Raw genomic sequence first — 57,671 nt, forward strand, 5'->3', positions numbered from 1 at the left:
GAAAATCCCAGAACGATTTTCGACAATCTCTTTTATTTTAGAGGACTTTTGTCACACCCCCCTCTTTTATTCTGGATAAACGTGTTCCATAAGTCAAAATTCTCCATCTAACTTCGAATTACTCATAGCAAAGTACTCGCGATGTTCGTAATTTCGAGTTAGTACTCAAATTTTCCTGACTTATGTCACACTCGCTTTTTCCGTAACTAAACTTGAATTATCCATAATTGGCAACGAGTCGGAAACGCTTATTTAACCATAATCATTGAAGCTGAATCAATCTAAGATCCGGCGCGCCTTTTCGTGCACATCGCTGCGCCAATTATAGACTGTCTGGCGCGAGACGTGCTCTTGCTTGGCAAAGTCGCTGATCTTTTGTCCCAGCAGACGGCTGTTGAGATAGCGTTGTTCATGTGCCAAGCAAATACTCCATAATTCTTGAAAAAAAGCGGCGGCGGTTAAGTCGGCGGCAAAAGCTAAACCGTTGGGGTCGCTGACCTCAATTCCAGTAGGATGCTCAAAGTCTTGCTTGATTGTGACCAATGGCTCGCACGGTGGATGATACAGCTGCTGATGGCGCAGCAGATCCAACAAACGCCAGCGAATCGTGCGAAAGGCGAACTTACCAAAGGCAGCTGGGACTTCTTGGCTGGGATGCAATTGGCAAAAGCGTTTGTAAGCTTCGACAAAAAGCAGACAGCCTTCTTGCAGCAAGTCTTCATAATCACTGCGAGCCGGTGAGATATGCAGCGACTTGAGCACACCATGGATTAGGCGCATGTTCTGATTTGCCAGCAGGAGGGTAAAAGCCTCTTCAGTTATCTGATTTTGGTTCATCGAATCACTCCAATTGTTTTTGAATTGTGATTCAAGGCCTTGAACTTCTTTAGCATAAACTAATTAGCAGATTAATTAAGTATAGAGTAAAAATTAATTCATATAGAGATAAAAAATTAGTATAAATAACAAACTTAAAATGGTACAATCAAAGTGCACCAATAGGAGTGCTAACAATTCACAGCTATCCCTAGAGGGGGATAACTGAATTGGGAAAAAATTTCCTAAATATCTTCAAAATTCATAGCGAGCGGTATGCAGAACTAATCAAGCAGGCGGAGTTCGACGATGAGGCAGTCATCAATGCTCATACAACACTTTTGGTAATGGATTGCCAGTCTTTTCCGGAGTTGAACTGCAAGTCATTCTTATTAGATCAATACCGCGGCATTATTAAGACCAATAAGGAGACCCGGAAGCTGATCAATCAGTTTGTTGCTCAGCGGCCGCTTTCTTTTTGGGGGATGCGAATCTTTTCTGCTTGCACTGCTCATCAAGGGGCACTATCTTATGTTTTTGGCAACACAATCTTAATACCTTTGACCGGCGCCACCCAGCATTCGACGCACTGGCTGATGCTCAACAAAGTCAAGAGCAGCTCGTTCAACCATGAAAGACGGACCATGAATGTGTGGTTCTCGACCTTGGAACAAAAGCTTTTGCACGTTGAGATTGCAGTCAAAAAGGCGGTCGTCCATCAGCACATTGTTCAGGCCATGAAGACCCATATCACGCAAAGACGGTTGCTTGACGCTTTAATGCGCGATTTCAACGTCAGCGAAGCAGCAGGTCAGCTGCAGTATCTGGCAGAGCATTTTGATGAAGAGACCGACTACGTCACGCTGAAGAATTACACTGCCGCATGGAAAGAAGAGATTGTAACTGCGACGCTCAAAGAAATACTCGGAGCCGAGGTAACACCAGCGTTAACGCAGCAGTATCTGCGGGCGCTCCGTAAAAAATGGGAAAGGTTATAGATTATAGCGAGCCCGCAGCTTGACAAAAACAAACTAGCGCTATTCATTGAGTCACTACAGGAGGAAGTTCTTGGATTGGTATTATTGGCAAACAAATAAAAAAATATGGATACTGTGAAGAGGTTTTAAAGGTATCTCCTACGGTGCACGTAAGAAACAGTGAAATAATTGACACTGTTTCGAAAAATAACGAAAATATGGCTCCAGCAGCACTGACAATCAAAGTCAGCGTTTCTGGGGCTTTTTATGTGGTTTAAAGGTAATTAAATACCAGTTTAAGATATCAAATGATATGTGCAAAATAGTTTGTAAACAAATCTTTACAAAAAAAGTTTTGCAGAAAACGTTTGCTTGTTTTACAATAACTAGGTGTTAATGTTTAAGAAATTGTTAATTTATTCACTTTTTAGTTAACTTCCATGATTTTTTTAAAAAAAGGTAGCTAAAACTATAAGGTTACATTTGTTAATTTATATTTCTTTAAATTCGTAGCTGTGTATAATAAACGTATAACTGAATGTTAAGAACTTATTAAGTAAGCTAGGGGAGATTGTTCCATGGAAAATTTCGAGGGGGAGCACGGACATTTAATTCAGCTCGACAAGACTAAGATTGATCATCGCTATGTTTATCGAGTTACCAAGCGGATGGCAGATATTCTTTTCAGTGTGGGAGGAATTATCGCTTTGTCACCGCTTTTTGTGTTACTTGCAGTTGCTATTAAGCTTGAAGAACCAAGTGGAACGATTCTCTACAAGCAGGAACGCTTAGGCCGCAGAGGTCGAAAGTTTTTGATTTATAAATTCCGCTCGATGTGCATGGATGCAGACCAAAAATTAGCGCAGCTGAAAAAATATAATGAAGTGGGCGGTGCGATGTTTAAGATGAAGCATGATCCACGAGTTACGCGGGTGGGGCGCTTAATTCGCAAGTTCAGTCTTGATGAACTGCCCCAGCTCTTTAATGTTTTACGCGGAGAGATGAGTCTTGTCGGTCCGCGCCCACCGTTGCCGCATGAAGTTGAGCAATACAGTGAGTATGACAAGCAGAGATTATACGTTATTCCGGGGTGTACTGGTTTGTGGCAGGTCAGTGCGCGCAACGAAGTCGGCTTCGAAGAAATGGTCGAGTTAGATCTGAAATATATTCAAAAAAGCAATTTATTATATGATTTTACTTTAATTTTAAAAACAGTAAAAATAATGGTGCTCCCTAATGGGGCATATTAAGAAAGTGAGTGTTTTGTGTGAAAGGAATTGTTTTGGCAGGCGGAAGTGGCACAAGGCTTTACCCGATTACGCGTGGAATCTCCAAACAATTGATTCCAGTATACGATAAACCAATGATTTATTATCCAATCTCAACTTTGATGCTGGCAGGTGTTAAAGATATTTTGGTAATTTCAACCCCACGTGATATTCAACATTTCGAAGATTTATTGGGTGATGGATCCGATCTGGGAATTAATTTTTCATATGCAGTTCAAAAGCAGCCAAATGGATTGGCAGAAGCGTTTATTGTGGGTAAAGAATTTATTGGTTCTGACTCGGTTTGTTTAATTCTAGGGGATAACATCTATTATGGCAGCGGAATGTCTAAGTTGTTGCAGCAGGCTGCGGCTAAGAAAAATGGTGCAACTGTCTTTGGATATCATGTCAATGACCCTGAAAGATTTGGAGTCGTTGATTTTGATGACAAGATGCATGCACTCTCGATTGAAGAAAAGCCATCGCAACCTAAGAGCAATTATGCAGTAACAGGTCTGTACTTCTACGATAATCAAGTGGTTCAAATTGCGGAAGACTTGGAACCTTCACCACGTGGCGAATTAGAAATCACAGATGTGAATAAAGTGTATTTGAAGAGAAATCAATTAGACGTGAAGCTGATGGGGCGCGGGTATGCTTGGCTTGATACCGGGACCCATGATTCTATGCTGGAAGCTGGAAGTTTCATTGCGACAATTGAGAAACGTCAGAGCTTGAAGGTAGCTTGTTTGGAAGAGATTGCTTATCGGATGGGATATATTGATGCAACACATTTGGAGCAATTGGCACAACCAATGAAGAAGAACGATTATGGACAATATTTGCTGCGGCTGTTAGCGAACGAAAAGGGAGAAAAGATCGGATGAAGATTATTAAAACAAAGTTGCAAGACGTTAAATTAGTAGAAACTGATGTGTTTGGAGATCATCGCGGCTTCTTCACTGAGACCTATACTAAGAACAAATTTCAAAAAGCAGGAATTGACATTGACTTCACGCAAGATAACCAGTCACTTTCGGTTGAACCAGGTGTTTTACGTGGAATGCACTATCAATTGGCACCTTACGCCCAGACTAAGTTACTACGAGCTGTGACTGGTGTAATCTATGATGTTTTGGTGGATATCCGTAAGGGATCACCTACATATGGAAAATGGGAAGGTTATCTTTTAAGTGAATATAATCATCGGCAATTATTGGTTCCAAAAGGCTTCGCACATGGTTTTGTAACGCTAACTCCGAATGTCAACGTTGCCTATAAGGTGGATGGATATTATGCGCCAGAGGCTGACGGTGGAATTGCTTATGATGATCCTGAGATTGGCATTGAATGGCCAATGCCGCTTGACCATCTAATTCTTTCAGACAAGGACAAGAAGCATCCATGCTTGAAAGATGCCAAGCTTAATTTCGTCTACGAGGAGGGAAAGTAGGATGAATCTTTTAGTCACTGGTGGAGCAGGTTTTATCGGTAGTAATTTTATTCATTACATGTTGCAAAAATATCCTACCTATAAGATTGTCAACTTGGATTTGTTAACTTACGCAGGCAATTTACACAACCTTGATGATATCAAAGATAATCAGCAGTACACGTTTGTGCAAGGTAATATTACTAATCGGGAATTGGTGACGCATCTAGTGGAAGAGTACCACCTAGACACCATTGTTAATTTTGCTGCTGAGAGTCATGTTGATCGTTCGATTCTTCATCCAGAAATCTTTGTAGAAACTAATGTACAAGGGACCCTAGCTTTGTTAGATGTAGCTAAGCGGTGTAATTTAAAGAAGTATTTACAAGTTTCAACTGATGAGGTGTATGGAACATTAGGAGCAAAAGGCTATTTTAAGGAAACAACACCTTTGGCACCGAATTCACCATATTCAGCAAGCAAAGCCTCTGCGGATCTTTTAGTGCGAGCGTATTACGAAACTTATGGTTTGAATGTTAATATTACTCGCTGCTCGAATAATTATGGCCCCTATCAATTTCCTGAAAAGTTAATTCCATTAATGACATCTAATGGGATGGATGGCAAAAAATTGCCGATTTACGGCGATGGCAAAAACATTCGTGATTGGCTACATGTTTCGGATCATTGTCAAGCAATTGATCTTGTATTGCATAATGGCAAGAAGGGTGAGGTTTATAATGTCGGCGGGCACAACGAACGTACTAATAACGAAATTGTACATTTGATTGTAAACAAACTTGGTTTAGGCGAAGATGCAATCGAATATGTGCAGGATCGACTTGGACATGATAGACGGTATGCTATAGACCCGACTAAAATTGAAACTGAGCTAGATTGGAGACCCAAGTATACATTTGAGGTTGGAATTCAGGAAACAGTTGAATGGTATTTGAATAATGAGAAATGGTGGAGACCTTTGAAAGAGAATGCAACCATATATTAAATTCCTTTGATGTTTCATCAAAATCTATTAGCAATATTTATCTTTGTAAATTTTAAAAGTTAATATTTTTATGTATATAAAAACTGCATTTCTTGTAGCTATTACTGGAGGAGAGAAATGGATGACGGAGAAGAAGATAGATTTGAGTATATCAATAGTTGTCTATAAAGACTACTTAAGTGCGTTTGAAACAATTAAATCCATTGAAACATTCACAAATGTTAATATAAAAAAAATAATTTATGTAATTGATAATTCTAATGAAAAGAGTGATAGTAAAAAAAGGTTCTTAAAAAAAATAAAATTATATGAAGATATATGCTTTATTAGTACCGAAAAAAATTTGGGGTTCTCTAAAGCACATAATTTAGTTATTGAAAAATTATATTCGAAATATCATGCGATAGTTAATCCAGATGTAATCTTGCATGAAGATTCTTTTGAAAAAATTATTAATTTTATGGAACTTAATCAAAAAGATGTTGGTATGGTTATTCCTAAGATAGTTGATCCGAATGGAATCTTGCAATTGGCTTATAGAAGGGAATTAACCATACTGGACATGGTAGTACATTTTTTTAATGCGAAATTGTTTCGCAAAAGATATGACTATCACACTATGAAAGAAAAAAATTTTGATAAATCTTTTTCGGTACCTTTTGGACAGGGTAGCTTTTTAGTTATTCAGACTTCTTTATTTAAGAAGCTAAATGGATTTGATGAAAGGTTTTTTATGTATATGGAAGATGCGGATTTGTGCAAGAGAGTAAATCAAGTTTCTAAGCTTAAATATTTTCCAAATTCTGTTGTTGAGCACAAATGGGTAAGGGGTTCACATAAAAACCTAAAGCTGCTAAAAATTCATATAGTTTCTATGGTAAAATATTTTCAAAAATGGGGTATAAAACTTTTTTGAGGAGGAATCTTTGATTAATAAAGGTATAATATGCGCAGGCATTGTTTTATATAATCCCGAATTAAAATTGTTGGGGAAAAATATTGATGCAATTTCAGCACAAGTTAGTAAAATATACTTGTATGATAATGCTTCGGATAACATTGAAAAAATAGAGGTCCTTGTGAGGGACTATGAGAACATTGTTTTACTAAAGGGGAGTTCAAATTTAGGAATAGCTTATGCTCTAAATGTATTAATAGGGCTAGCTAAAAAAGACAGTTATTCTTGGTGTTTAACTCTTGACCAAGACTCTATATGTGCTGATAATTTAATAAGTAGCTATCTTGGCTATTTAAGTTGTGAAAGAGTGGCATTAGTTTGCCCATTTATCATAAATAATAATAAATATACTTTTGAAGAATATAAAAAACTTTCTCTTCCAAGTTATACAAAGATTAGTGATCCTATCAATTGTATAACCTCAGCGTGTTTAAATAATGTAAAAATAATTGAGAGTCTCGGTGGTTATCGGGAGGAACTTTTTATTGATTGTGTTGACACCGAGTTGAATTGTAGAGTCTTGATGAATGGTTTTCAGATTATCAGAGTTAATAGTACCTATCTTATTCAATCTATGGGTCAGGCAAAGCAACTAAGAAGTTTAACTTGGCTATATGATAAAACTAAATTAAGTTTTTTACGTAGAATTAAAACTGTTTCAGTTTATAGTGACAAAAGACTTTATTTTGAATCTCGAAATTCCAGATATGTTAGGAAAGTATATAGTAATCATGGAAAGAGAACTGGCTTTTTATTTATGTTTTTTTTGTTTTGTTATTTTACGCTTTTTTATCCTTATAATCGAAATAGGTTAATTATGTGGAAAAATATTGTGAAGGGGTTTAGAGATTATTCTAAGATTATTGGTGAAAAAAAATGATATCTGTTGTAATTGCGGTTTTTAATAGCAATAAGAGTTTTCTAAAAAAACAGTTGAATTCTATAAAAAATCAAAGTATTTTACCCACAGAGGTAATAATAGTTGATGATTGTTCAAATAACGGAACTGCTGAAGCCATTAAAGAATATATTTTTAATAATAAGTTAAATAGTTGGAGTGTCTTTGTAAATAAAAAAAATATTGGATACAAAAATTCATTTGCAAAAGCTATTTCTCTTACTAAGGGGAGTATTATTGTACTTGCAGATCACGATGATATATGGCTTCCTGATAAACTCAAATTAATTAGAGAGCAATTTAAAAAAAACAAAGACATATTGTATCTTGCTACTAGTTTTAAAAAAATAGACGAGAATGACAAAACTATTGTAACTAAAGAAAGATGGCAACATGCAAATAATAATTTAATTCGGAGAGGCATTAGGAAGAACGAGTTGAATAAGATGTCATTTCAAGATATAGCTATTTATAATATTTCACCAGGTTGCTGTTGTGCTTTTAGTTCTAAAATAAAACAAGCTTTTTTAAAACTTTATAGTTATGATTTACCACACGATTGGAAATTAGCTGTTATAGCTGCTTTAAATGATGGATTATATTACTTGGATAAGGTTACCACAATGTACAGACTTCATAATAGAAATACAATAGGATTGGGGCATGAAAGTGACTATAGTAAAAGAATTCAGTTATTGTTAAATGGGCTTAATGAAAAAAAAGCAATGGTGAACGTAATTGGAAAAATCAAGATGTCGCCTAATGTTCAAGAATTAAGGTATGAAAGAAAAATTATAAAACTATTTTATAGAAGAGTTTCTTTAATGAAGTCTAAAAAGATTTTAAAATATGGTTTTCCATTATTAGTAAGATCGCTTAAATTTGGGAAGCTTTATGAGAGTATATTGCTAGATTTTGTTACTATATGTAAGGAAAATCATAGATATTTAAGACTTATAAGGAAAAGGTAATAATAATGTTATTTATTTTATTTGTCGTATTTATATTGATCGGGCTGTCAATAAGCAATCCAAGAATTCTTGATTTTGTTGTTATTATATATATGGCAATACTTACATATGTTTCAACAAATGTTCCAGATTTTATATCTTATCAGGGCTTATATTACGATATAATGAACCCTAATTTACGAAGCCAGGTTGGAATTGGTTGGTATTATATAAGCTTTATGGGACATCAGTTCAATCTTACTTATGCAGGAGTAAAATGTGTACTTGTATTGTTAGGTCTACTTTTATTAAGAAGTACAGAAAAATATTTTTTAAAAGATACTCATAATTATATTTGGGCTTTGTATTTACTGTACCCTGCGCTTGCCGATGCAGTTCAAATTAGGTTTTTTGCGGCAACAAGTATTGTTGTATTTGCTTTACGTTTTTTGAGTTTAGATACATTTGTAGGGTATGCTTCATACACTCTTTTTGTTTTAATAGCTGGTCAAATTCATAGCTCAGCATATTTTTACATACTATTTTTAGCATATATTTTTTTAAAACCATTACAGAAAGCTATGAGATGGATGTGGCCATTTATTTTGGTGGGCTCTTTTTTTCTTAAAAAGTTCATTGTAAGTTTGACTTTAATCTTTGCAAGTTCTAGACAAAGTACATATATTTATAATCCTCCTAGAGAATACGCAAGTACTTTTCCAGCTTATGCATCGATGTTAGTAATATTCTACTTTGTTTCTAAGGCTATCAATGATGAGGTTATTATTAGAAATAATATCACTGAAAAAGAAAAACAATTTTCTAAGCTATTTTATTGTATCTGTATTATATCTTTTGTTTTGTTACCCCTTATTGAGATGGAGTGGGATTTTAGTAGATTATTGAGACCAATGTGGTTTTTGCTATACATTGATGGAATTATCGCAGCAAGAAATAATTTAGAGATAAGGTTGGGGCCTGTTAAAGTAAAGAACATAAAATTAGGTATCGTTTGCCTTTCACTTATCTTTGGTTTTCTTTTAGACTTATGCCATTTTAGTGCAAGTGTATTACAAGCATTTTTTTTCTACAAATGAATTTTGAACTTTTAATTAAACAATGAAAATTTTAAAAAAGGAGAAATTATGAACTTTAAATTTTTATTATTTTTAAAGGCTGCTATAAAAAGAATGGAACTAACAATTAAGGTACACGATAATATTAAATCTGCAAGATTAAGGAAGTTATTAGATATTTGTTTGTTTCCAGCTGCTTTAATAAATGTAGTAAAACTTTGTTTAAATTACAAGACTAAAGCATCTAAAAAAAAGCATTTTAAATATAATTTAGCGCTCTGTTCAATAATAAAAAATGAGGCACCATATATAAGTGAGTGGATTGATTATCACAAAAAAATTGGAATTCAGCATTTATACATATATGACAATGACAGTGATGATGGACTTCAAGATATTCTTACACCTTATATAAAAAATGGGGATGTCACTTATTGTAAAATAAAGGGGATGAGCCGTCAGCATGATGCATACAATGATTGTTTAAATAAACACGAACTTGAAGCAAAATATATATTTTTTTTAGATGCTGACGAATTTGTATTTTGTCCAAATTCAAATAGCAATCTTTTTAATATTGTTAATTCATTTTTTGTAAATCAATACGTAGGTGGTTTAGCAATAAATTGGATAATTTTTGGATCTTCAGGATATGTGAGTAGAAGTGGGGAGAGTGTAACTAAAACTTTCTTAAGAAGGAGTGAAAAAAATTTTGAAAAAAATAAACACATAAAAACGGTATGTAACCCTCGTAAAGTTCTAGGCTTTACCTCAGCACATTTTCCGGTGTATTTGAAAAAATTTTATGCTATTAATGAAGTGGGAGAAAAAATTTATGGGCCAATATCAAAACAAGTTCATGTTGACAAAATTAGAATAAACCATTATTTTACTAAGTCCAAGCGTGAATTTATTATTAAGAAAAATAGAGGTGAAGCAGACAATTTTAGTAAGAGGTCAATGAAAGATTTTTACGACCACGATAGGAACGAAGTTTTTGACAATTCTATAATGAAAAAAATAGTAGAGGAAAATAATGAGGAAAATTATAACTTTAGAAACAGATAAGACAAAACAATTTGGCGGAGGAAGTAAAGCTAATGAAGATATTGCAAAGTTTTTGAAGTCAAGTGACTTTAAAACGCTAAGTATTGAAATTGCTAAATCTAAATTATTAAAATTGTTTTATTCTTTCTTTAAAATACCAAGGTTAATAAAAAAAGAAAATGGGAATTTAATAGTTTTTCAATATCCGTTGCACACTTATTTGATTAGTCGTACCCTTGTGAGAACAGCTAGCCGTTCTACTAATACAAAGCTGATTATTTTAATTCATGACATCCAATCATTGCAATTTTTTGAAGGGGACGCGAAAAAAACTGCAAGAGAAGTTGAGTTATTTAATATGGCAGATACGTTAGTTGTGCATAATGAAGAAATGGCTCGTTGGTTAAGAGAACAAGGAGTCAAAAAAGAGATGGTTTCTCTAGAAATATTTGATTATGATAATCCTCAACCAGTTCAAAATAATTTTAATTATAAAGGTTCAGTTTGTTTTGCAGGAAATTTAGCTAAATCATCTTTTTTAGAAAAATTGAATTTAAAACATAAAATTTATATATTTGGACCTAATGCTATGAATAATTCATATGCAAAGTGTGTGCAATATTGTGGTAAGTATTCTCCAGAGGAATTACCAAAATATTTAAATCAAAATTTTGGTTTAGTTTGGGATGGATCAAGTACTGAAACCTGTGCTGGAGTATATGGAAATTATTTGCGGTACAATAACCCTCATAAAGTTTCTCTATATTTAAGTACTGGAATCCCTGTTGTAGTATGGAGCGGAGCAGCTATTGCTAAATTTGTTGAGAAATATAAGGTTGGAATTACGATTGATAATTTAGATGAACTGGATGAAATACTTGGAAAGATTTCGGCTTCAGAGTATAACCAATTGAAGAAAAACACTTTAAATGTAGCCCTTAAAATGAGAAAGGGATATTTCGTCAAGAAAGCTTTAGCGAAACTAACAGAAAGTATTTAAAAAAGCGTTTAAGATATACCCCATTTTTTAATTTTAATAAAAAGGAGGGATCTTGTGAAAAACCTTGTGTCAAGTGATGACTTAGATAGAGCCATTATTAATGGAGGTTCTAAAGCTAAGCGTGATGTAGTAAATTTTTTAAAAAAAGAAAACTTCACTTCATTGCCCATTAAGAGGTTCAAGTTTAAAAATATAATTAATTGGCCAAATGTATTTTTTAAAGCATCTAAATATTTAAAAAAAGAGAAACCAGAAATTCTTCTTTTACAATATCCCATGGATTTCTTTGTGTTAAAGAAATTTTTGTTAACTGCAAAAAAAAGTTCCGATGCGCTTGTTATAGTTTTAGTTCATGATATTGAGTCTGTTCGATACGAGCATTATTTAAAACTCCAAGATGAGTTAAAGATTTTCAACGCGGTGGATGGCTTAATTGTTTTAAACAGTAAAATGAATGTCTGGTTAAAAAAACATGGAGTGGTGGTTCCTATGGTAAACTTGGAAATTTGGGATTATGATAATTCTAATTGTTTTTCTGAATTTTCAAGGTATAAGAGATCTATATGTTTTGCTGGTAGTCTAGATAAATCTGTTTTTTTAAATAATATTAATTTAAAACATAAGATGTATGTTTTTGGAACTAATCCTAGACATGATTATCCTGAATGTATTGAATATATGGGAAGTTATTCCGCTGAAATTTTACCTGCACATTTGAATTATAATTTTGGTCTTGTTTGGGATGGTACGAGTGTAGAAACGTGTGATGGTCTTATGGGAGAGTATTTAAAAATTAATAATCCGCATAAAACGTCTTTATACTTGAGTTCAGGTATACCAGTTATTATATGGGCTAGGGCAGCGCTTGCGGACTTTGTACTTAAAAATAAAATTGGATTAACTATCAATAGTCTTAGTGAGTTGGACGAAAAAATAGACAGTATCTCAGAGTTAGAATATGAAAATATGCATCAAAATGCTGTTAATATTGGTAAGAGGATGCGAGATGGATATTACATTAAAAAAGCTGTCAGTCAATATACTCCAGCGATACTTCGATTTAAATAGATTAAGGAGGGTTGTTAATATTGTCACGTAAGTTTATAACTTTTAAATGGGAGTATAGGATTTCGTATCTGATGATGAGACTTCATTGTCCTGTACAACTTTGTCGTTTATATAATGAGCATAGACATAGACGTGTTTTAAAATACATATCTGCATATCTAAATGATTCATTAAAAGAACTGGAAACAAATGATGAGGAAGAAATTCAAAATTCAAGTGAAAAATGTATATGGGTTTTTTGGTGGCAGGGATATAAAGCCATGCCAGATGTCGTTAAAGCTTGTATTAATTCAATAAAGAAACATGCTAATCAGCATAAAGTTATTATCATTTCAAGGTCCAATTTTAAAGAATATATAAAATTGGATCCTAGAATTTATCATAAAATACTTGAAGGTTATTTTTCCCTAGCACATGTATCTGATATATTTAGGTTTAACTTATTAAGACATTATGGTGGATTATGGATGGATGCTACATTGTTTGTAAATAGAGACTTAAGTGATCAGTACTTTAATGACAATTTTTATACAAGTGGAAAATATGAAGAAAAGTATGAGTTTAATATTTCTGATGGAAAATGGACTGAGTTTTTGATTGGAGGTAATAAACAATCTAAACTCTTTAGTTTTATAGATATCTTCTTTAAAAATTATTGTTCAGTTGAAGATAATTTTATAGACTATTTTTTAGCGGATTATGTATTATTTTATGCTTATAAAATGAATATTGGAGAATTTAGAACTTATATAGATGAAAATGTTGTAAATAGAAATCAAGAAATTTTTTCATTACTCCATCTTTTTATGCAGGATAAACCTTTTGACAAGAACGAATTTTCAAAAATAACTAATAAAAATGACATATTTAAATTGAGTTATAAAAAGAAATTTTTGGGCAACATGAAAAATGGGGGATATTATAAAAAAATGATCAATTAAATAAATGCGAGGTGATTTATTTTAACATGAAAGTTTTGAAAAACTATTTTTGGAATGTAAGTTATCAAATGTTGTTGATACTAGTTCCAACCATTACTATGCCATGGATATCTAGAACACTCGGACCTACAGGAGTTGGGATAAATTCATATACAGCCTCAATCGTTCAGTATTTTTTAATTGCAGGTGATTTGGGAACGGCCTTATATGCTAATAGACAGATTGCATATGTGCGAGATGATAAAGAAAAATTGTCTTACACTTTTTGGGAGATATTTTGGCTCCGTTGCATAACCCTTTTAGTTGCATTAAGTGCATTTCTATTTTTTGTATTTTTTGAAAGAAAATTTACCGTCATTTATTTAGTGCAAGGGATTGCTATTGTTGCAAGTTTTTTTGATGTTTCTTGGTTATTTATGGGAATGGAGAACTTTAGAATAACAGTTATAAGAAATATGGTAGTGAAACTTGTAGGACTTTTAGCAATTGTTTTGTTTGTAAATGAAAGCAGTGATACTTTATTATACATTGCAATTATCACGACAACTAATTTACTAGGAAATTTTACAATGATTCCTTATATCACAAAATATGTAGAGTTTAAAAAAGTTGATTTGATTAATATCTTTAAGCATCTTAAAGGCGCATTTATTTTATTTTTGCCGGCTGTAGCTATCCAGTTATATACTGTTTTAAATAAAACGATGGTGGGTGTGCTGGTTAATACAGATGCTTCGGGCTTTTACTTTAATACTGATGGGCTTATTAAGATAATTCTATCATTAGTTACAGCAACTGGAGCAGTAATGTTACCCCATATCTCAAATGCTTTTGCAAACAAAGACATGGTAACTGTGAGAAAAATGCTTTATAAATTTTTTGATTTTTCACTGTTTATGTCTCTCCCAATTGCTGCTGGAGTAGCAGCAATTGCATTGAATTTCGCCCCTTGGTTTTTTACGGAGGCATTTAAAGAAGTTGGTCAGTTGATGTTTTTAGAGTCGCCAGTTATAGTTTTTATCTCTCTAAGTACAGTTATTGGAGTACAGTATTTACTACCAACTAGACAAAATAAATTATACATATGGTCTTTAATGGGAGGAGCAATATTAAATATCATCATAAATGTACCGCTTATCATTCAATTTAAAGTTTATGGGGCAATTTTTGGTACTACGATGGCTGAATTCTGTATTGTACTTCTTGAGCTTGTGGGAATTCGAAAACAAATTTCGATAAAGCTTCTTTTTAAAAATTTTTCAAAATATTTTATAGGATCTTTCTTGATGTTTATGGTTGTATTTCCTATTAATATATACTGGCATATTATAAACGGCGCTGCTGGTTTTTTAATACTCGGTGTTGAGATTTTAATTGGTGCTGTTATTTATATTAGTATGATGTTCATTTTAAAGCCGACAATTATTTCTGAAAATTTATCTTTAATAAATTTATTTTTGAAAAAAATAAAAAAATAAATTTTATAGTATAAGCGTGGGATTCTTATGGTGCTTTGCAGTACAATGTTAATTGAATAGTTTTAATTTTGGTAATGAAACGGGGGAGTATTTTGAAAATTATCAGACATACTCATCATAGTAAAAAGGGTTCAAAAAAAAAGATTTGGAAGATTTTGGTATTGGCGTTAGTTATTTTTTTTGCTATTGATGGGTTAATTATATATAAATTTTATAATGATGCAGAACAATCTGTTAATTCAACATATAAAAATGTTAAGCATACGAATAATAGAAATGTTAGCTTAAAGGGTGGACAACCTTTTTCAATACTTTTATTGGGTGTTGATACTGGAGATTATGGTAGAACATATCAGGGAAGATCAGATACTATTATGCTAGCTGTAGTAAATCCTAAAACTAAAACCACAACACTAGCTAGCATTCCCCGTGATACTAAGGTCGCAATTCCTGGACATGGGTTTAATAATAAGATTAACGCAGCTTATTCGTATAGTGGTGTAAGTGGAGCAATGAATATTGTTCAGAGTTATTTGAACGTTCCAGTTGATCATTATATTGAAATGAATATGGGCGGACTGGTTCAGCTTTCTTCTGCTTTGGGACCAATCAAAGTCAATAATGATTTGGATTTTACCAACATGGGAGTTCATTTTCCCAAGGGTGAAATTACTTTAAATAAAGATAATATTTTGGCTTATACGAGAATGAGATATGAGGATCCCCGTGGCGATTATGGGAGGCAGTTACGGCAAAGAGCAGTACTTACTCAGTTGGTGGAGAAAATCACGACATTAAATGGTATTATGAGGTATCAAGATGTGCTTTCAGCACTTTCCAGCAATATGAAAACCGATATTACTTTTGATCAAATGAAGACGATTGCCAGCAAGTATCGCAAGGCAGATAATGTCAAGCAGCTTCAGCTCCAAGGTAATGGTCAGATGATTGATGGTGTTTCATATGAAGTTGTTCCACAGAGTAATTTAAATAAAATTACTACTGAGTTGCGTTCAGCGTTGGACATCAAAAAATAAAAGTATAGGAGCAGTTTAATGAGTGAAGAAGCAAATAACGAAACAGTAATTGATCTCAGCAGATTATTTACACTATTTAAGAAGAACTTTGTTAGCATTATTTTATGGGGCATTGCGGGCGCAATTGTGGCGTTGCTTGTATCGATTATTTTCATGACACCAAAATACAGTGCAACAATTGATTTGTTAGTTAACCAAAAAGCAGATAACGCAGCAACACAGTTTAATGCGCAGCAAGCTGACTTGCAAGCAATTAATACATATAAGGATGTTTTGAAGAAAGATGTTATCTTAACTCCTGTATTAAAACAAGTTAAACAGACAGATAATTATGCTGGAAATTTGAGTTCTTTGGCAAGTTCGATTCAAATCACTAATTCAACTAATTCACAGGTAGTTAGTGTGACAGTCACTGATAAAAATGCTTACACAGCGGCTGACATTGCAAATACGATTGGCACGGTATTCAGTTCAAAAATCAAAAAGATGATGAAGGTTGATAATGTAACGGTAGTTACTAAAGCAACCGCGAATACAGCACCCGTTTCTCCTAAAACAAAACTCAATTTCTTAATTGGAATTATTTTGGGATTGCTAATTGGAATTGCGATTGTCGTGATTCGCGATTTAATGGATACAACTGTCCGCGAAGAGAAGTTCCTTACGGATGAACTTGGACTGACTAGTTTAGGTGCAGTCAGCCACATGGGTGGAAAGAATAGTAGACACGCAGTGAGTGTGCTACAAAATTCTAATACATCCGGAATGTCACGACGGGTTTAGGGGGAGAATTCATGTTTAAATTTAGTAGTAAGAAGAAAAAGCTGGCTCTTTCGACTGATTCGATGGAAAATGGGGTGCATATGATTACGGCTGCTGCCCCGAGTTCAGTTATTTCTGAGCAGTTTAAAACGATCCGAACAAACATTCAATTCTCAAATGCTGATGTTCAGTATAAGAATATTATGCTGACTTCTTCACTAGCTTCTGAAGGCAAGTCGACAGTAGCTGCTAACCTAGCAGTCACCTTTGCAGATCAAGGACTTAAAACACTTTTGGTGGATGCTGATATGCGGCGACCAACTATTAATGCAACATTCAGTATTGCTAATCCTAAGGGACTGACCAATTATCTAACTGATCGTGATTTTGATGTCAATGATGCAATTTATGAGACTTCAGTCGATAACTTGTTTGTAATGCCAAGCGGGCCGGTACCGCCTAATCCGTCTGAGCTGTTAAATTCACACCGGATGGATCTGCTGGTAAAAGCTTTGTCGGAACAACTTGATTTAGTAATTTACGATGCTCCGCCAGTCCTTTCAGTGACTGACGCCCAGATTCTCTCGACTAAGGTGGATGCAACAATTCTGGTTGTACGTGAGAATATTGCTGAAAAAGAAGCCGTTAGACATGCTGTTGATCTTTTGAAGCATGTGAACGCTCACCTGATTGGAACAGTCTTTAATGATGTTGAAACAGCTGGTGGAGGAGGCTATTATGGTTACTACGGATATGGCTACTACGGAAAAGCTGACAAGCAGCAATAAAATCGTTGATCTGCATTGCCACTTGCTTCCAGGTATAGATGATGGTTCACCAGATTTAGAGCATTCACTGCAGCTAGCGCAGGATGCTGTGGCTGAAGGCATTACGCATATTCTGGCAACACCACATCATCTGGATGGGGATTATGTTAATCATAAAGCAGATGTGATTCAGCATGTGAATGCTTTTCAAGCTGAATTGGACAAGCAAAAGATTCCGCTGACAATTTTCCCGGGGCAAGAAGTACACATCAATGGCGATCTGCTGGAACGCTATGCAGATTTGCTGGGGGTTGATGAGGCTAAGCATTATATGCTGATTGAATTTCCGCACGGCAGCGTTCCCGCTTACGCGCAGCGGCTCTTCTTTGAGTTGCGTAAGCAGGGAACGACTCCAATTATCGTGCATCCTGAGCGCAATCATGAGCTGCAGGAAAACATGAATATGCTGTATGACTTTATTGCAGACGGGGCGCTTGCACAGCTCACGGCCACCAGTTACATCGGCGGTTTCGGTCCTAAAGTGCAGCAGATCTCTGAACAGTTCGTGACACATGGTCTTGTCCAACTCTTTGCTTCTGATGCTCATGCACTCAAAGGCAGGAAGTTCGCTCTCCGCGAAGCCTTTCTTGCTTTGCGCGCACAACATGATCAGGCAAAAGTCGATCAGTTCGAACAAAATGCCGAAGATCTCTTGAATGGTCTGCCAGTTATGGCAAAGGGGTATTCACGAATAGCGGAGAAGCGGAAGAAAAAGTTCTTTTTCTTTTAAATAAAATTCTTTTTTACGGCTATATATGAGATTCCTATAGGAAAGAAAATGTGACATAAGTCGGGAAAATTTGAGTGCTAACTCGAAATTACGAACATAGCGAGCACTTTGCTATGAGTAATTCGAAGTTAGACGGAAGATTTTGACTTATGGAACACGTTTATCCGGAATAAACTCGGGGCAGTGACAAAATTTAACTTTTGTCACTGCCCTTTTTTTATTTAGTCGTAAATGCAATTCTAATCCGCGTGTAATAGTGCGACCAAATGCTGTTTGCTTACGTGCCTTTACTTTAGTGCGTTTGAGGATCCGCTCTTTATTTTGTAGAACCGCCTAAGATAACAAATAATATCCGCAAAATAGTTTGCGGAGAAATATTTATAGAAAAGTTTGCAGAAAGTGCTTGCTTGTTTTACAATAATGGGGAATAAATGATTAATAAATTATTTATTTTTCACGCTTAATATTTATTAGTTTAAAACAAGCTTAAAAACGTGTCTAAAATTATAAGATTGTTTTTGCTGATTTAAGCGATTTGAAATTTAGTTGCAGTTAATAAAGACGGATCTGGAGGTATCTAAAGTTGCAGGAGGCATAAAAGCAAACTAATTTGGAGCGCTTAAGCATTCGTGTATTTGCAAAGCTTTAACGTTATTTTAAGCAGTGATGAAATTTGTTCAAGCGGCTGTGGCAACACTTGCCAGAGTATTTAAGGTTTTATTACCGAACAATTTTAAAGCAAGCTGGCAGTGATAATTTTAGACAAAGTTCTCTTCAGGGGTGATGAAACGGGTAAGAAAAGAGGAATAGCGCTTCTACAACGCATTAATGAAAAGGCATACATTGAAGACTTGTTTAACTGAAAACAATTATGGAATTGTTGAGGTAATTGGATGGACAAATATTTAATCACTGGTGGAGCCGGGTTTATCGGCTCGAATTTGGCAGCTAGGGTTGTCGCTGCAGGAAGCTATGTTCAGATTGTAGATGATTTATCTATGGGGAAAAGGGAGAATATTGACTATTTAGATAAAGAAAGGCTTACGTTTCACAAAGAATCCATTACGAATTATGAGTTTATGCGGGAATTACTTATGCGTGAAAAGTTCGATTATATCGTATTACTAGGAGCAGTCGCAGGTGTGGCTGCTTCGGTTGAAAATCCGTATAAGACGCATCAGGTCAATCAAGAAGCTAACATTAATCTTTTTGAAACAATTAGAAAGAATAATTTGAAACCTAAAAAAATTCTGTTTGCATCTTCGGCAGCAGTGTATGGGAATAATCCAGAGTTGCCCAAAAAAGAAAGTTCACCAATTGAACCGTTAACGCCGTACGCAATCGATAAGTTTGCAAGTGAAAGATACGCATTAACTTATGGAAGATTGTATGGACTCCCAACGGTCGCAACGCGCTTTTTTAATGTATATGGACCAAAACAAAATCCAGCATCACTTTATTCAGGAGTATTATCAATTATTCTTAATTGTTTAAAAGAAAATAACCAATTTAAGCTTTACGGAGATGGGTCGCAGACGCGTGATTTTACCTATGTGGAAGATGTAGTAGATGCAATTTTGTTGCTTTTGCATAATGATTCTCTTGTAAATGATGTTTACAATGTTGCTACCGGCAACTCAGTGTCTTTAAATGAAGTCATCGGTATTTTTGAAAAGAGATTGCATCAGCAGTTAAAAGTGGAAAAGTTTCCTGAAAGACAGGGAGATATTAAGTTTTCAGAGGCTGATATCAGCAAAATTACTGCAGCGTCTTTCAAGGCAAAATATGCTATCTCAGCAGGTTTAGAAAAATATATTAATGGGGAATGATGTCGTTGGGTTTTAAGGGGGGATCACGTTTTGAGTGGGAAGATTAAGAGTAACTCTAGCGGATTCATCGCAAATACAGCTTTTAGGGCAATGAAGATCGGGAATTTATTATTGATGACCTTAAGTTTTGGATATGTCTGGTACAGCTTCTACGCTGACAAAGTGATCGCCCCTTTTTACGATCGGGGAAATCTTTTAATCTTAGTTACATTTATGTTGGTTTACTTTCTTTATGGAAGAACCTACGATGCTTTTGCAGTTGACATTTTAAAATTTTCAGAATTGGTGTACAGCCAATGCCTCTCCTTAATTGCCACGAATTGTATTATGTATCTAATCATCGCTGTTTTAAGTCGGCGCATTGTTAGTGCAATACCATTAATTAGCTGCTTATTAGTGCAGGTAGGTCTTTCCTTTATTTGGAGTTTATTTGCACGACGAATCTATATCAGGCTCTTTCCAATTAAGAAGACATTAGTGATTTATGATAAACATTCAGAGATAGGCAGCATGGTAGCTAAGCACGAATTAAAAAACATTTTTTCAGTCAAAAAAAATGTTACGGTGCAAGAACTGGGAGAAAATGTGACTTCGAAGTTTGAACAGATTGATGCGGTTTTTTTGATTAATATTCATAGCCACGTGCGCAATCAAATAATAAAAGAATGTGTTGCTCAGGACATATCAGTCTACATTCTTCCTCGTATCGGCGATGTTATGATGAGCGGTGCTGAGAAAATGCATATCCTGCACTTGCCGATTCTAAAAATAGCACGTTACAATCCCAAACCTGAATATATCATAATTAAGCGGTTATTCGATTTTTGTGCTGCAGGTGTGCTGTTCATACTGACATTACCCGTCTTTTTGCTAGTTGCCTTGGCTATTAAAAGTACAGATCAGGGACCAATTTTTTACAAGCAATGTCGGCTGACAAAGGATGGCAAAAAATTTAATGTTTTAAAATTCCGTTCAATGCGAGTTGATGCTGAAAAAGATGGGATTGCACGCTTGAGCACCGGTGATAAGGACACCAGAATTACTCCTGTTGGCAAATTCCTGCGTAAAGTCAGACTTGATGAATTACCACAGCTACTTAATATCATTAAGGGTGATATGAGTGTGGTGGGTCCACGACCAGAGCGGCCGGAGATTGCAAGGCAATATGAGAAAACATTGCCTGAATTTGCTTTAAGGCTGCAAGCTAAAGCTGGGCTTACCGGTTATGCACAAGTCTATGGGAAATACAATACAACTCCGTACAATAAATTGGAAATGGACCTAATGTATATTGCTAAACCAAGTCTTTTGGCAGATTTAAAAATCATCTTTGCAACAATTAAAATTTTGTTTATGTCTGAAAGTACCGAAGGAGTATCTGAGGAAAGCACAACTGCCGAAAAAATCAGTAAAAACTAGCAATAAAACAATCTTCTTGGGGCAACCTGCTTGATGCAGGTGGAACTTAATTGATTAGGCGATGCTTTAAAAAAGAAAACAAAGGAATCGATGTTCCAATTTTAGAAAGGGCTTTCACTAACTTGGCATGACTGTAAGGCTCACATTAAGTGGTGCATTTGAACTCTAGATCTTGTGAGAATTGAACTAGGGCTAAGGAAGAGTAGTTGCATTAAAGGGGGGACTAAAAATGCTTTATGGGGAGTACAGTATTTTGTTATCCGTATATGGGCAGGAACAGCCTGCATTTTTCCGAAAGGCTTTGAAAAGTATTTTAGAGCAGACTTTATTGCCTAGACAAGTCGTCTTGGTTGAAGACGGTTATTTACCAGAGCGGTTAATGAAAGTCATCGATGAATTTATAGCAAAAGCTGAATTTGAAATCACGATAGTTAAATTGGAAAAGACATATGATTTGGGACAAGCATTAGACAAAGGATTAAAAAAATGCAGTTGTGAGATTGTTGCCAGAGCAGATAGTGACGATCTTAATCTCTTTACGCGAATGGAGGGACAGTACAAGTATTTACAGGCTCATCAAAACGTTGCGGTGGTGGGCGCATATATCCAAGAATTTTATGAAGCTAATGGTGTTATCAAAAAGTTGGAGATTCGGAAGGTTCCGCTTGAGGCTGTTGCGATTGGGCGCTTTTCTAAAAGACGTAATCCGCTGAATCACATGAGTGTTATGTTTAGAAAAAGTGTCATTTCTAAATGTGGGGGCTATGTTAAAATGCTTCATTTTGAGGATTATTTTTTGTGGCTGAGAGTTTTGGCAAGGGGTTATCAAATTGTTAATTTACCTAAAGTAATGGTACTAGCAAGAACCGGGAAGAACTTTTACACGAAAAGGACCGGATGGAAATATTTTCGTGAAGAATTTAATTTTCAAAGGAAAATTTTGGCAGAACATTTTATCGGACCAACCATCTTTTTGGGGAATTTTTTTACAAGAGTCATTGTTAGGTTGTGTCCACCTAAGATAATGAAATTTGTTTATAAAGCATTAAGAAATTAGCGATATAAAGGAGATCTATTTTGGAAAGGGTTAAACAAATTCGAGTTCTTCAGTTGCCGGATACAATCCGAAAAAATAACGGCAGGATGCACGTTATTATGAATATTTACCGGCAAATAGACAGAAGCAAGGTTCAATTCGACTTTGCCTGTACCAAGGATGGTGGGGCGAATTTTGAAAATGAGATAAATGAGCTTGGCGGTAGAGTTTATTTCTTAGATAACAATAAGAAGATGGATATTTTGGCGGTATACGCTTTTGTGAAGGAGCTGTTAGCTTCGGGAAGATATGCTGCTATTCATTACCATGCTACTTCCCCTTGGGGTGTGGGACTAAGAGCTGCGAAACACCTTGGAGTACCTACTATTATAATGCACTCGCATAATAGTATGTGGGGGTCGACTAAGATTAAAGCAATTAGAAACCACTTGTTTAGCAGTGGTCTTGCTGGGGAGCCAACTATTAGAGTAGCTTGTTCCCAAAAGGCTGGCGCAGCTATTTTTGGCAAAAAAAAATACAGTGTCCTGAATAACGCAATTGATACAGCTAAGTATAAATTTGACGAGAAAAAAAGAAATACAGTTAGAAAAAAATTAAATTTAGATGCAAAAACGTTGCTTTTAGGTCAAGTTGGCAGATTGGCCAGAGAAAAAAATCAAATTTTCTCTTTAAACTTGTTGAAAGCACTGCTTGTCAAAAGAAGCGACACGCGCTTAATTTTTCTGGGTGAAGGGCCGATGCTTCAAAAGTTGAAAGAACTTGCTACAGAACTGGGTCTCTTTGAGAAAATAATTTTCGCGGGTCAAAGATCTGATTTGGAGATGTACTATGATGCCATGGATATTTTTTTATTGCCCTCTTTATACGAGGGCTTACCCGTGGCCGCAATTGAGGCGCAATGTTCCGGGTTACCTACTTTAATCAGTGATCGCGTTACAACTGAGACAAATGTTGGCTTAGCTGATTTTTTAAGTCTCAATCGTACAGATGAATGGGTTGAGCGGATCACGTTTCTTGCAAGTCAGCAAAGCAAACGCTCAGTGGGGGAAAAGCTGGTAACTGCTGGCGGTTATGCTGCGGTTGTTGAAGCTAAAAAATGGGAGCAACTGTACCTGCAAAAGTCTTTTTGAGGGGAGCTAGCGCACTTTGGAAGCTTTTTCGTGAAGCTCTGTTTTGGGGGAAGGAGGTTCTGGGAACTTGAAAGAAGTTGTTTCTATTATTGTTCCGGTCTATAACGTCGGGACCTACTTAAGAAAGTGTTTAAGCAGTATTCAGAAACAAACTTATGCAAACTTAGAAGTAATCTTGGTTAACGATGGTTCTACCGATAATAGCCGGGAAATCTGTGAGCAGTTCTGCATCACAGACCACAGATTTATGTTAGTAGACGAACCCAATCTAGGATTATCTGCTGCGCGGAATCATGGATTAAAAAAAGCGCACGGGGAATATGTTTATTTCGTTGACTCGGATGATTGGCTTGATTACAATCTTGTGTTTGAAGTGTTGAGTCTCTTCGAACGTTTTGAAACTAAGGTAGTTGCTTTTAGCTATTATGAAGTTTACAGCAATCAGAAGGTAGAATCTGCATATGTGAACCCGAAATTAGGAAAGGTTAATAGTGTTGAAGCGCTTCTTCATCTTTTTAAAGGGTCCTTTGGCAGTTATGTGTGGCGGTTTATCGCTAAACGAGAACTTTATACTCAAAATGAGATTACGTTTCCTCAAGGGCGCAACTTTGAAGATGTTGCGACTACTTATCAAGTCTTTGGGGCAGCTGGTCTACTGTATTTTTCTGCAAAGCGTCTTTATTTTTACAATCAGAGAAGTACCTCAATTACGCACGTTCATGATGCAAAAGACATTGATGACATGTTAAAGACGCTAGTCGAGATGGATAATTATATTGAACATAACTTTAAAGCAGTGCTGCCGGAATTGCGAAAGCTGCAATTCAACTTAATCTTTATGCTGCTAATTCGGATGCATGGTTGGAAAACTATTTCCAAAAATAAAATACCACGTCCTCGTTCAGCTAGTTCACAGTCGATAGAGAAATTAGTCGCGGTCTTGGAACAATTGCACCGGAAAACCGCTAAAAAAGATATGGACTACATGCGTCAGAGGATAAAATTAAGTGCCTTAAAATACCACCTTTTTCCTGTTTTGCTGCATGTCAAAAAATATGCGCATGTGTTTTGGGGAAGGAAGTGAAGTATGAATTCACAGAAAGTTTATGTTTTGCAAATCGGTATGACACCTAATCCAGGTGGGATTGAAGCGTATGTTATGAATTTATATCGAAAGATTGATAGGAATAAGGTCCAGTTTGATTTTATTGACTGGTGTGGCAAAGAAGACATTGCCTTCGGGGATGAGATTAAAAGGCTGGGGGGAAGCGTCTTCAAGATTCCCAGTCGTAAAGAAAATTACTTGGGGAACAAAAGAGCGCTTAACAGAATCGTGGCTTCTGGAAAGTATCGTTACACTTACAGTAACCTTAACTCACTCAGCAACATTCTGGGAATTACGGCAACTTACGGTGTGGCGCGGACTATTCCTATTATTCATGCGCACAACGATAACATCGAAAAAGGGTTATTCGTGGCTAAGCTGCTCGATCGCTTACACAAACCATATGTCAATCGGCAAAAGTGTGTCAGGCTGGCATGCAGCCAAAGTGCCGGGGAATGGATGTTTCCGCATCGAAAATTCAGGGTAATTGCCGATGCTATTGAGACTGCGGCTTTTAAGTATTCTGAGAAAACACGTCAAGCAGCTCGCCATAAACTGAGCTTGGAGAATAGGCTGGTAATTGGAAGTGTAGCACGATTTGGACCGCAAAAAAACCTGCTTTTTCTCGTAGATGTTTTTCATAAGATCTGTGAAGTTGAAAAACAGGCTGTCTTAATGCTGGTTGGAACAGGTGTACAAGAACCTCTGTTAAGACAAAGAGTCCATCAGTATGGTCTTGGCGAGAAAGTCCTGTTTCTGGGAGCACGGCATGACACCGCCAGCTTAATGCAGGCGATGGATCTGATGATTGCCCCTTCTGTTTTTGAAGGCTTTGGGATGTCAGTGTTAGAGGCACAGTGTGCAGGGTTACCGTGCTACGTTTCAGACGCTTTTCAAGATGAGGTAAGACAAACGCCGCTGGTCAAAAAAATGCCTTTAGAATTAGGAGCTGACAAGTGGAGCGGGCAGATTATTAGTGACTTGAAACTTAGAGACTTAGAAAAGCGAAGTTCGTATGCTGAAGTAATTAAGGAAAATGGATATGACAATACTGAGGTTGCTGCTGAGTTTCAAGCAAGGTTGCTAAGCGGATTTAAATAATTCAGTTAGAACAGTTGCGATTAATTGTAACAAGACACTCAATCTGCTGATGAAGGGGAAAAGCAAATGAAATTATCTATTATTATCCCAGTTTATAATGTAGCGGAGTACCTTGAAAAGTGTGTGACTTCGATTGTTGAACAAATTCGTACTCGAAATGACACAGAACTCATCTTGGTGGATGACGGTTCGAGGGATCGCAGTCCACAGATGTGTGATAATTATAGTGAACTGTATAAAAACGTAAAAACAATCCACCAAAAAAATGCAGGATCTGGAAGAGCTAGGAATACTGGAATTGAGTCTGCGCGTGGCACATATCTCTACTTCGTTGATCCGGATGATTACCTTACTATAAATACAGTTGCAGAAATTTTAAAGATGCTTGAAAAGCGGACCGCTTTATGTATCTTTGGTTACTGGGATGTTGATTACGTTACGAATAAAAAGGGCAAAAAAGCATTTAGTACCAGTCGAGTGCTGAGCAAGGCTTCTTTTCGAAAAAGCTTTGCGTCCCTGTTCAAGACTGAGATGCTCTACACTGTCTGGAATAAAGTGTACAGTCGGCAATTCCTGATAGAAAATAAGCTGTTTTTTGGAAATGCCTCTATGGGACAGGATGTGCGCTTCAATCTCGCAGTCTATGAGAAGGTCGAAAGCGTGTATCTTTCCAGTGAATGTTTGTACTACTATGTTCAAGATAGAAATGGTTCTTCTACTAGTAGATACAGGGAAAACAGCTTGCAGTTAAAAAGTGAGGAGCTTTTTATGCTGCAGGCGTTGTTAAACAAATTTGGCCTAGATGAACCAGCACTGATTGCACTGTTACACCGCAATATTTTTCTAGATGTGTCCAGACATATAATCGCCTGTGGGCTTCCCAGAAGGGATAAGATAAAAGAGCTAAGGAAAATATGTGCGTCTCAAGCATTTACCGAACTTGGAAAGGCAAAGTTTAAGCCAAGCATTAGCTGGTTACTTCTGTATAAGGGTCAGTACAATTTCTTGATTCTATATGTAAAAGCAAGACTGTATCTCCAAAGTAAATTAGACGGCTTATTGTACAGCATAGATTCCAAGTCAATGTAGCGAGAGTAACTGGTCTTTTTTGCAAGGGATAAATCCAGATGGGGCTTTGTTTATACTGCCAAAGCAAATGAGCTTATAGTAGTAAAGAAATTTGAAAAGCGCTACTATAAATTCAAGAAGCAAATTCAGGAAGCGCAACCCGCGTTTTGTGCTGTTTTGTTTTATCTTTTTTATCTTCATCATTAGCTGTACCTGCCGTTAGGGCTGGTATTTATACCGCCAAAGTTGGGGTGTCAATGTGAGACGGGTGCAGATAAAGGAGTTAACTAATGCCTTTCATAATGTTTTTGATTAATCCAATCCTATGGTTGCTTTCTATGATTGAATCCTTTTGTAAAAGCAGTCGCAGCAGTAAGTGGGGTGTAATTGTAGCAACTGCCATGGTTTTTTTCTTTCTGGGATACAGTATTGAACTGACGAATGCGAATGCTGACCTAGGGCAGTACTTCAGCTGGTTTCCTAATTATGAGAACGCTAACTATAGCTATTTATGGGATGAAGCTGTCAGTGAGAAAAACATTTTTGTGCTGCAACAGTTTATGCTGGCGTTTTTTGGAAAATTACATAATAATAATTTATTTACAGGATTTATTGTTACCGTTTTTTATCTGTGCTACATGTACATTGTAACGACGTATCTACAGAGAACTCGGTGGCAAGGGATACACTCAGTAAAAAAAGAAGCGGCCATTATTTTTGGCTTACTCATAATTTCATTCGGCTGGGTGCTGACTAGTGTTCGCAATCCAATGGCTAATGCCTTATTAGCCGTTGCAATTTTTAGAGATCTGGATCTCCACAAAAACGGAGCGGTCACCCTGTTATTTTACGTTATGGCGCTCTCAATGCATGTTGCGGTATTGCCAATTATCATCTGCAGAGTCTTGGTGGGGATCTTTTCCTCCAGATCACTGTGGCGCTGTGTACTCAGTGTTCTGGCGGGAGGAGTATTAATTTGTGTGGCGCTGTATTCTAACGTTACGAGTACAACCAGCGATAAAATCAGTACCTACGGCTTTGGCTCGAGTGGCGGCGGTTTTGCGGGATATGCCCGGTCTAGTTTTTATTACCAAGTAAACAGTTTATTTTTGCTGTTGTTGATGTTGTTAACGCTGGTTTTGATAACGATTCTTAAAAGGCAGCAGGCTCCCTTGGATAGAACTTTTCGCCGGTTTTTAACCACTGTTTCTGCACTTGCAATCTTAAGCTATTTTTCACCAACCCCGTTGATTGATCGCTATGGGATGTTTGTAGAAATTTTTATGCCGCTTTTGATAGTCAACATTAACTTTAGGCGTATAACAGAAAAGTTCAGAACATCATTTGCAGTTGGCTTGATTATGATTGGAATCTTTGGTTTCTTATGGCAGATAGCATTCTTAAGTTTTCAGATTAATATTGCGGGATTGATGGTCGCAATTGCGAAAAGCTGGTTTTCCTTGCTATAAAATGATGAGGCGCACATTAATTTCATTTAGTGGTAGATATAGTAGAGCATAATCTCTTTTTAAGCTAGGTAGATGCATTTGCACGTCGCTCTAAAAATTATGTGTTATTATATTGAAGTAATCTGTTTTACATATAAATTTCGCAATTATGGGTAATATAAGTTCACAATGCAAGATAAAAATGATTAATTTGAACTAAATCCCACGAAAATGTTGAACAGATTAGTGGATGCTCCAACAAGCTTTTTTTAGGATTTGTTCTTGTTGTTATGTGAAATAGCTGTTTGTCTGGGGGATATATTTTGAAAAAAGTCTTTAAGAACTTTATGTACCAAGCAACCTATCAGTTATTATTAATAATCCTACCGCTCATAACAATTCCCATTGTTTCTAATGCTTTAGGGGTTCGGGGAATCGGAATTTATAATTACGTAAATTCAATCATAACTTACTTTACCCTTGTTGCAGCGTTAGGTTTAGCTAACTATGGGATCAGAGAAATAGCTTCGGTGCGAGAAGATAAGCAGCTACTCTCAAGGAAATTTTCAGAATTACTCCAGTTTAACGTTATTGTGGCATTTTTCGTGGCAATCGTGTTTATTTTGTTTGTATTGTTAATTAAGCGCTATCAAATTTATTTTCTGATTTCCGGTCTAGCGATCATAGCCTGTATGTTTGATATTTCCTGGTTCTTTGCCGGAATTGAAGATTTTAAGGTCGTAACTTTAAGCAATCTGATTATTAAAATCATTTCATTTTTTTTGATCGTCTTCTTTGTTAATTCTGCCGCTGATTTATTTAAATATTTTTTGATCCAAGCGGTTAGCCTTGTTCTTTCTAATCTGGTGATGTTTTTCTTTTTAAAAGGCAAGACTCATTTGAGCAAGGTCACGTTGAAACAAAGCTTTTCACATTTTAAACCAGCAGTTAATTATTTTTATGGGAACCTGGCGATTTCTTTATATACTACAATGAGCAAGACCTTTCTTGGATTGATCGTCAGCGTTAGTGTAGTGGGATTATACAGTAACAGTATGCAGCTCTTAACCATGATTGTAACAATTATTACGACGCTGGACACAGTTTTGCTGCCGCGGTTAACGTATTTATTTGAATCAAATAAGATTGCAAAAATGATTAGTGTAATTGAACAAACATTTCACATCCAGTTATTTTTATCCATTCCAGCAATGTTTGGTTTAGTCGCGATAAATAACAAGTTGATTCCCTGGTTTTTTGGAAAGTCCTTCTTATATCTAACTTATACAGTCCCAGTTTTAGCTCCGCTAGTAATAATAATTCCGCTGGGGACTTCCATTATGCGTCAGTATTTAATGCCTAAGAATGAAATTGGAAAGTTTAATTTTTCGGTTTTTGTTGGGGCTGGGATTGGAGTGGCTGCTAACTTGCTATTAATTCCAATTTTTAAAATCTGGGGAGCCATTATTGCCTCACTCTTGTCTGAGATCGCGGTTGCTTATTTACGGTTACGGTACCTGTTTATGGAAACGTCTTTTAGCTTTTATAAGAGAAGGATCGCTGGATATTTTTTTTCAGGAATCGTTATGAGTTTAATAATTTGCTTTTTAACTTATAATTTTCCACCCACGATTACAACTACTCTTATCCAAGTGTTTATCGGGATACTAGTTTATGGTACGTTGACGTCGTTTTTAAAAATAAATCCTTTAATTAATATTATAAGAAGTGTTTTTAGAAAATAAATTTTTAAGGAGATGTTAATGCTATGTTAAGATATGATTTGTATCAAAACGGGTTAAGATTCTTGTCGCTTGTTCATCCGGAGTGGAATGTTAAGCTTTCGTTTCAACATGTTTTGAAAAGCAAAGTCAACTTGAAAAATCCAAAAACCTTCAATGAAAAAATATGCTGGTTAAAGCTATATGATTATCCGAACAACGCGTTAGTAATCAGATGTGCTGATAAAGTAAAAGTGCGGGATTATGTGCGTGAAAAGGGATTGGGAGACCTTTTAAATGAGGTTTATCAAGTCTGTGATACCCCTGATGAAATCAATTTTGACACACTACCAGATGAGTATGTAGTTAAATTAAATAATGACTGTGGCAGTACGCTTATCTGCCACAAAGGTACAGATATTGAGAAGATAAAAGCGAAATTGAATTCTTTAAAACGACGAAAATATTTTTTAGATACTGCGGAGCTGCATTATAGTAAAATCAAACCTAAAATAATCGTTGAAAAATTATTGAAAGGCGACAACCAAGCAGGCGTCTGCGACTATAAAGTGTATTGCTTTAACGGGATCCCTTATTATGTAATGGTTTGTTTGGATAGGCAGCAGGGCCACACCAGATTTTATTATTATGACAAGCAGTGGAATTTTTTAAGGGTGAATATTGATGGAAGACAGGCACCCAAAAATTTTAATATCCCCAAGCCAGTATACTTAGACCAAATGTTGAAAGCGGCGCATACTTTATCTGAGGATTTCAAGTTTGTTAGAACTGATTTCTACATTGCAAACAACAAGCTGGTTTTCGGTGAATTGACATTCTCACCTTCAGCTGGGATGGATGAGGATATAGATGGCGAGTTAGATCCTCTTTTGAGCAAGCACTTAGTATTATAGCATTCGGTGTTTCTAGGTATATTGCTGCAAGTTTGCTGGTGTGTTTGAATTTTAAAACTTGAACTGACGGCTTACAAATTAAAATTAAGAAGAGGTTGGGATTAGAGTTTTTGGTTTTTTGTCAGGGGCTGTAGGTATAGTCACTGCGTGCCTCATTATATTCTCTAGAGTGTCTTAAATGAGCTTATAGTTGGATTTTACGTACAATATATTATTATTAATTTGTGTTAAATTATCCATAATAGAGGGAATTTTAGCCTTGACGGCAATAAGTAAAAAAATAGGGGATTTTTTAAAAAATACTAATGAATTAGATACGTTGAAGTTGGACGATTTAGAAACTCAAAATTTATTTTCTGAAATGTTTTCAAAAAAAGATAAAAAATATACTAAGATTGAAGCATATTTTCGTGGGAAATTTGTTCAAGATAATACGGGGTTAGTAGCGTATACTTACAATCCTAATCCTAGAAAGGGATTTCAAGGAAACTTTGGTCAAAGAAAGGTATTAGAATATTCGTTGAAGAAATATGATATTAATGTACCTTTTCCTTTACCAGTGGAAAATATAACGGCAACATCATTAGGAAATGAGTTCATAGACCATTTAAAGGAAGAAATTTTTAATGTAGATTTTAATTATATACTTTCATTATTTTCAGAAGATAATATTTTAAGATACAAAGATAATGGTAAGATTCCTTTGTTTAACTACCAAGAGCCCCTTATCATTAATAATGAGGGGTTTAAAAAGATTATTGTTGTTGATAACGTTGAGGTAAAGGATTACTGGAGAATCTTTGGTAAGCCATTGGAAGATATAAAATTTCGTGTGTCCGAGGGAATAATGGGACCGTATTTAATTGATATAGATTTTGAAAATGCGTTTAGAATTGTGCGAAAGAGTAATCTTGTTATTATTAAAAATGCTACAAGTGCTAATGTAATTTACCTCTTAGACTTTGTCTCTTGTAATGAAAACAGTATTAAATTTGTTAAATTTGATTAATCATTTTTCTTTGTCCTTTCGATTCTGCGAATAATACAGTTAATTTTGCCACACTATTCATCAAGTTTAATACTTTATGAAGTGTATTAAGCTTTAATTGCGCACGTTTTTACGTGGGTGTTTTTGGGCGGTAAAATGCTGATTTTATCAATAATAAATTACGCAATTTTGAAAAGGGTAGGTATGTAAATGTAACTCAAAGGGTTGCAGGGAGATGGGGGTGATACGCAACCCAGTTTAAACAATGGGCACTTATTAATGAAAAACGAGATATCGAAAACTTTAAAGGCAGCACTATTAAAATGCATAACGAGAAAAAGAGATTAGTTCGAACAAAATGCCGAAGATCTCTTGAATGGTCTGCCAGTTATGGCAAAGGGGTATTCACGAATAGAGGAGAAGCGGAAGAAGAGGTTCTTTTTCTTTTAAATAAGGAAGATTGAGGTCGGGGCGAGAGAAGCCACGGCTTTTTATTTGTCATTTTTAAGAGCGTGCTTCATAACCAATGAAGAGTAAACAAGGAGAAGACTAATGGTGCGATTTGAAAATGACCAATTAAAACTTATCATATGGAGCAATGAACTAGATCACATTGCGTACAAAAACAGAGGATCAATAAACTAGTTCATCAGGACTTTTTAACTTTATGATACTAATTTTTGATCTGTCATTCACATAAGAGATTACATTTTTAGATTGCACATAACCCGTCTTCTGTTCTATAACGTTAGCCATCCCAGCGGCCATTCCATATTTTATTACTTGTAAATCATTAAAGCCTTGATCAATTGCATAAAGCATGCCGGCTACCGTAGAATCACCAGCGCCTTGAGTATTTATGGCGGATAAAGAATGTGTTTTAACAAAATAAAAAGAAGGATTTTTAAGGTGCACTTTAACAACTGCTCCAGTCGCTCCTAAAGAAGCAACTACTGTAGGTATTTTTTTTAAACGTTTATCCTGCAGGGCATATAAAGCTGATGTGGGATCTTCAGTTACTTTATACCCGAGAAAATCAGATAGTTCATCATTATTTGGCTTAATGATATCGGGTTGGCTAGATCCTTCTAGTGTTGAACACAAAGCTGATCCGGATGTATCTAAAATAATTTTAGCATTGGGTGCAATTGAGCGTAATTTTTTGATTAATGTGGAATATGCATTTTTAGGAAGCCCTGGAGCAATTGAACCATTTATTGAAATGGCAGTTAAGTTTTTCAAATGGTCTAATTGTTGCAGAAATAGATTAAAAGATTTATATGGGACAGGTATTCCAAGTTCGTTTAACTCAGTCTTTTTATTACGTTTATCGTAAATTTGATAACAGAAACGTGTCTCTCCTGGTGTTTGGATAAATTTATCTATTAGACCATATTGTTTTAGTTCTTTTTCTAGGATACTGAAATTTGTAATTCCTGCAAAACCAGCGGCTATTACTTTGTTTGCTTCTGACCCAAATAAAATTGAAGCAACACGTGCTGCGTTGATCCCCTTGCCGCCTACTACTTTTTGATGGCTTATTTCACGATTAGTTGCCCCTATCGTGAATTCTTCAGTACGATAGATAATATCAAGAGATGGATTAGTTGTAATAGTTAATATCATTTATGTTCCTTCTTTCCGACAATGACATTTGAAAATTGCTTATAATGGTTTAAATTTTCGCTAGATATCTCTGAATCAGTAATTATACCGTCAACATCATCAAGTGATAAAAAACTAAATCGATCCGCTTTACCGAATTTTGTATGGTCACATACAACATAGACTTTTTTAGATCTTGAAATTGCGGATTGTTGAACATTTCCTTCGGATAAATGGGAAGTTGTAACGTTATTTTCCCAGATACCATTGGTACTAATAAAAGCAATATCAAATACATAATTTCTCAAAGAGTTTTCTGCAACAGGTCCAATAAATTCATTAGTAGTTTTATGGTATGACCCTCCAGTGAGGACAACATCTATATCCTTATTAACTAAATAACGAAATGCCAAATCCGAATTGGTGATGTATTGAACCATGTCATCTTTAGGTAGGAAGTTTAAGCTTGCAAAAATAGTGGTTCCAGCACCAAGATAAATGGTCATCTTTGGATTTATGAGATCAGCTATTTTATGCCCAATTTCGAGTTTAGGCTTTTTTTGTAATTCACGTTTTTCAGTTGTAGTTCTTTCAGTTACTAAACTTGCACCTCCATAGACTCTGATGAGAAGCCCATTTTCTGATAATTCTTTTAAGTCTCTACGGATTGTCATTGCGGCAACTCCAAGTTGTTTCGCTATAGTAGTAGTTGCCAAATGTCCTGTACTGGATGAACTAAGTAAATTTATTATCTTTTTTTGTCTATCTTGTTTAAGCATCTAATCACCTCTAACTTCTGTTAATTATATTATGCAAAATCAAAATGTTCAAGTATGTTCTACTTGTTTTTTTAATATATTTACTTATTTTTACTGTAAAACTATATTCTTTTGATTATATAGAGATAGATGTGACTTAGAAATAATTTTATAAAAGTGTTGACTATCGTAAAGAAAGCGTTTACTATACTAATTGAAACAAAGTCAAACATATTTTTAAGAGGTGAACACAAAAGAAAGAAGGTAAAGTAATGTATGAATCAATGTTTAGTAAGAGTTTGGTCAATCTAAATGTTTGTGTAAATAATGCAGATGAATTGTTCGACTTTATTGGAAAGGATGCACATGAGAAGGGATTTGCTAATGAGAATTATGTGAGGGGGTTGAAAAAAAGGGAGGCACAGTATCCAACTGGATTAATTTTTTCTGATATTAAGTTAGCTTTGCCACATGTTGATTCAATCTATATTAATAAACCATTTATTTATGTTGCAAAAAACGCGTTTCCACTTAAATGGTTTCAGATGGGAGATTCTAAAGAAATGGAAGTAAACAACTTTCTTTTTCTCGGAATCAAAGAACCTCAGAAACAAGTGGGCCTTCTATCATCAATAATTGCATCTTTTCAGGATAAATCATTTGTTGATGATTTTAAAAAAATTGATACTTCTGATGTGATGGTAAAGCTAATGATTAATAAATTTGCACAAATAGCTGTATAAGTTATTTAGTTAGGAGAGATTAATATGAAAATAATTTTAGTATGTTGTGGTTCTGGGGTTGCTACTAGTCCACAAGTAGCTAATAAAATTAATGATTTTTTGGCTGATAAGGAACTTGATGATGTAGTACAGGCCGAGCCGCATCCTGTAGAAACTGCTAAGTCACGTATCGAAACCAACCCAAACATTATTGTTTATGTTGGCATTGCGCCAGCAGATGATGATTTACGTGAAACTATTGAAGAAAATAATGTTACTGAAATTGTAGGGGTTCCATGGCTCACAGGCATAGGTGAAAATGAAGCAAATGCAAAAGTGCTTGCAGCTGTAGAACTAGCAACACAAAAACCAACTCAATGAAGAGGTGAGAGTGTATGAATTGGAATAGTATTGTTCAAGCTATTTTATCACCAGGTCCATCAGTTGTTATTTCTATATTAATTATGATCCTAGGTTTATTTTTTGGTATGAAAGTATCTAAAGCGGTTCTTTCAGGACTCTATTTAGGTGTGGGCTTCATAGGCATGTCAATGGCAATTAACCAACTAGTTACAATCGTTACGCCTGCTACTAAGGCTTTGGCGAAAAATACGGGTATTAATTTACCTGCGGTTGACTTTGGCTGGACTGGAGCTTCAGCCATTACATGGGCTTGGGCTGTAGCATTTGTATTTTTTGCAATTGAAATTGGTGTGAATTTAGTGATGTTAGTCACAAAAACTACAAATGTTGTTAATGCAGATATGTGGAATGTCTGGGGATTAGCACTTACTGGTTATATGGTTTACTTTGCAACAGGAAGTTATATATGGGCGTTTATCGCGGGTGTAATACAAGCCATAATTAGTTTAAAGCTTGGAGACATGTGGAGCGAAGAAATTGAAAATATGTTAGGTTATCCAGGCATTACAGTCCCTCATATTGAAGCATTCACTGCTATTATTATGTGGCCTGTAAATAGATTAATGGACTTTATTCCAATATTTAACTATAGATGGAGCGCAAAAGAACTTAAAAAGAAAATCGGCATTTTATCAGAGCCGGTTGTTATGGGATCGATTATCGGGTTAATTATTGGTCTTGCTGGCCGCTACACTATTGCTAACGCCTTAAGCTTAGCTATTACAGTAGGAGCGGTTATGGCTATTTTTCCAGTAATGGCTAAATTTTTTATGGATTCATTAACTCCGTTCGGTACAACAATGAGTAATTTCATGAAAAATCGTTTTAAAAATAGAGAATTTGTTATTGGTCTTGATTGGCCTGTGTTAGGTCAGAGTACTGAACTATGGGTTACTATGGTTGTATTAATTCCTGTAAGTATTGCTTTTGCAGCGATTCTTCCTGGAAATCAAGTCCTTCCTATCGCTGGCGTTATTAATTACTGTTTGGGTGTTGGGGGACTTCTGTTAACTGGAGGTAACTTACTACGAATGTTAGTTTTGGGTATCATTTATCAGCCATTATTTTTATATGGCAGTACCTATTTTACTAATGTATTCACTAAGTTAGCCCGAGATACAGGAGCTGTAAATGTTCCAAAGGGAAGTTTAGTTTCTTGGAGTTCTATTGAAGCTCCTGATCTACGTTTCTTGATGAGTAAGGCTTTTACTGGAAATATTTTTGCTTGGATAGGATTAGTTAGTTTGCTAATACTATTCTGGTTTGTCTATCGATCCTTTAAGAAAAATCCAGTGCCATCAAAGAAATATAAGGAACAACTCATCAAAAAAAATCCTAAAAGTGTAGTAGCTAAATAATTAAAATAAAAAGGTGATGTTGTAGCAATGCCAGATTTGGGAAAAAGTAAAAGAATTTGGACATTTATAAGTTTTATAACTTTCATATTATTTGGATTAGCTGCTTTATTACACCAGTATTGGATTAATATATTTGTTATTATTTTTGGCCTGCTGATTAAGTACTATGGATCAAATGTGTTATTTACTAAAGGCAAGGAGAGACGAAAGTATCTGAAACAAAAACTTATAGAAGCACGTGTGATTTCAATTAAAAAGCAAAAATGAAGGGAAGGTAATAGTTATGATCAAAGCACCAGATGGACGTATTATTTTTGAACACGAACGCCAAGACTTAGCCAAGCTTGTTAATATTACTATGAAACGCAATGATACTAATGTTGCGGGAGGAAACTTTTCGTTTAAAGTTAGAAATGATGATGGTAAAGATTACATTATTATGACACCCACGATGATGTCGCAGGCTTATCTTGGAGAATTGAATCCAGAACAAATTTTAGTTGTTGAACCGCATACTCGCAGGATTATCGCTGGGGAAGGAAAATTGACTCGTGAAATTAACCTTCATGAAGGAGTTTATGATGCTAATCCAGATATTCGGTCGGTTTTTCATTCTCACGCAAAGAATAGTATGTTTTGGGCTACGAGTGGTTTAAATGAACCTAACATTACTGAAGCAACTCAGAAGCTTAAAAAAATAGAATCATTAAATTATGAACCAAACTGTTCCGAGCCACTTGCTGACCTTGTTAGTGATAAGATTCGTGAAATTGGCGACGCTGGATTAATGCATTTATATTTGCTTAACAGTCATGGTATTTTGGCTACTGTCGGGAAAAAAGATGAAATTATGGATGGTCTGTCAGCTGTTCATCAGGCTCTAGCAATTGTGGATACTGCTGAATGGAACGCAGAAATTGCTTATAAACAGGCAGTCTTTCAAAGCCTTGGAATTATAGACGGCTTTTATTCTGAAAGTTCTAGAGTAGGTACATTGAAGGATTTAGTTGCTGGCAAAGCCATTTATAATAAAAATGCGGGTCAGGGAGTAACGAAGTACTCTAACTCTAAAGCAGTTACTGTGAATGGTGATTAATGTAATACTATTAATTAATAAAGCATATTTTTCCGCTCTTTAAAATGAATAACTTTATAAATAGTCTAAGTTGCAAGTTTTCAAAGTGAAAAAAGAGGCAATCAATAAAATTTTTACCATGAAATTTATGACTTAGTCTGGTATAGAGAAAACTAAAATAACTTAATATGGGATAAAATAAACTCATCATAATATTACTTGCAAAGCATCAAAAAATTGATTAATTGTTTAAGGCGTTCCAGTTACTGTTGAACTACGAGTGACTTAATTAAATTTTAGAGTATCTATTGACAGACGGGAATCTAAGTCCTACAATGAAAGCGTAAACATTAATAGGAATTGTTACAGGTATTGCTGGCATAACCTACTAGATTTTGTGGATTCTTTTTTAAGAATCTTCACATGATTTAGTGGGTTTTTTGTTTTATAAATTAAGGAAGGTGAAAATCTTAGTAGGTATAAAAACATATGAGTGAAAGGGGATGTAGGCTCAGGTGATTATAAAGAAAAGATTAAATAATAATGCAGTTTTAGCAATTAATGAAAACGGCATAGATATTATTTTGGCAGGTAACGGAATTGGTTTTAATACTAAAAGAGGACAAGAAGTTGATAAAGATAAGATCGAAAAAATTTATAAATTAGATACTCAAGATAATCAGAATAAGTTAATTCAAGTTGTTACGGAAATACCTTATGAATATTTAAAGTTTACTGATAGCATAGTGAGAAAATTAAAAGAAGTTTTGCAAATTGAGTTAAATGATAATATCTATATCGCGCTTACAGATCATATCTATTTTGCAGTAACGCGCTTTAAAGAAGGAGTGGGCAGTATTAATACTTCTTTATTGTGGGATGTCAAAGATATTTATCCTAATGAATATAAAGAAGCAGTTAAAATACTTGAAAAAATAAATGACTTCTTTAAAGTTGCTATTCCAAGTGAAGAAGCACGAATGTTAACATTTCACATCGTTGATAATTTTAAAGGTAATTACAAAAAAATTGATATGGGAGTGGCCATCAAAACAATTACCGATATCTTGAACATAGTGAAATATTATTTCAACATTGAATATAACGTTAATTCCTTTAACTATGTGCGGTTTGTAATACATCTTAGATTTTTAACAAAGAGAATTTTGTATGGGGAAAAAGAAGATGAAAACACACTATTCTTTTACGATCAATTACCTCAAAAAATGCCACGAGCATTTAAATGTACGCTAAAGATAACAGAATATATAAAGAAAACACGTAAAGTTGAATTGTCAAAAAGTGAACAGGCGTATTTAACAATTCATATTCAAAGAATTATTTTAAATAATAAATGATAGAAGGTTGAATTATATGAATGATAAAGAAATAACACAAACTTTGATTGCAGAACTAGGTGGAGCAAAAAACATTCAGTCTTTCACTCACTGTGCCACACGATTGAGATTTCAGCTTAAAGATGAAAAGAAGGCAAATAAAAATAAAATTGAAAACATTCCAAGTGTAATTTCTGTAGTAAAAGCTGCAGGACAATATCAAGTTGTTTTTGGACCCAAAGTTGTCGATATTTTCAACGAAATGAATGAACTTATAGATGTTGATAATAAAGTCTCTGTTATTCAAAGGAGAGATAAGAAAAATATTTTTAATGCGTTAATCGATTTTGTTTCCAGTGTATTTACGCCTATTCTATACGTATTGATTGGTTCAGGAATTATAAAGGGATTATTGGCTATTTTTACCTCTTTAAATTGGATGAAGGCTACTTCAGGTACATATACAATTTTAAATGCTGCAGGAGATAGTCTGTATTATTTTTTGCCAATGTTCTTGGCGGTTACATGTGCACGAAAATTAAAAACAAATCTTTTTGTTTCATTAGCGATAGGTGGTTCTTTAGTTTACCCGAATATAGCTGCTTTGTATGGTAAAACAACTGATTTTTTAAATATGCCAATTGACATAGCAACATTCAAAAGTAGTGTTTTTCCGATTATATTTGCCATTTTTTCATTAAAGTATCTCGAAAAAATTATGAAAAAGACAATTCCTTCAGCAGTTGAAAATATCTTCGCTCCTTTAATTTCTCTAATTTTACTTGTCCCTTTAACAATTATTTTATTTGGACCTTTAGGTTCGATTTTGAGCAATGAAATAGCAAGTTTATATATGAACTTGTATGGTCTAAATAGGATGATAGCAGGCGCATTTATAGGATTCTTTGCTCAAGCAATGGTTGTTTTTGGAATTCATTGGGGCTTATTTCCAATTATTTTTTCTGATATTCAAAAATATGGTTATGATACTATTTTGGCTGTTTTTGGGCCAAGTATTATTGCACAATCAGGAGCAGCTTTTGGTATTTTAATGCGTACAAAAAATTCTACTATGAAAAAAATTTCGTCTTCTGCGACGATTATGGGGTTCTTTGGTATTTCTGAAGCTGCTATCTATGGTGTTACTTTGAAATATAAACGAGCTTTTCTAATGGCTATGATTGGGGGTGGCCTTGGAGGAGCAATTGCTGGTGCAGCGGGTTCTCGGGCTACTGCGGTAGCGGTTGCAAGTGTTCCAAGTTTCCCAGTTTATTTTGGACATGGATTTTTGCAGTTTATAGTTGCCTATTTTGCAGCGTTCTTAGTAGCTGCAGTACTAACCTACTTTTTTGGATTTGATAAAAATATTGAAGCAAGTGGTGAAGCTCCCGCGAAAGTCGACATTACGTCTGTATCTGGTAATAAAGAGAAGGGCGAACCTTGGGAACCATTAGTGATTTATTCTCCTGTGGATGGTGAAGTTAAAAAATTAGCAGATGTTGCTGACAAAGTATTTGCATCTGGTTCTTTAGGAAAGGGATTAGTAGTTAAGCCAAATAAAACCAGACAAAGTGTGCTGTCCCCAGTGGATGGCGTTGTTACTGTAACTTATACAACAAGGCATGCGTATGGGATTACAACAGATGATGGGAGACAATTTTTGATTCATATCGGAATTAATACAGTAGATTTAAACGGTGAACAATTTAGTGATCCAATTCAGAAGAATAAAAGGATAAAAAAGGGTGAGCCATTATGTATTGCTAACTTTGAAGAGATTGCGGCTAAGGGTTACGATAGTTCTGTAATTGTAACTTTAATTAATTCTACATCAGTTACAGAGATTAAAAGTATTAAGATAGGTGAACATGTTTCAGCCAAGGATGAATTAGCAAGTTTTATTGATTAAGAAGGAGCTAGTCAATATGATTATTAAAAATTCGGCATACGGGGAAAGGTGGGGGCTTTTGGATCCTCAGGTTTTAGAACGAACTAAAAGGAGACCCTGCATTCTTGATGAGGAGGTCAATAAAAAAATAACTATAAAAGATATCCATCTGAAGATTTTAAGAAATGGGATGGGATCCTTTAGTAGGGATCTCAGCAAGAAAAATGTGACAGTTACTGATTTTTTAATTCCATGTACAAATAGGCTTATTCCAGCTAGAAAGTATGAGACGTCAAGCGGAGACAAATATAATATGACTAAATGTCTGGTCTATTTACATGGCGGCGGGTTTATTGGTGGGTCTTTAGAAACAGTAGAAAATCAATGCAAATTAATTGCCGAAAGAAGTCACTGCGTTGTTATATCGATTGGATATCGATTGGCACCAGAAACTCCATATCCGGGAGCCTTTTGTGATGTCGTAGAATCACTCGAATGGATTATAAATAATAAAGCTATATTAAATTTCAATGACTCGCAATTATATGTTGCGGGCGATAGTGCAGGCGGAAATTTGGCAGTTATTTGTGGATTGAAGGATAAAAGGCACATTATTCGCAGAATTATTTCAATCTATGGTGCCTTAGATATGACCGAGATAAAAAAAACATTATATAAGTGGGACTATTCCAGATATACGATTGCTAAGGAGCATTCAAGCTACATTCACACAAGATTAAATAAATTTGCTTTATTAACAAAAATAATTAACGTTTTGTATAATACTTTTGAAGTAGCAGAGAATCCATTGATCAGTCCAGTATATGCACAAAATTTTAAAGATTTTCCGGACATAACTCTTGTGGAAGCTGAGTTTGATTACTTTCTCCAAAGTAACATTTTTTTCTCTAAGAAATTAGAATCCTTAGGCCTAAATGTTGATCTGATAATGTATAAAGGCCTTGATCATGGCTTTTTTGATAGATTAGGAACTCTAAAACAAGCAGAGGATTTAGTAAACGTAATTGCTGATATTTTAATTAGTGAGTAGCAAGATAAATAACGTGTTTTGTGTAGTCTAAAAATAACAATAATTAAATGAAAACGTCTTTATTGTAAGATATAGATGATCAATCCAAACATCTTACACATGGAGACGTTTTTTAATTTATTTTTTAAAAGTGACAATGAACTTTTAAATATTGCCTTTTACAAAGCTTGATAATGTGTATCCAAGAGAACTTTGTTTCCTAACAACCTGAAAAAACATTAAATGATAGCGTATTCATAAGTGATACGCTTTTGTTAGTTAAAAGAAAGGAAGGTTTTATATTATGAAAAACATTTTGTTGATTTGTGGTTCAGGTGCATCTAGCGGTTTTATGGCAGCAGCGATAAGAAAAGCTGCCAAAAAAAGCGGAATTGAAATGAAAGTTAAAGCAGCAAGTGAATCTCAATTGGATGATCTTATTAAGGATACAGATATTTTACTAATTGGTCCGCATTTATCATACATGTTGGCAGAGTTGGAACAAAAAACTCTTGGTAAAGCTATCAAAGTTGCTGTTATTCCACAAAGTATTTACGGAGCATTAAATGGACCTAAGGCAGTTGAAATGATTCAAAAAATGGAAGGAGAAGATTAAATATGCATCGGATAATGAACTATATGCAAAATTCTTTTGCACCAAGAGTGAACAAAATTGTCAAGAACCCTTGGATATCAGCAATTCAAGATGCAATTATGACTGCTTTGCCTTTGGTATTTGTAGGTTCACTAATAACTATTATCTTACTCATTAGAAATCTTGTACCTGCCGTACCCGATATGACAATGATCAGCAATTTTTCTTTTGGGATGTTTGGACTAGTAGTTGCTTTTTTAATTGCATATTATGTAATGGAAAAGAAGCACAATGATAAATATAAACTAATAAGTGGTGCAACTGCAACCGTCTTTTTTCTAATGCTGCTGTACCCATCATTGGATAAAGCTGGGACAAATATTACTTTTGTTTTAGCGAGATTTGGGGCTCAAGGAATGTTTACCGCAATTATTGCCGGATTGTTTGTAGGCTGTGTTATGAATTTTTCTAGTAAACATTCATTTTTTAGTGAAGATACTGCTATTCCGGATTTTGTAGTGGGATGGTTTGATAGTTTGCTTCCAATCACATTTATTATGGTTGTTGGTTGGTTCTTAACTGGATTAATACATGTCGATGTTTTTCAAGTGATTTTATGGGTTTTTAGTCCATTGTCGGGAATAGTACAAAGTTATCCAGGATTTGTGTTATCTGTCTTTATTCCAGTTTTTCTTTACACGTTTGGGATCAGCGGATGGGTAATGATGCCCGTTATTTATCCTGTTTATATGCAAGGATTAGCACAAAATGCTAAAGAAGTAGCTGCTGGCGGAACGGCAACACATATAGCTACTCAAGAAACAATTTACGCTTTCTCTAGCATAGGAGGAGTTGGGACCACTTTAGCATTAGCTGTAATTATGCTGTTATTTAGCCATTCAGCGCAATTGAAGGCAATCGGTAAAGCGATCATAGTACCCTCTATTTTTAATATTAATGAACCTTTAGTTTTTGGAGCGCCAATTGCATTTAATCCCTACTTAATGGTTCCTATGTGGATTAACGGATTACTAGTACCTACCATTGCATATGCAGCAATGGCATTTCATCTTGTTTCAATTCCAAGTAAAACTTTCTTGCTCTGGTATATTCCTTATCCAATAACTTCTTATCTGGCAACACAGGATTGGAGAGCAATTATTGTGACCTTGATAATTTTCGTTGTGACATGGCTGGTATTTTGGCCCTTCTTTAAAGCCTATGACAGATCATTGATTTTAAAGGAGAAGGAGGAACAGGCTTAAGACGATTAAATGGTTAGTATTAGAACTGTGTATTTAACAGAACGACTTTAATATAAAGAGATAGGAGAATAATGTATGGAAGCTAGTAAGAATGGTGCAGATAAGTTAAATGAATTATCAATGAACATTTTAGTGCATGCAGGTAATGCACGTAATTTTATGGTACAGGGGCTACAGATTGTTGAGACGGAAAATAACTATAATAAGGCAGAAAAATTAATGGATAAGGCGCATAAGGAAATTGTGGTAGCGCATGGATTACAGACAGAAACATTACAAAAAGAAGCAATGGGTAGATCAATTAGATATTCAGTTTTATTTTGTCACGCCCAGGATACTTTGATGACAGCACAAAGTGAAATTCTAATTGCAAAACATTTAATTAAATTATGCAAGTCCAAATCTATAAAAGAAAAGAGTGATATACATGATTAAAGATTTTTCGATGCCAAAAAATTTTTTGTGGGGAGGAGCAATCGCGGCTAATCAAGCGGAGGGTGCTTCTGAGGTTAATGGTAAAGGAATGAGTTTAGCCGATGTACACAAACTCTATCCTGACAAGACAAATGAAGAAATTCAAGCAATTCAACATAAAGGTATGACTAAAAGGCAAGTAGAAGAAAATATAACAGATAAAGAAGGATACTATCCCAAAAGGCACGGTATTGATTTCTATCACTCCTATCCTCAGGATCTTAAATTATTAAGCGAGATGGGTTTTAAAACATTTCGCACTTCTATTGATTGGACTCGTATATTTCCCACAGGAGATGAGGAAAAACCGAATGAAGCTGGTTTGAAATACTATGACAACTTAATTGACAAAATTAGTGAATTAGGGATGGAACCGATTATCACCATGCTTCATTATGAAACACCAATTAACATTACTCTTAAATATGGCGGCTGGAATAATCGAGATGTAATTCCTTTATTTGTCAAATATGGAAAAACTTTGTTAGAAAGATACCAAAGAAAAGTTAAATACTGGATTATTATTAACCAAATTAATTTAATCCAATTTGAACCCTTTAATTCTACTGCGATTTGCTATGACCAAGTTGATAATTATTTAGAAGCCAAATATCAGGCTGTCCATAACCAGTTTGTAGCTAGTGCTGAGATAGTAAAATTTGCAAAACAATTAAATTCAACTTTAAAATTAGGCACAATGGTGGCAGATAGTACAACATATCCTTTCTCATGTAAACCAGAAGATGTGATTCTAGCACTTGAACGAAATAGAATGCAATATTTTTATACTGACGTTCAGCTGCGCGGAGCATATCCGCAATATGCACTTAATTATTTTAAAGAAAATAAAATTAATCTCAAAATACAAGAAAGTGATTTAAAATTACTTAAGAACAATACGATGGACTTTATGGCTTTGTCATACTATTATTCTCAAATGGTAAATTCTGAAAAAAATGATATGAATTCGCTTACAACAGAGAGTAATCCATATCTTAAGTCAAATCCATGGGGCTGGGGCGTGGATCCATTAGGACTTTATAATACTTTGTCGCAATATTGGGACCGCTATCAAAAGCCAATAATGATTGCTGAAAATGGCTTTGGAATGTATGACAAAATATCAGCGGATGGTAAAATTCACGATCAGTACAGAATATCTTATTTAGCTGAGCATATCGCTGCAATGAAAAGGGCAATTTATAATGGCGCAAATATTTTCGCATATTGTGCTTGGGGACCAATAGACATTGTTTCTTGTTCATCGGCACAGATGGGAAAACGTTATGGTTTTATTTATGTTGATTTAGACGACGAAGGTCACGGGAGTGGTAAAAGAATAAGGAAAGACAGTTTCAATTGGTATAAACATGTTATTACAACAAATGGTGCAGAGCTTTAATAATATTGAAAAAATTTCTCTTGGAAGGTGGGTCGATATGTCATCTTTAGATAATGATATTATTAATTATTTACGTTCTAAATCACATATAAAAGCAAGGGACTTGGCAATGCTTTTAAATATAACGACTCGAACTGTGAGAAATCATATTAAAGTAATTAATCAGAAATTTCCAGGGCTGATACTGTCAAGTCAAAATGGGTATGCGATTAATAGTTCTAGACGTTATGACAGTTTGCCAAACAAGGAATTGAAAGACTTAACTCAAAATTCTAATGAGGAATATCTAACAATGTATCTATTGCGATCATCTGATGCCGGAGAAAGTATTTTTAATTTAGCTAATGATCTTTTTGTTTCAGAATCTCAATTAAGGTTAATTCTTAAGAGTTTAAAAAGATTTGTTGCTAAATTTAATTTACAAATTAAGATCAAGCATTATCGTGTCTACTTGTTTGGTTCAGAACGTAATAAGAGAAAGTTGATTTTATCTTTGCTGTATGGGAAGGGAAATTTACAAGGTAATCTTAAGGATACTCTGCAAAAGCTTGTAGGCAATATCTCAATGGAAGTGTTGTACAAAACTATTAAAAATGTATGTGTTTCGCATCAAATTTACCTGACACCTTATGTTATGGAAAATATAGTGATGCACTATGCCATCGCGATAGAGCGAATTAGGAATGGGAAACATGTTACTTTAGATCCAGCACTAAACCATCTATCTTCTCAATCCGTTGAAGTTATATTAGCTTCAGAAATTATAAATAAACTTCCAAACAACATGCGTTTATATTTTTACCAGAGTGATATTGAACAATTGGCAATTTTATTTATAGGAAACACGGTCAAGAATACAGCAAATAATGCAGTTGAAAAATTTGTAGCTGAAGATGTCGCGGTTGTTTTGCATCAGACTTTGAAGGATGTGTCGGAAAATTTTCTAATCGAGTTGAATAAGCCGGAATTTTTTGATCGCTTAGCGTTGCACGTACAAGGCTTAGTAAACAGGTCTGAAAATGGGGAATTAATTAGTAACAGTAAGGCAATTGAGATTAAGATAACATATCCTATTATCTATGATATAGCAGTTTACATTGGATCTTGTTTGAGTTCTAAACTAAAAATCAAGTTCAATGATTCCGAAATAGCTTTATTGGCTCTGCATATTGGTGCATTTTTAGATTCTCCGGAAATAATAACGCAAAAATTAAAGGAGAAAGTATATATATTGGCCATTATTCCTGAATATAAGCAAATCTTGAATGATTTTATTTCTAAAATACAAAATCTTGATAATTCAGAAATTGAGTTGGAAGTAACAACAAACATTTTTAACCAATATAATTTTGACAAGTTTGACATAGTTATAGTTAGTGGGGATGACCAGAGAATTGGTGGGAACATAATTAATGTGCATCCTTTGCCAACTAGAAACGACTTGAAAAGAATTGAAGAGGTGGTAAAAAATATAATTAGCTCAAAGAAAACATTGAAATTAAATGAAATGATTAGTTGCTATTTATCTGCAGAGTTAGTAGAGTTTAATGAATTTAAAGAACCATTTTCAAAATTAAATTTTTTAAAATATGCAACTCAGATTTTAGAGAAAATGCATATAGCGGATCGCCAATTTTTAAATGAATTACTGGAAAGGGAAAACATGTCGACAACAGCTTTTCCAACAGGTGTAGTTATCCCACATAGTATGCACATGAATGCATTAAAGACAAAAATATTAATTGTAAAGTTTGAAAAACCAGTTATATGGGGGGGTCAAAGAATCAAATTTGCATTTGTTGTAGCTCAAAATACTAAAGATGCACAGATATTTAATGATTTTTTTCAACAGTTGGTTGAGGTATTAAGTGATATTTACAATGTAGATATGCTATATAACTCTGAATCTTCTGATGAATTATTGAATAAAATTTATCAATTTATGAAGAATAATCTTGATTAAAAAGATGGAGGATCCTCGAAAATAAAAAGAATTAAGAGCTTGATACTGACAATTAGTGGCAGTATTTTATCAGGAATTGGAATTGAATTGATTGTACTTGCAAATCATGGTGTTGATTCATTAAGTACGTTAATTTTGGGAATAATGAAACATAGTAATTGGGAGTTTGGAACTTGGAGTCAAATTTTAAGTATTATTTATTTAATAATTTCGTTAAGTGTGAATAGTAAAACTTTAGGGATAGGGAGCTTATTAAATGCATTATTGATTGGGCAAACTGTAAAATGGATTGATCCAGTCTTCAGAAAATCAATATCGTTAAATAGCTATTTTACTATGGCTTTTGGTTTTCTAATTATGGCTTTTGGAACTTCGATGTATTTGAAAGGAAATCTGGGTTCTGGTCCGATGGAGGCAATGATGTATGCTGTATCTCAAGTTCTTAGAATGGATATGGCGATGTCTAGGATCATTTTAGATGCTTTCAATGTTTTGCTTGGAATTTTCTTAGGAGCTACTTTTGGAATTGGAAGTGTACTCGCAATTTTTGGATTAGGTCCAATGATAAAAATATTTAATGGGCTGTGGAATAAAAAAATTTATTTTGCAAAGACTAAGTAATCCAATTTATGCTGTTGCAGCGGTGTGCATATTATTCAAAGCTGCTTAAGTTCCATAGGATTAGCTTTTATTGTACTATTATTAGAGATGATTGCTAATGGAATTATGCAATAGTCAAGCAGGTTAGGCATCGCTTTTCCAAAGGAGTGGAATCTTATGAAATATCTGATTTTCGCAGTTGAAGTAGTTTTATTGGTGCTTTGGTGGGGCTTTACTGCGGTATCTGTGCTCGGTAAAATCATTGGAACGGTGGTTATTATTGGAATCTCGCAGGGAATGCATATTTTACTTAAGGCAAGATAGATTAGGGTAATAGTTCAGAATATCGGAATATTTTACAAAGCCACTTTTTAGTTTAGGAGCAGTTTTCAGGTAGCTTAAGGTTAAGTGCTAGTTCAAAGCGAAGAGTGGGACAAAAGGCATTTAGTTGGTGAGAATTAACAGTGTAGTCAACTGACTTATGGAACACGTTTATCCGGAATAAAAGAGGGACTGTGACAAAATTTAACTTTTGTCACAGCCCCTTTTAAAATGATTGGGAAAGGGTACTTAGTTTAAAAAGTAATCTTGCTACCAAGTATAGTAATTCATTACGTAGCTTTTGAAGATGCTATAACAGAAGTTTTGAACAGTTGGATAAGTTTGGAAGGCACGTTTCTTTTATTGCCAGTTAAAATAAATTTTGAAAACGATATCAAATTCTATTGACAATCTAATTTTAATGCTGTAACCTTTACTTTGTGATAGCGGTAACTTGTAGGAGGTGATATTTTGGCAACGATTTCAGACGTTGCACGCTTAGCAGGCCTTTCAGTTTCAACTGTTTCTCGTGTGATTAATAATAACCCGCATGTCATTCCCAAAAAGAGAAAACTGATTGAGGATGCAATGCAGCAGCTCGGATATGTTCCGCGACCAGCAGCGCGTCAGCTGCGCGGTTCCAGTACTAATACGATGGCAGTTACGATTCCGCGAATTGTCAATCCGTTCTTTTCGTACCTGGTAGATGCGATCGAAAGAACACTTGACGAAGCAGGCTACACCACGATCATTGTCCAGACCTTTAGTCGTCCTGAAGAAGAATTGACAGCGCTTAAGATGTTGCGCAATCAGCAAGTTGACGGCGTGATCCTCTGTTCAATTGAAAACCCATGGTCGGTTATTCAGCCTTATCTGCAGTATGGAAGGATCGTCTTAGTCAATGAATATCTTGCTGATGTACCCGTTCCGATTATCAGGGCTAATCAGTATCAGGGTTTCTATAATGCTACCGAATTCTTACTGCAGCACGGCTATACAAAGCTTGCCTATGCTACTGGACGCAAGCAGGTTGCGCTGGCAGAAAACGGGGTCAATTTTGACTCAGATCGTTTTTCGGGTTTTCAGTCAGCTTTGAACAGTATTGGCAAAGTTCGCTTTAATCCTCATTGGTTGTTCACTAATGCACATACTGCAACGGATGGAAAACTGATCCTGCAAAAGATTATTGCAAGTCCAGATAAACCCGATGCCATTCTGGCAGGAAGTGATGAAGTTGCTCTAGGACTTCTAGAAGAAGCTCAGGCTCAGGGTGTCCAAATTCCGGCACAATTAGCGGTGCTGGGAGTCGATGATCAGCCGTCTTCAAGCTTTTTGAAGATCCCATTGACCACTATTCGGCAACCAGTTGATCAGATGGGATCTGCGGCAGCAAAAGCAATGGTGGCGGCATTGCAGGATCAAGCTGTGACTTTGCCGCAAATTTTTCCGCTTGAAATTGTTAAAAGAGCCTCAGTCTAAAGAACATCAACATAACATGTTCTTTTGCAAAGCAATTTGGTATCGATACCAAAAAGGAGATTGATAAAAATGACAGTAGTTTTAGCAAGAATCGATCAGCGTTTAATCCATGGTTTAATTGTTAATCAGTGGGCCCAGAAGTTAAAGGTCAAACGTTTCATGGTTGTCGATGATGAAATTAGTAAAAATGAAGCGATCAAAGACAGCATGAAGATGTCTAAACCCGCAGGCACAGGGATGTCGATTATTGACACTCAAAAAGCAATTACTAATTTCAATGCCGGTAAATATGATACTCAGCGCGTCTTCGTCTTAGTAAAAGAGCCTGCAACTTTAATTAAGTTAATTGAAAACGGAGTCGCAATTCCTAAAGTCGATCTTGGTATTATTTTTAATGAAAATGGGCGTAAACCGGTAACTAAATTTATTGCGTTGAATGATCAGGAACGTGCAGACTTGGAGACTATTAAAGCTAAAGGTGTGCCTGTTGTAGTGCAATATGTACCGACAGATCCTGAAGAAACTTATTAAATAGAGGGTGAATAAAAATGTCTAGTATTGAAATTTTGCAGGATATCTTAATTATTCTTCTTGCTGGTTTTATGACTGTTGATCAAAACGGTCTGGTAATTATGTCATGGTTTCCAGTCATTGTAGGAATGATTACTGGTCTGATCATGGGTGACCTGCATACAGCACTTGTGATTGCGGGTACTTTCCAATTAATGATGTTGGGGGTTGCTGCACTTGGAGGAGCCTCCGCACCAAATTATGGCTTAGCCACGATTGTAGGCGCTTTCGTTGCTATTCGAACCGGGACTGGAATTAAAGCCGCCATTGCAGTGGGCTTACCGGTGGGGTTGATTGCAATTCAGTTGGAAGTGGTTGCCAGAATTATTTGTAACTTTTTGGCTCACAAAATGAAAACGGATAACCAGCAGCATAAATGGCAGACAATGCGCCGCGAAGCTTGGTTAGGTCCAATCTTGTTCAGTCTGCAAACCGCAATTCCAACTTTGTTAGTCGTATTGGTGGGACCACAGTTTGTCAAATTCATTCTTAATGCGATTCCAACTTGGGTTACAAATGGCCTGACAATTGCTGGTGGCATGTTGCCAGTTGTCGGAATTGGAATGTTGATGCATTATATGCCAGTTAAAAAATTTCTGCCGTATATTATTGTCGGTTTCGTGCTTTCTGCGTATTTAAAAGTGGCCGTTTTAGGAATTGCATTATTAGGTTTTGCTGCTTCTTACTGGTACTTTACCTCTGAGGCACGCAAGGTCAAAGAAGCTGTCACACAAGCAGCTGTTGATGAAGACGGGGAGAATTATGATGAGTAAACAAGAAAAGAGTGCTAATCCAAAGATTACCAAAAGAGATTTACGGCGTGCCGGCAGCCGCTACAACTTTATGGCTGTCAACTTGTTCAACTATGAATCACAAATGGGTCCTGCTGTTGCATGGGCACTTGCACCGATTCTTAGGAAAATCTATCCAGATGACGATGAGTATCAAGCAGCTTTGGACAATCACTTTAACTACTTTAATTCAACAACTGTAATGTCCAGCATGATTTTAGGTGCAACAACTGCAATGGAAGAAAAGGACGGTCCGCAGGCCAAAGAAGCAGTTCAGTCTCTGAAAACTAGTTTGATGGGTCCATTAGCCGGAGTGGGTGACACCTTGGTATGGGTTTTGTGGCCGACGATTATTGGATCTATTTCCGGATATATGGCTTTACAAGGCAACCCGTTAGGCGCAATTATCTGGCTGATCGCTAATATAATTTTCTGGTTTGTTAAAGTTAAGTTATTTGAGGTTGGATATACCTCTGGTACAAAGCTGGTAACCTCCTTAGGCAGCAAAATGGTTCTGTTTACCGAAGCGGCTTCAATCATGGGCCTAAGTGTAGTTGGTGCTTTAATTGCGACAGTTGTTAAAGTCACTACTCCCTTAACATTTCAATTTGGTAAAGTTTCTTTAGCACTGCAAACGGGAGTCTTGGATAAAATTATGCCTGCATTGCTCCCAGCACTGCTGACATTACTGGTTTACAAATTACTTGATAATAAAAAATGGACCCCGACTCGAATCATTTTGCTGGTAATTGTAATTGCTTTAGCTGGTTCGTATTTCGGAATACTAAAAGCATAGGAGAGGTTAAAAATGGAAAGAAAAATTATACTTGCATCACATCATCGTTTTGCTGCCGGCTTAAAAGATACAGTTGAATTTATTGCGGGGGACCTAGCTGAAAATAGAATTTCTACTCTGACAGCTTACTTAGATAATGCACCGATCAAAGAAACTGTAGCCGATTTAATGCAGACTTTCCCGGCATCAACTGAAGTAATTATTTTAACCGATATGATGGCGGGAAGTGTCAATCAAACGTTCTTTGGTTATCGACTCCGTGAACATACTCATCTTGTGAGCGGGATGAATTTACCACTGGCTTTAGCATTTACTATGGAGCCACAGGATAATTATCTGACCGCTCAAAGAGTCCGTGAAATTGTCGCTGAGGCACAGCAAGCAGTGGTATACATCAATGACATTAGAATTGGCGATGATGATGATGAATGAGATTCCATGGTGGAAAAAGAGTGTAGTTTATCAGATTTATCCGAAGAGCTTTTATGATGCTAATGGCGACGGAATCGGTGATTTGCAAGGAATTATTCAAAAGCTGGACTATTTGGTAGAATTGGGCGTTGATGTGTTGTGGTTGAATCCAATTTATCGTTCCCCTCAAGTCGACAATGGATATGATATTTCAAATTATCACGAGATAGAACCAGAACTGGGCACTATGGCCGATTTTAATGAATTGCTTGCAAAGGCACATGAAAAGGGTTTAAAAATTATTCTAGACTTGGTGGTGAACCACACTTCAGATCAGCATCCGTGGTTTAAACAGGCAAAACAAGCTAAAAATAATGCATACCATGATTATTATATTTGGAAAAAGCCAGTCAAGCAGCAGGCACCGAATAACTGGGGTTCAAGTTTTGGAGGATCTGCCTGGACTTATGAAGCAGAGGTTGCGGAATACTATCTTCATTTGTTTGCTAAAGAACAACCTGACTTGAATTGGGAAAATGAACAGGTACGGCGTGAGATTTATACTTTAATGCGTTTTTGGCTGGATAAGGGAATTGATGGTTTCCGGATGGACGTAATTTCATTGATCTCCAAGGATCCCGCTTATCCAGATGGTCCAATTATTCAAAATAAGCAGTACGGCAGTTACTATGCGGGAGCTGCAAATGGGCCGCGGGTGCACGAATATTTGCAAGAGATGAATCGTGAAGTGCTCTCGCACTATGAGATCATGACCGTTGGTGAGACTCCACATACTACGGTTGAAGAGGCTACCAAATACACCGATGAACATAAGCATGAATTAAATATGGTTTTTCATTTCGACCACATGCACCTTGACTACGGTGAAAATGGCAAATTTTCAACTAAACGTTTTGCACTGAGCGCATTAAAACGAGTCTTCACCAAGTGGCAAGTAGGAATGGCGCAGCATAATGGCTGGAATAGCTTATATTGGAGTAATCATGATCAGGCACGGCCTGTGACACGTTTTGGAACGGATCAGCAAGAATATCGACAAGCTGCAGCTAAAATGCTGGGAACGATCCTGCATATGCAGCAAGGAACACCGTATATTTTCGAAGGTGAAGAGTTGGGAATGACGAACGCTCGTTTTAATTCGATCGACGATTACAATGATATTGAGACCAAGTCAGTCTACAAGGATTTCACTGAAAATAAACATCTAGGGTCAGACTACGCAATGGAAACGATTTATTTAAAGTCACGCGATAATGCGCGCACCCCGATGCCTTGGTCTGCAACCAAAAATGCAGGATTTACTACGGGTAAACCATGGCTTTTGCCTAATCCTAATTATCCGCAGATTAATGTGGAACAAGCACTTCGAGATCCAGATTCAGTGTTTTATTACTACCAGCAGTTAATTAAATTACGACATACGCTACCCATCGTGACAACCGGTAAATATCGCTTATTGCATCCACAAGACGAACGTAATTATACTTTCTTACGCGAAACGGCCGAACAAGTCTTGTTTGTAACGGGAAACTTCACCGCACAAGCAGAGCAGCTTGAATTGCCAACTTTCTTGGCAGGATTGGAAAATAAGTTAATTATCAGTAATTTTACAGCACCCCAAAGTACTTCAAAGACTGTCAACTTGCCAGCTTATGGAGCAGCGGTGTACTTGTTTACAAAAGAGTGTGACAAAAGTCGATAAAATTTCACTTTTGGCCCAACCTTAAATAGGCTCGATTTAGTAACGTAGTTTGGACTTGGAATATTTCCAAACGACACAAAAAAGCAGTTTACCGAATTTTAATTTTGACTTTCGGCAAACTGCTTTTTGAATTAGGAGTACAATTGTATTTTTCACAAAGTAAGGTAACTGCTAATTGTGTGTTGCTAAGTTGGATTCAACGCTTATCTAGATAAGCTTAAGGAAGATAGAAGCAATAATTACTGAAGCTACTGAAACAGTTGCAAAACCACCAACCAGCATCTTCGGCAGGATATTTTCCAAAAGATAAGCCTCTTCTTTTTTGTTGCTTGCAACACTGTGACAGATTTCTGTAGTTAAAATGTAGTCAGCTGGGAAACCGAATAAAGCAGTTAATGAACAAGAAAATGCCATTGGACCGCTCATTCCAAACGGCTTAGCAAGGATCCAAGAAGCGATGAACATCCCGAGCAAACCTAACAGAATTAAAACAACAATTTGTAAGATAATGGTTCCCATGATTGCAGGAGTCGTTAAGTTCAGTTGTTCAAAGACATATGCCAAAAGGCCGTACATTAACCAGTTGAAGACGCCCGCTTGTTTCAAAGCATTGCTTTCTAAGAAACCGAGCTGATGTGCAATTACCCCAAAAATCAGACAAATTACGTTAGGGTTAATCACATTGTGTATCAGGACTGCGAAGCCGTTACTAAGCAATGCCACAATCGCGACACGTACGAGAATAAATGCCGGTGTTTGAAATTCTTTGGGAAGCTTGAAAATTCTGGGACTTTCATTGGACAAAGTCGTTAAAGGAGAGTTTTCGTCAATTTCGATTTTTTCCCTTCTGAATTTTCCGACTAAGCGACGGCCTTCCTTTTTCAACATGTATGAAGTTAATGGATAACCGATCACTGAATGCAAAACGAACATTGAGACTGGCAATGCTACTAAAGCGGTGATCCCTTCAGCTTTAAGACCGCTTGTCATTAAGAGTGCCGCTACGAGCCCGCCTGTCAGCGGAGGTACTGCCGCCACAACCGTATGCCAGTTAAAAATCAAAGTTCCAACTGTCAGTGTCAAGATCAAGGTTCCAGCAACACCTAAAAGAGCAATACACACTGCTTTCCACTGTGCAATTAATTCGCGCAGATTCATCAGTGTTCCTAAGTGGACTAATAATAAAGAAACACAGATTGTAACAAAATTAGTGCCAAATGATGCTTGTGCAACGATGTCCTTTGGAATAATCGTCCAAAAGCCGATTACGAAAAGAATAGCAGTTACAAAGATAGAAGGGATGTACGCTTTGGTTGCCGCAGAAACCCATTCTCCAATCAGCATGAAAAGCATGACAATTGTGAAAAATATAATAAAATTCATATAGATGAACCCCCATAAGATTAAAATGAAATGATAAAATTGAATCAGATATTATAGTATTATAAAATTGATTAACTTTCAATAGTGACTTTTAAGATCTTTGGTGTTAAATTTAGCTTAATGCTAATTAAATATAATTATATTTTAGTGTGTAAACTATTAACTTTTGCTATTGTAATTTGATAAGGAGATGCTTGGATGACTAAATTGTTTACTAATTTTAACTTGTTTGATGGTGCCGAAGCTGAAACTAAGGCTGCTTCCTGGATGGAGGTCGACGAAAAAAGCGGAAAGATAGTTCAAGTTGGCCGCGGTGATGCCCCTGTTCGAGGTGAAAAGATCGACTTAAAAGGCAAATACGTCATGCCGGGTTTGATCAATGTCCATACTCACATTATGATGAATCCGCAGACCAATAAGCTGGAATATCTTTCTGAGACTGAAGTTGCTTATCAGGCATTGCAGAATCTAAAGGAATTATTGAAGTCCGGTGTTACATATATCAGGGATTGTGGCTGTGCTTTTGATGTCGATATCAAGTTAGCTAAGCTGCAAAGCCAAGGAGTCATCGGCGGCACAGAGATCATGCCTTCCGGACGCCCAATGTCAATGACTGGCGGGCATGGCGACTTTACTGAAGGTTGGGACGGAGAGACTACTTGGGGATATTTAACTGATTCTCCAGATGAAATGCGTGCATCTGTACGCCAAGCTTTTAAAAAGGGTGCTAAAAACATAAAATTAATGGCAACTGGCGGTGTCATGTCAGCTACTGATCAGATTGATGATATTGAACTCAGCTTGCCGGAATTGAAGACGGCTGTTGAGGAAGCACATTCTAAGCATATGACTGTTGCAGCACATGCTGAAGGAGAAAAAGGAATCCACAATGCTGTTTTAGCAGGGGTTGATTCTGTCGAACATGGTTCTTATGTTTCTGATGAAGATATTGAATTGATGATCAAGCAAGGAACCTTTTTGACAACTACTTTGATTGCAGCCTATACAATTCCTAAATATGGTGAAGGAAAGTTGCCGCAGTATATGTTGGATAAAGCAAATGCTTTCATGGATAAGTATTTTGAACGGATCGGTGCTGCAATCAAAGCGGGCGTTAAGATCTCCTTTGGGACAGATGCGGGAACACCTTTTAATGGATTCAAGGACACATCTTTTGAACTTGAACTTTTGACGAGGGTTGGTGCGACAAATGCACAGGCTTTATTTGCAGCAACCAAGAATGCAGCGGAACTGATGCATATTGATAACGAATATGGTTCTTTAGCAGCAGGTAAATATGCTGATTTTATTGTATTAGATACAGATCCATTGGCAGATATCAAAGCAGTTCAACAAGAAGATAAGGGTGTTTATAAAAAAGGTGTGAAGCAGTTCTAAGCTTAAAAATAATTGACAGAGTAAGTTGGCAACCTTTAAGGGGAGAATGCAATGAATATAATTTTTAAAAATGCAAATCTTTTTGACGGACAGCATGCACAACTGCAACAAAATAGCTGGCTTAAGGTCGATGATCTCACTGGCAAAGTAGTCGCAACTGGAACTGGGACTGCGCCTGAAGCCAAACGGGTTGTTGACTTGCAGGGCAAATATCTAATGCCTGGGTTAATCAATGCCCACACTCACATTATGA

Annotated in this window: 56 protein-coding genes (1 of these 56 running past the window's edge); 52 read left to right on the forward strand and 4 right to left on the reverse strand. The window is 35.8% G+C overall.

What is annotated here, in order from left to right; all coding sequences use genetic code 11:
• Positions 1 to 276: 276 nt before the first annotated feature.
• Positions 277 to 837: a sigma-70 family RNA polymerase sigma factor gene (locus FD50_RS04905; RefSeq protein WP_056960636.1), complete on the reverse strand. Its 561-nt coding sequence runs from the start codon at positions 835 to 837 to the stop codon at positions 277 to 279.
• A gap of 209 nt (positions 838 to 1,046) precedes the next feature.
• Here FD50_RS04905 and FD50_RS04910 point away from each other — a divergent pair, with 209 nt between their 5' ends.
• The 29 genes from FD50_RS04910 (at position 1,047) to FD50_RS05055 (ending at position 32,072) form a co-directional block, all read left to right on the forward strand.
• Positions 1,047 to 1,814, forward strand: coding sequence for a hypothetical protein (locus tag FD50_RS04910; protein WP_056960637.1), 768 nt, complete (start codon positions 1,047 to 1,049; stop codon positions 1,812 to 1,814).
• Positions 1,815 to 2,371: 557 nt separating this feature from the next.
• Positions 2,372 to 3,043 carry a sugar transferase gene (locus FD50_RS04915; RefSeq protein WP_056960638.1) on the forward strand — a complete coding sequence of 224 codons (672 nt, stop codon included), beginning with the start codon at positions 2,372 to 2,374 and terminating at the stop codon, positions 3,041 to 3,043.
• Positions 3,044 to 3,060: 17 nt separating this feature from the next.
• The gene (rfbA, locus tag FD50_RS04920; protein WP_056960639.1) at positions 3,061 to 3,948 is read left to right on the forward strand and encodes a glucose-1-phosphate thymidylyltransferase RfbA; all 888 of its coding nucleotides are present in this window, start codon (positions 3,061 to 3,063) and stop codon (positions 3,946 to 3,948) included.
• Positions 3,945 to 4,514: a dTDP-4-dehydrorhamnose 3,5-epimerase gene (rfbC, locus tag FD50_RS04925; protein ID WP_054757867.1), complete on the forward strand. Its 570-nt coding sequence runs from the start codon at positions 3,945 to 3,947 to the stop codon at positions 4,512 to 4,514. Before rfbA ends, rfbC begins: the two co-directional genes overlap by 4 nt.
• 1 nt (position 4,515) lies before the next feature.
• Complete coding sequence (gene rfbB / locus FD50_RS04930) at positions 4,516 to 5,499, forward strand: dTDP-glucose 4,6-dehydratase (protein ID WP_056960640.1); 984 nt, start codon at positions 4,516 to 4,518, stop codon at positions 5,497 to 5,499.
• Between the two features lie 121 nt (positions 5,500 to 5,620).
• A complete protein-coding gene (locus tag FD50_RS04935) occupies positions 5,621 to 6,415 on the forward strand; it encodes a glycosyltransferase (protein WP_056960641.1) in 795 nt (264 codons plus the stop codon).
• Positions 6,416 to 6,425: 10 nt separating this feature from the next.
• On the forward strand, positions 6,426 to 7,337 hold the full coding sequence (locus FD50_RS04940; protein WP_056960642.1) for a glycosyltransferase: 912 nt from the start codon (positions 6,426 to 6,428) through the stop codon (positions 7,335 to 7,337).
• Entirely contained in the window at positions 7,334 to 8,326 is a 993-nt protein-coding gene (locus tag FD50_RS04945; protein WP_054757864.1) for a glycosyltransferase, read from the forward strand. The genes FD50_RS04940 and FD50_RS04945 overlap by 4 nt, the downstream gene beginning before the upstream one ends.
• Positions 8,327 to 8,331: 5 nt before the next feature.
• Complete coding sequence (locus FD50_RS04950) at positions 8,332 to 9,402, forward strand: EpsG family protein (RefSeq protein WP_056960643.1); 1,071 nt, start codon at positions 8,332 to 8,334, stop codon at positions 9,400 to 9,402.
• Positions 9,403 to 9,450: 48 nt separating this feature from the next.
• Positions 9,451 to 10,449, forward strand: a complete 999-nt coding sequence (locus tag FD50_RS04955) for a glycosyltransferase family 2 protein (protein WP_056960644.1) — start codon at positions 9,451 to 9,453, stop codon at positions 10,447 to 10,449.
• Positions 10,418 to 11,428, forward strand: a complete 1,011-nt coding sequence (locus FD50_RS04960; RefSeq protein ID WP_082610428.1) for a glycosyltransferase — start codon at positions 10,418 to 10,420, stop codon at positions 11,426 to 11,428. Before FD50_RS04955 ends, FD50_RS04960 begins: the two co-directional genes overlap by 32 nt.
• A gap of 54 nt (positions 11,429 to 11,482) precedes the next feature.
• Positions 11,483 to 12,496, forward strand: a complete 1,014-nt coding sequence (locus FD50_RS04965; RefSeq protein ID WP_056960646.1) for a glycosyltransferase — start codon at positions 11,483 to 11,485, stop codon at positions 12,494 to 12,496.
• A gap of 20 nt (positions 12,497 to 12,516) precedes the next feature.
• A complete protein-coding gene (locus tag FD50_RS04970) occupies positions 12,517 to 13,437 on the forward strand; it encodes a capsular polysaccharide synthesis protein (protein WP_056960647.1) in 921 nt (306 codons plus the stop codon).
• Between the two features lie 26 nt (positions 13,438 to 13,463).
• The gene (locus FD50_RS04975) at positions 13,464 to 14,915 is read left to right on the forward strand and encodes an oligosaccharide flippase family protein (protein WP_056960648.1); all 1,452 of its coding nucleotides are present in this window, start codon (positions 13,464 to 13,466) and stop codon (positions 14,913 to 14,915) included.
• Positions 14,916 to 14,989: 74 nt separating this feature from the next.
• Entirely contained in the window at positions 14,990 to 15,952 is a 963-nt protein-coding gene (locus FD50_RS04980) for an LCP family glycopolymer transferase (RefSeq protein ID WP_082610429.1), read from the forward strand.
• Between the two features lie 18 nt (positions 15,953 to 15,970).
• Complete coding sequence (locus FD50_RS04985; RefSeq protein WP_056960649.1) at positions 15,971 to 16,735, forward strand: YveK family protein; 765 nt, start codon at positions 15,971 to 15,973, stop codon at positions 16,733 to 16,735.
• 11 nt (positions 16,736 to 16,746) lie between these two features.
• Positions 16,747 to 17,502, forward strand: coding sequence for a CpsD/CapB family tyrosine-protein kinase (locus FD50_RS04990; protein ID WP_056960650.1), 756 nt, complete (start codon positions 16,747 to 16,749; stop codon positions 17,500 to 17,502).
• Positions 17,453 to 18,271: a tyrosine-protein phosphatase gene (locus FD50_RS04995; protein ID WP_082610430.1), complete on the forward strand. Its 819-nt coding sequence runs from the start codon at positions 17,453 to 17,455 to the stop codon at positions 18,269 to 18,271. Before FD50_RS04990 ends, FD50_RS04995 begins: the two co-directional genes overlap by 50 nt.
• 893 nt (positions 18,272 to 19,164) lie before the next feature.
• Entirely contained in the window at positions 19,165 to 20,100 is a 936-nt protein-coding gene (locus tag FD50_RS05000) for an NAD-dependent epimerase/dehydratase family protein (RefSeq protein ID WP_056960651.1), read from the forward strand.
• A 30-nt stretch (positions 20,101 to 20,130) separates the two neighbouring features.
• Positions 20,131 to 21,519, forward strand: a complete 1,389-nt coding sequence (locus FD50_RS05005; RefSeq protein WP_235803442.1) for an exopolysaccharide biosynthesis polyprenyl glycosylphosphotransferase — start codon at positions 20,131 to 20,133, stop codon at positions 21,517 to 21,519.
• A 229-nt stretch (positions 21,520 to 21,748) separates the two neighbouring features.
• Positions 21,749 to 22,576: a glycosyltransferase gene (locus tag FD50_RS05010; protein ID WP_056960652.1), complete on the forward strand. Its 828-nt coding sequence runs from the start codon at positions 21,749 to 21,751 to the stop codon at positions 22,574 to 22,576.
• 20 nt (positions 22,577 to 22,596) lie between these two features.
• Positions 22,597 to 23,706 carry a glycosyltransferase gene (locus tag FD50_RS05015; RefSeq protein ID WP_056960653.1) on the forward strand — a complete coding sequence of 370 codons (1,110 nt, stop codon included), beginning with the start codon at positions 22,597 to 22,599 and terminating at the stop codon, positions 23,704 to 23,706.
• A 67-nt stretch (positions 23,707 to 23,773) separates the two neighbouring features.
• Positions 23,774 to 24,790: a glycosyltransferase family 2 protein gene (locus FD50_RS05020; protein WP_056960654.1), complete on the forward strand. Its 1,017-nt coding sequence runs from the start codon at positions 23,774 to 23,776 to the stop codon at positions 24,788 to 24,790.
• Between the two features lie 3 nt (positions 24,791 to 24,793).
• On the forward strand, positions 24,794 to 25,912 hold the full coding sequence (locus FD50_RS05025; RefSeq protein WP_056960655.1) for a glycosyltransferase: 1,119 nt from the start codon (positions 24,794 to 24,796) through the stop codon (positions 25,910 to 25,912).
• Between the two features lie 66 nt (positions 25,913 to 25,978).
• The gene (locus tag FD50_RS05030) at positions 25,979 to 27,001 is read left to right on the forward strand and encodes a glycosyltransferase family 2 protein (RefSeq protein WP_054756807.1); all 1,023 of its coding nucleotides are present in this window, start codon (positions 25,979 to 25,981) and stop codon (positions 26,999 to 27,001) included.
• 269 nt (positions 27,002 to 27,270) lie between these two features.
• Entirely contained in the window at positions 27,271 to 28,449 is a 1,179-nt protein-coding gene (locus FD50_RS05040; protein WP_056960656.1) for an EpsG family protein, read from the forward strand.
• A 302-nt stretch (positions 28,450 to 28,751) separates the two neighbouring features.
• Positions 28,752 to 30,173, forward strand: coding sequence for an oligosaccharide flippase family protein (locus FD50_RS05045; RefSeq protein ID WP_056960657.1), 1,422 nt, complete (start codon positions 28,752 to 28,754; stop codon positions 30,171 to 30,173).
• A 23-nt stretch (positions 30,174 to 30,196) separates the two neighbouring features.
• A complete protein-coding gene (locus FD50_RS05050; protein WP_056960658.1) occupies positions 30,197 to 31,063 on the forward strand; it encodes an ATP-grasp fold amidoligase family protein in 867 nt (288 codons plus the stop codon).
• 190 nt (positions 31,064 to 31,253) lie between these two features.
• Positions 31,254 to 32,072 carry a hypothetical protein gene (locus FD50_RS05055; protein ID WP_056960659.1) on the forward strand — a complete coding sequence of 273 codons (819 nt, stop codon included), beginning with the start codon at positions 31,254 to 31,256 and terminating at the stop codon, positions 32,070 to 32,072.
• A gap of 612 nt (positions 32,073 to 32,684) precedes the next feature.
• On the opposite strand, the gene FD50_RS05060 is transcribed toward FD50_RS05055, so the two are convergent.
• A complete protein-coding gene (locus FD50_RS05060; RefSeq protein ID WP_056960660.1) occupies positions 32,685 to 33,677 on the reverse strand; it encodes a 1-phosphofructokinase family hexose kinase in 993 nt (330 codons plus the stop codon).
• The gene (locus tag FD50_RS05065; RefSeq protein WP_054756835.1) at positions 33,674 to 34,435 is read right to left on the reverse strand and encodes a DeoR/GlpR family DNA-binding transcription regulator; all 762 of its coding nucleotides are present in this window, start codon (positions 34,433 to 34,435) and stop codon (positions 33,674 to 33,676) included. Before FD50_RS05065 ends, FD50_RS05060 begins: the two co-directional genes overlap by 4 nt.
• 251 nt (positions 34,436 to 34,686) lie before the next feature.
• On the opposite strand from FD50_RS05065, the gene FD50_RS05070 reads away from it, so the two are divergent.
• The 21 genes from FD50_RS05070 (at position 34,687) to FD50_RS05165 (ending at position 54,637) form a co-directional block, all read left to right on the forward strand.
• The gene (locus FD50_RS05070) at positions 34,687 to 35,157 is read left to right on the forward strand and encodes a PTS sugar transporter subunit IIA (protein WP_056960661.1); all 471 of its coding nucleotides are present in this window, start codon (positions 34,687 to 34,689) and stop codon (positions 35,155 to 35,157) included.
• A gap of 24 nt (positions 35,158 to 35,181) precedes the next feature.
• On the forward strand, positions 35,182 to 35,517 hold the full coding sequence (locus FD50_RS05075; RefSeq protein ID WP_056960662.1) for a PTS sugar transporter subunit IIB: 336 nt from the start codon (positions 35,182 to 35,184) through the stop codon (positions 35,515 to 35,517).
• A gap of 14 nt (positions 35,518 to 35,531) precedes the next feature.
• Complete coding sequence (locus FD50_RS05080) at positions 35,532 to 36,917, forward strand: PTS galactitol transporter subunit IIC (RefSeq protein WP_056960663.1); 1,386 nt, start codon at positions 35,532 to 35,534, stop codon at positions 36,915 to 36,917.
• A 27-nt stretch (positions 36,918 to 36,944) separates the two neighbouring features.
• Positions 36,945 to 37,184, forward strand: coding sequence for a hypothetical protein (locus tag FD50_RS05085; RefSeq protein ID WP_056960664.1), 240 nt, complete (start codon positions 36,945 to 36,947; stop codon positions 37,182 to 37,184).
• A 16-nt stretch (positions 37,185 to 37,200) separates the two neighbouring features.
• The gene (locus FD50_RS05090) at positions 37,201 to 38,013 is read left to right on the forward strand and encodes a class II aldolase/adducin family protein (RefSeq protein ID WP_054756837.1); all 813 of its coding nucleotides are present in this window, start codon (positions 37,201 to 37,203) and stop codon (positions 38,011 to 38,013) included.
• Between the two features lie 494 nt (positions 38,014 to 38,507).
• Positions 38,508 to 39,350 carry a PRD domain-containing protein gene (locus FD50_RS05095; RefSeq protein WP_056960665.1) on the forward strand — a complete coding sequence of 281 codons (843 nt, stop codon included), beginning with the start codon at positions 38,508 to 38,510 and terminating at the stop codon, positions 39,348 to 39,350.
• Positions 39,351 to 39,366: 16 nt separating this feature from the next.
• On the forward strand, positions 39,367 to 41,238 hold the full coding sequence (locus FD50_RS05100) for a beta-glucoside-specific PTS transporter subunit IIABC (RefSeq protein WP_056960666.1): 1,872 nt from the start codon (positions 39,367 to 39,369) through the stop codon (positions 41,236 to 41,238).
• A 16-nt stretch (positions 41,239 to 41,254) separates the two neighbouring features.
• The gene (locus FD50_RS05105; RefSeq protein WP_056960667.1) at positions 41,255 to 42,268 is read left to right on the forward strand and encodes an alpha/beta hydrolase; all 1,014 of its coding nucleotides are present in this window, start codon (positions 41,255 to 41,257) and stop codon (positions 42,266 to 42,268) included.
• 283 nt (positions 42,269 to 42,551) lie between these two features.
• The gene (locus FD50_RS05110; RefSeq protein WP_054756846.1) at positions 42,552 to 42,863 is read left to right on the forward strand and encodes a PTS sugar transporter subunit IIB; all 312 of its coding nucleotides are present in this window, start codon (positions 42,552 to 42,554) and stop codon (positions 42,861 to 42,863) included.
• 2 nt (positions 42,864 to 42,865) lie between these two features.
• Positions 42,866 to 44,107, forward strand: coding sequence for a PTS sugar transporter subunit IIC (locus FD50_RS05115; RefSeq protein WP_056960668.1), 1,242 nt, complete (start codon positions 42,866 to 42,868; stop codon positions 44,105 to 44,107).
• 75 nt (positions 44,108 to 44,182) lie between these two features.
• On the forward strand, positions 44,183 to 44,542 hold the full coding sequence (locus FD50_RS05120; protein ID WP_056960669.1) for a PTS sugar transporter subunit IIA: 360 nt from the start codon (positions 44,183 to 44,185) through the stop codon (positions 44,540 to 44,542).
• Positions 44,535 to 45,983 (forward strand): glycoside hydrolase family 1 protein, encoded by a 1,449-nt coding sequence (locus tag FD50_RS05125; RefSeq protein ID WP_056960670.1) that lies wholly within the window; start codon positions 44,535 to 44,537, stop codon positions 45,981 to 45,983. The genes FD50_RS05120 and FD50_RS05125 overlap by 8 nt, the downstream gene beginning before the upstream one ends.
• A gap of 37 nt (positions 45,984 to 46,020) precedes the next feature.
• A complete protein-coding gene (locus FD50_RS05130) occupies positions 46,021 to 47,946 on the forward strand; it encodes a BglG family transcription antiterminator (protein ID WP_056960671.1) in 1,926 nt (641 codons plus the stop codon).
• A 39-nt stretch (positions 47,947 to 47,985) separates the two neighbouring features.
• The gene (locus tag FD50_RS05135) at positions 47,986 to 48,567 is read left to right on the forward strand and encodes a YczE/YyaS/YitT family protein (protein WP_056960672.1); all 582 of its coding nucleotides are present in this window, start codon (positions 47,986 to 47,988) and stop codon (positions 48,565 to 48,567) included.
• Between the two features lie 156 nt (positions 48,568 to 48,723).
• Complete coding sequence (locus FD50_RS12670; protein ID WP_156653493.1) at positions 48,724 to 48,870, forward strand: hypothetical protein; 147 nt, start codon at positions 48,724 to 48,726, stop codon at positions 48,868 to 48,870.
• A 468-nt stretch (positions 48,871 to 49,338) separates the two neighbouring features.
• Entirely contained in the window at positions 49,339 to 50,346 is a 1,008-nt protein-coding gene (locus tag FD50_RS05140) for a LacI family DNA-binding transcriptional regulator (protein ID WP_054756853.1), read from the forward strand.
• 69 nt (positions 50,347 to 50,415) lie between these two features.
• Positions 50,416 to 50,877 carry a PTS sugar transporter subunit IIB gene (locus FD50_RS05145; protein WP_054756855.1) on the forward strand — a complete coding sequence of 154 codons (462 nt, stop codon included), beginning with the start codon at positions 50,416 to 50,418 and terminating at the stop codon, positions 50,875 to 50,877.
• Positions 50,878 to 50,894: 17 nt separating this feature from the next.
• Entirely contained in the window at positions 50,895 to 51,689 is a 795-nt protein-coding gene (locus FD50_RS05150) for a PTS mannose/fructose/sorbose/N-acetylgalactosamine transporter subunit IIC (protein ID WP_056960673.1), read from the forward strand.
• Positions 51,679 to 52,503, forward strand: a complete 825-nt coding sequence (locus FD50_RS05155; RefSeq protein ID WP_390661230.1) for a PTS system mannose/fructose/sorbose family transporter subunit IID — start codon at positions 51,679 to 51,681, stop codon at positions 52,501 to 52,503. The genes FD50_RS05150 and FD50_RS05155 overlap by 11 nt, the downstream gene beginning before the upstream one ends.
• A 12-nt stretch (positions 52,504 to 52,515) precedes the next feature.
• Entirely contained in the window at positions 52,516 to 52,935 is a 420-nt protein-coding gene (locus FD50_RS05160; protein ID WP_054756860.1) for a PTS sugar transporter subunit IIA, read from the forward strand.
• Positions 52,928 to 54,637 carry a glycoside hydrolase family 13 protein gene (locus FD50_RS05165; protein ID WP_162256075.1) on the forward strand — a complete coding sequence of 570 codons (1,710 nt, stop codon included), beginning with the start codon at positions 52,928 to 52,930 and terminating at the stop codon, positions 54,635 to 54,637. Before FD50_RS05160 ends, FD50_RS05165 begins: the two co-directional genes overlap by 8 nt.
• A gap of 207 nt (positions 54,638 to 54,844) precedes the next feature.
• Here FD50_RS05165 and FD50_RS05170 read toward each other — a convergent pair whose 3' ends face one another.
• On the reverse strand, positions 54,845 to 56,020 hold the full coding sequence (locus FD50_RS05170) for a hypothetical protein (protein WP_056960675.1): 1,176 nt from the start codon (positions 56,018 to 56,020) through the stop codon (positions 54,845 to 54,847).
• A 198-nt stretch (positions 56,021 to 56,218) separates the two neighbouring features.
• Here FD50_RS05170 and FD50_RS05175 point away from each other — a divergent pair, with 198 nt between their 5' ends.
• Positions 56,219 to 57,418 carry a metal-dependent hydrolase family protein gene (locus FD50_RS05175; protein WP_056960676.1) on the forward strand — a complete coding sequence of 400 codons (1,200 nt, stop codon included), beginning with the start codon at positions 56,219 to 56,221 and terminating at the stop codon, positions 57,416 to 57,418.
• Between the two features lie 51 nt (positions 57,419 to 57,469).
• Positions 57,470 to 57,671, forward strand: the start of a protein-coding gene (locus tag FD50_RS05180; RefSeq protein WP_056960677.1) for a metal-dependent hydrolase family protein. Its footprint extends 998 nt past the window's final position; 202 of the gene's 1,200 nt are visible here — the first part of the coding sequence; it begins with the start codon at positions 57,470 to 57,472; the stop codon falls past the right edge of the window.

Origin of the sequence: Liquorilactobacillus satsumensis DSM 16230 = JCM 12392 (assembly GCF_001435195.1) — a bacterium.
GTDB lineage: Bacteria > Bacillota > Bacilli > Lactobacillales > Lactobacillaceae > Liquorilactobacillus > Liquorilactobacillus satsumensis.

Coding starts and splice junctions, on each gene's coding strand:
- FD50_RS04905 (WP_056960636.1), bottom strand. CDS start 837: ATGAACCAAAATCAGATAACTGAAGAGGCTTTTACCCTCCTGCTGGCA.
- FD50_RS04915 (WP_056960638.1), top strand. CDS start 2,372: ATGGAAAATTTCGAGGGGGAGCACGGACATTTAATTCAGCTCGACAAG.
- rfbC (WP_054757867.1), top strand. CDS start 3,945: ATGAAGATTATTAAAACAAAGTTGCAAGACGTTAAATTAGTAGAAACT.
- rfbB (WP_056960640.1), top strand. CDS start 4,516: ATGAATCTTTTAGTCACTGGTGGAGCAGGTTTTATCGGTAGTAATTTT.
- FD50_RS04935 (WP_056960641.1), top strand. CDS start 5,621: ATGACGGAGAAGAAGATAGATTTGAGTATATCAATAGTTGTCTATAAA.
- FD50_RS04945 (WP_054757864.1), top strand. CDS start 7,334: ATGATATCTGTTGTAATTGCGGTTTTTAATAGCAATAAGAGTTTTCTA.
- FD50_RS04950 (WP_056960643.1), top strand. CDS start 8,332: ATGTTATTTATTTTATTTGTCGTATTTATATTGATCGGGCTGTCAATA.
- FD50_RS04955 (WP_056960644.1), top strand. CDS start 9,451: ATGAACTTTAAATTTTTATTATTTTTAAAGGCTGCTATAAAAAGAATG.
- FD50_RS04960 (WP_082610428.1), top strand. CDS start 10,418: ATGAGGAAAATTATAACTTTAGAAACAGATAAGACAAAACAATTTGGC.
- FD50_RS04975 (WP_056960648.1), top strand. CDS start 13,464: ATGAAAGTTTTGAAAAACTATTTTTGGAATGTAAGTTATCAAATGTTG.
- FD50_RS04980 (WP_082610429.1), top strand. CDS start 14,990: ATGAAACGGGGGAGTATTTTGAAAATTATCAGACATACTCATCATAGT.
- FD50_RS04985 (WP_056960649.1), top strand. CDS start 15,971: ATGAGTGAAGAAGCAAATAACGAAACAGTAATTGATCTCAGCAGATTA.
- FD50_RS04990 (WP_056960650.1), top strand. CDS start 16,747: ATGTTTAAATTTAGTAGTAAGAAGAAAAAGCTGGCTCTTTCGACTGAT.
- FD50_RS04995 (WP_082610430.1), top strand. CDS start 17,453: ATGGTTACTACGGATATGGCTACTACGGAAAAGCTGACAAGCAGCAAT.
- FD50_RS05000 (WP_056960651.1), top strand. CDS start 19,165: ATGGACAAATATTTAATCACTGGTGGAGCCGGGTTTATCGGCTCGAAT.
- FD50_RS05010 (WP_056960652.1), top strand. CDS start 21,749: ATGCTTTATGGGGAGTACAGTATTTTGTTATCCGTATATGGGCAGGAA.
- FD50_RS05025 (WP_056960655.1), top strand. CDS start 24,794: ATGAATTCACAGAAAGTTTATGTTTTGCAAATCGGTATGACACCTAAT.
- FD50_RS05030 (WP_054756807.1), top strand. CDS start 25,979: ATGAAATTATCTATTATTATCCCAGTTTATAATGTAGCGGAGTACCTT.
- FD50_RS05040 (WP_056960656.1), top strand. CDS start 27,271: ATGCCTTTCATAATGTTTTTGATTAATCCAATCCTATGGTTGCTTTCT.
- FD50_RS05050 (WP_056960658.1), top strand. CDS start 30,197: ATGTTAAGATATGATTTGTATCAAAACGGGTTAAGATTCTTGTCGCTT.
- FD50_RS05060 (WP_056960660.1), bottom strand. CDS start 33,677: ATGATATTAACTATTACAACTAATCCATCTCTTGATATTATCTATCGT.
- FD50_RS05065 (WP_054756835.1), bottom strand. CDS start 34,435: ATGCTTAAACAAGATAGACAAAAAAAGATAATAAATTTACTTAGTTCA.
- FD50_RS05070 (WP_056960661.1), top strand. CDS start 34,687: ATGTATGAATCAATGTTTAGTAAGAGTTTGGTCAATCTAAATGTTTGT.
- FD50_RS05075 (WP_056960662.1), top strand. CDS start 35,182: ATGAAAATAATTTTAGTATGTTGTGGTTCTGGGGTTGCTACTAGTCCA.
- FD50_RS05080 (WP_056960663.1), top strand. CDS start 35,532: ATGAATTGGAATAGTATTGTTCAAGCTATTTTATCACCAGGTCCATCA.
- FD50_RS05085 (WP_056960664.1), top strand. CDS start 36,945: ATGCCAGATTTGGGAAAAAGTAAAAGAATTTGGACATTTATAAGTTTT.
- FD50_RS05090 (WP_054756837.1), top strand. CDS start 37,201: ATGATCAAAGCACCAGATGGACGTATTATTTTTGAACACGAACGCCAA.
- FD50_RS05100 (WP_056960666.1), top strand. CDS start 39,367: ATGAATGATAAAGAAATAACACAAACTTTGATTGCAGAACTAGGTGGA.
- FD50_RS05105 (WP_056960667.1), top strand. CDS start 41,255: ATGATTATTAAAAATTCGGCATACGGGGAAAGGTGGGGGCTTTTGGAT.
- FD50_RS05110 (WP_054756846.1), top strand. CDS start 42,552: ATGAAAAACATTTTGTTGATTTGTGGTTCAGGTGCATCTAGCGGTTTT.
- FD50_RS05115 (WP_056960668.1), top strand. CDS start 42,866: ATGCATCGGATAATGAACTATATGCAAAATTCTTTTGCACCAAGAGTG.
- FD50_RS05120 (WP_056960669.1), top strand. CDS start 44,183: ATGGAAGCTAGTAAGAATGGTGCAGATAAGTTAAATGAATTATCAATG.
- FD50_RS05125 (WP_056960670.1), top strand. CDS start 44,535: ATGATTAAAGATTTTTCGATGCCAAAAAATTTTTTGTGGGGAGGAGCA.
- FD50_RS05130 (WP_056960671.1), top strand. CDS start 46,021: ATGTCATCTTTAGATAATGATATTATTAATTATTTACGTTCTAAATCA.
- FD50_RS12670 (WP_156653493.1), top strand. CDS start 48,724: ATGAAATATCTGATTTTCGCAGTTGAAGTAGTTTTATTGGTGCTTTGG.
- FD50_RS05145 (WP_054756855.1), top strand. CDS start 50,416: ATGACAGTAGTTTTAGCAAGAATCGATCAGCGTTTAATCCATGGTTTA.
- FD50_RS05150 (WP_056960673.1), top strand. CDS start 50,895: ATGTCTAGTATTGAAATTTTGCAGGATATCTTAATTATTCTTCTTGCT.
- FD50_RS05155 (WP_390661230.1), top strand. CDS start 51,679: ATGATGAGTAAACAAGAAAAGAGTGCTAATCCAAAGATTACCAAAAGA.
- FD50_RS05160 (WP_054756860.1), top strand. CDS start 52,516: ATGGAAAGAAAAATTATACTTGCATCACATCATCGTTTTGCTGCCGGC.
- FD50_RS05165 (WP_162256075.1), top strand. CDS start 52,928: ATGAATGAGATTCCATGGTGGAAAAAGAGTGTAGTTTATCAGATTTAT.
- FD50_RS05170 (WP_056960675.1), bottom strand. CDS start 56,020: ATGAATTTTATTATATTTTTCACAATTGTCATGCTTTTCATGCTGATT.
- FD50_RS05175 (WP_056960676.1), top strand. CDS start 56,219: ATGACTAAATTGTTTACTAATTTTAACTTGTTTGATGGTGCCGAAGCT.